Below are 51,747 nucleotides of genomic sequence, written 5' to 3' on the forward strand. Positions count from 1 at the left end.
CGGCTGCCAGCACGATCATCACCGCGCCGACACCGATCATCAAGGCGGCCTTGTCACTGGTCCCGAACCGGTCGATGGCGAACTCACGGGCCGCGGCCGGCGCGTGGTCCACCAGAAACGCCGCGACGGCGTGATAGGGCGACGCGAACGGCGAGACGGCGAGTGCCGCAAGTTCACCCGCCACCACGCCGGCGGTCACCGCCACCATTCCGGCCAGCGCACCCCGAACGTCGTCCTCGAAACGTGTGTACATGGCGATCTCCTCCCACACCGACGCGCCAGAGCACCGCGCACCGGTCGTTGTCCGGAGCACTCTCGTGGGGCATTCGCGGGAGATCGCCTAGCGGATGGCGGATCCGAGGACAAAAACTCCGACCCATCCGGAAATCCGTTGTCTGCGAATGCCTCTTGAGACCTGCCAGGTGGTGGGTTCATCACCGACAGATTGGATGATCATGGCTCTCAACCGAATGCAGCGCGCCCTGATGGCGGCGTCCGGAGCGATTCTCGCCGTGGGAGTGGTCGCGGGATGTTCGTCTGACGACACCTCGTCGTCGGGCGGCACCACGAGCATGGCGCCGATGTCCGGCATGACGTCGGGGTCGATGGCCACGAGCATGATGCCCAGCACCAGCATGGCCACGCCGGCGAGCGGACTGGTCGGACCGGGTTGCGCCGCATACGCCCAGGCCAACCCGACGGGCCCGGCGTCGGTCGATGGCATGGCCACCGCACCGGTCGCGACCGCGGCTGCCGCCAACCCGATGCTCAAGACGCTGACCGCGGCTGTCTCCGGGCAGCTCAACCCTCAGGTGAATCTCGTGGACACGCTCAACAACGGGCAGTACACGGTGTTCGCGCCGACCGACGACGCGTTCGCCAAGCTCCCACCGGCGACGATCGACCAACTCAAGACCGACAAGGATCTGTTGACGAAAATCCTGACCTACCATGTTGTTTCGGGCCAGATTCCGCCTGCGGACATTGCCGGTGAGCACAAGACCCTGGAGGGTCAGAACGTGACCGTCACCGGGTCGGGCCAGGACTGGAAGGTCAACGACGCCGGCGTTGTCTGCGGTGGCATCAAGACCGCCAACGCAACCGTCTACCTCATCGACACGGTGCTGATGCCGCCCGCGATGTAGCCGCTCCCACCGCGGGCGCCCCACTCGCCGGGTGGGGCGCCCGCGCCGACCGTCCCCCGGCCCCGCCCCGTCGACTGGGCGCCCGTCCCCGTCGACTGGGCACCCGTCCCCGTCGACTGGGCGCCCGTGTCCGTCGACTGGGCGCCCTTCCGCGTCGACAGTGCACACCTCAGCCAACCTCCCACCATGCACGGCGTCGAGTGGCCACAGTCCTCCGACCCACTCGACGACGATCGACGCCCACTCGACGCAAGGTGGGCTCAGCCGACGCCGTCGAGAACTCTTGACGCATCACAGCGCATGCCCTACTGTGGCTCCAATCACGAATTGAAACGTTTCAAACACGACGATTCATGTGAAACATTCCGCCACAGAAGGAGCACCCGACATGACCGACACCCAGCGAGTGTGCTTCCTGCTGCAGATCAAGCCCGAGCGTGTCGACGACTACCTCGAGGCCCACACCGAGGTCTGGCCCGAGATGCTCGACGCCTTGCGCGAGACCGGCTGGCGTAACTACTCGCTGTTCCTGCGTCCCGACGACGGTCTCGTCGTCGGCTACCTGGAGACCGACGATTTCGAGCGCGCCACCACCGCGATGTCCGCGACCGCGATCAACGAGAAGTGGCAGGCGCAGATGGCCGAATACTTCCAGTCCGCGGTGGACACCGACTCGAACCCGGACAACATCCGAAACCAGCTCGTCGAGTACTTCCATCTCGAGTGAGGAAGGTGGCCCCATCACCCACGCACCCCTTGACCCCGCACCGCCCGACCCTCTCTACTGAAACCCGACCCGAGGAACGACCATGAAAATCGGAGCACGCTCCACCACCGGATGGCGAGCGACCATCTCGGTCGCGATGTCCAACTACATCGAAGCCGGCTCGATCATCGCGATCGCGACAAGCCTCACGTTCTGGCAGGAGGCCTTCGGCATCAGCAATTTCGCCGTCGGCCTGCTCGCCGCGCTGTCCGCCAACGCGTTCGGCGCAGCCATCGGCGCCGCGCTCGGCGGCCCGCTATGCGACCGCTTCGGCCGCAAGGCGATCTACACCTACGATCTTCTGGTCTACATGGCCGGCGTCCTGATGGCTGCCTTCGCCCTGAACTTCGGCATGCTGCTCGCGGCCTTCGTGATCACCGGTATCGCCGTCGGCGCGGGCGTCCCCGCCTCGTGGACCTACATCGCCGAACAGGCGCCCACCACCGAACGCGCCAAACACGTCGGTACCGCACAGCTTGCCTGGTCGATCGGACCACTGATCGGCTTCGCCCTCGCCGCTGCACTCGCACCACTCGGACTCATGGGTTCGCGCATCATCTTCCTGCACCTGTTCGTCGTCGCCGCCGTCGTCTGGTGGATTCGGCAAGGCCTGCACGAGTCCAAGATCTGGAAGGAAGAGGGTCGAGGTGAGACGCGCGAGCTCCGTTCCGCGGTCGGCGCCCGCGGTCTGCGCGGGCTGTTCTCGCGCAAGGTGAACATCACCGCTCTGCTCTTCCTCGGCGGCATCTACCTGTTCTGGAACACCGTCGCCGGCCAGGCCGGCATCTTCATGCCTCGGGTCTACGACACCGCCGGCCTGCACAGCGCGGTCCAGCAGAACCTGCTGCAGGTGCTCGTCTGGGGCTGCACCGTGGCCGCCACGTACTTCGGTTTCATGCGCTACGCCGACCGGATGTCGCAGCGCCTGCTCTACGTCATCGGCGCGGCACTCGGCATCCTCGGCTGGATCATCCTGGTGGCGTTCACCGGCAGCGGCGTCCCGACCATGCTGGCCTTCGCCGTCCTCTGGGGCATCTCCTCGGGCATCGGCGCCCAGGCGTTCTACAGCCTGTGGGCCAGCGAACTGTTCGCCACGCCGTACCGCGCCAGCGCACAGGGTGTCATGTTCTTCGTCGTCCGCACCTTCACCGGCCTGCTCAGCTACTTCTTCCCGACACTGCTCGCCGCCGTCGGCCTTCCCGTCGTCGGCTCACTCCTCGTCGGACTGCTCACCGTCGCACTGATCATCGGCGCGGTGTTTGCACCCAAGACCCAAGGAAAGACGTTGCAGCAGATCGAGATCGAACGCTACGGCGCCCCGGTCGACCCCGCGGTTCCCGCCCCGATCTCCACCGCCGACCTCCCCACCCAGACGCCGGCCGACATCCGCACCGTCGCTTGATCCACCCACTCGATTGAAACGTTTCATGCGGAGTCGGTCGGCTCTGCCCCGGCTCCGCATGAAACCCCACTCTCCCAAGGACTTCCGATGACCGCCCCCGACCTCAACCTCCTCGACAACCTCGCCATCGAACTGCCCTCGTGGGCCTTCGGCAACTCCGGCACCCGCTTCAAGGTGTTCGGCACGGCCGGGACACCGCGCACCGTGCAGGAGAAGATCGCCGACGCCGCCACCGTCCATCGCCTCACCGGCCTCGCACCGACTGTCGCACTGCACATTCCGTGGGACACCGTCGACGACTACGCCGCCCTGGGCCGCTACGCCGCCGACCAGGGAGTCACGTTGGGCACCGTCAACTCCAACACCTTCCAGGACGACGACTTCAAGTTCGGCAGCCTCACCCACACCGACAAGACGGTGCGGCAGAAGGCGATCGACCACCACCTGGCCTGCATCGAGATCATGGAGCAGACCGGATCGGAGGATCTCAAGATCTGGCTCGCCGACGGCACCAACTATCCCGGACAGGGCGACATCCGTGGCCGCCAGGACCGCCTGGCCGAGTCGCTCGCGACGATCTACCAGCACATCGGCGAGAACCAGCGACTCGTGCTGGAGTACAAGTTCTTCGAGCCCGCGACGTACATGACCGACGTCCCCGACTGGGGCACCTCGTACGCCCAGGTGACCGCGCTCGGCGAGCGTGCCGCGATCTGCCTCGACACCGGGCACCATGCTCCCGGCACCAACATCGAGTTCATCGTCGCGCAGTTGCTGCGCCTCGGAAAGCTCGGATCGTTCGACTTCAACTCGCGGTTCTACGCCGACGACGACCTCATCGTCGGAGCCGCCGATCCATTCCAACTGTTCCGCATCCTCTTCGAGGTGATCCGCGGTGGCGGCCTGGACGACGATTCGACCGTCGCCCTCATGCTCGATCAGTGCCACAACGTCGAGGAGAAGATCCCCGGCCAGATCCGGTCGGTTCTCAACGTGCAGGAGATGACCGCGCGTGCGCTGCTCGTCGACACCGACGCCCTGACCGCCGCACAGGAGGCCGGAGATGTGTTGGGCGCCAACGCCGTCTTCATGGACGCCTTCTACACCGACGTCCGACCGATGCTCGCCGAACGTCGTGCGGCTCAGGGACTTCCGGTCGATCCGATGCGCGCCTTCGCCGAATCCGGCTATGCCGAAAGGATCGCCGCCGAACGCATCGGCGGTACCCAATCATCCTGGGGCGCTTGAGCCTCCCCGTCCACTGCCATCACAGGAGATACTTCGATGACCATCAACCCGACCGTCGCCGCGCTGATCGCCCGATCCAACCGACTCGGCGCCGACCCGAAGAACACCAACTACGCCGGCGGCAACACCTCCGCCAAGGGCACCGAGACCGACCCCGTCACCGGAGAAGACGTCGACCTCTTGTGGGTCAAGGGTTCCGGCGGCGACCTCGGCACCCTGACCGCCGACGGCCTGGCCGTCCTGCGCCTGGACCGGATGCGCGCACTCGCCGATGTCTACCCGGGCCTCGACCGCGAAGACGAGATGGTCGCCGCCTTCGACTACTGCCTGCACGGCAAAGGCGGTGCGGCACCGTCGATCGATACCGCCATGCACGGTCTCGTCGACGCCGCCCACGTCGATCACCTGCACCCTGACTCCGGTATCGCGATCGCCACCTCCGCCGACGGAGAAGATCTGACCCGCAACATCTTCGGTGACCGTGTCGTCTGGGTCCCGTGGCGGCGGCCCGGATTCCAACTCGGCCTGGACATCTCGCAGATCAAGCGCGAGAATCCGCAAGCCATCGGCTGCATCCTCGGCGGCCACGGCATCACCGCCTGGGGCGACTCCTCCGAAGAGGCCGAATCCCACTCGCGCGAGATCATCGAGACCGCCGAGAAGTTCATCTCCGCCAACGGAAAGCCGCAACCCTTCGGCGCACCGATCGACGGCTTCGACTCGCTACCCGACGACGAGCGGCTCGCCAAGGCCGCCGCGCTCGCCCCGTTCATCCGCGGCCTGGCGTCGGCCGACAAGCCGCAGGTCGGCCACTTCACAGACGCCGCACCCGTGCTCGAATTCCTCACCGGCAGTGAACATCCCCGACTTGCCGAACTCGGCACCAGCTGCCCGGATCACTTCCTGCGAACCAAGGTCAAGCCGCTGGTGCTCGACCTGCCGGCGTCGGCGACGATCGACGAGTGCAAGGAGCGTCTGACGGCGTTGCACGAGGCCTACCGCGTGGACTACCGCGCCTACTACGAGCGGCACGCGATCACAGGCAGCCCCGCCATGCGCGGCGCGGACCCGGCCATCGTGCTCGTCCCCGGGGTCGGAATGTTCAGCTACGGCAAGGACAAACAGACCGCGCGGGTGGCCGGCGAGTTCTACCTCAATGCCATCAATGTGATGCGCGGCGCCGAGGCCGTCTCGTCGTACTCCCCGATCGACGAGTCGGAGAAGTTCCGTATCGAGTACTGGGCGCTGGAGGAGGCCAAGCTCGCCCGCATGCCCGAGCCCAAGCCATTGGCCACGAGGATCGCCCTGGTGACCGGTGCCGCGTCCGGGATCGGCAAGGCGATCGCCGCGCGGCTCGCGGCGGAGGGTGCGTGCGTCGTCATCGCCGACCTCGATGCAGCGAAAGCGCAAGCGGCCGCTCAGGATATCGGTAACGCCGACGTCGCGGTCGGTGTCGCCGCCGACGTCACCGACGAGGCCGCCGTGCAGTCGGCGATCGACGCGACCGTGCTGGCCTTCGGCGGTATCGACATCGTGGTCAACAACGCCGGGCTGTCGTTGTCGAAGTCGTTGCTGGACACCACCGCTGCCGACTGGGATCTGCAGCACAACGTCATGGCACGCGGGTCGTTCCTGGTGTCCAAGGCGGCCGCACGGGCGCTGATCGACCAGAGACTCGGCGGCGACATCCTCTACATATCGTCGAAGAACTCGGTGTTCGCCGGTCCGAACAACATCGCCTACTCGGCGACGAAAGCCGACCAGGCGCACCAGGTTCGGCTGCTGGCCGCCGAACTCGGCGAGCACGGCGTCAAGGTCAACGGCATCAATCCCGACGGCGTCGTCCGCGGCTCCGGGATCTTCGCCGGCGGCTGGGGAGCGCAGCGCGCCGCCGTCTACGGAGTCGAGGAGAAGGACCTCGGCAAGTTCTATGCCCAGCGCACCCTGCTCAAGCGTGAGGTGCTGCCGGAGAACATCGCCAATGCCGCTTTCGCGCTGTGCAGTTCGGACTTCTCGCACACCACCGGGCTGCACGTGCCGGTCGACGCCGGCGTCGCCGCCGCCTTCCTGCGATGAGTACCACCGTCCGGTCCGGACAGGTCGCAGCCATCGACCTCGGCGCCACCAGCGGCCGGGTCATGGTCGCCGATATCGGTCCCGGCCGCCTGGAACTCGAGCAGGTCGCCCGGTTCGGTAACGACCCGGTGCACCTGTGGAACGGGCACCGCACCGCCATGCACTGGGATCTGCCCGGTCTGTACGGCAGGGCGTGTGCGGGACTGGCGGAGGCCGGGCGGCACTGCGACAACCTCGTCGGCATCGGAGTCGACTCCTGGGCGGTGGATTACGGGCTGCTGCGTGACGGCCGGATGGTGGGGTTGCCGCATCACTATCGGGATGACCGCACGCTTCTCGGTGTCGAGTTGGTGCACGAGCGGATCGGGGCGGAGGAACTGTATTCGCGCAACGGATTACAGTTCCTGCCGTTCACCACGGTCTACCAACTCGCGGCCGAGCAGGCCGACGGCATGCTGGAGGCCGCCGACTCCGCACTCCTGATTCCGGATCTGATCAACTACTGGCTCAGCGGGATTCGGGCCACCGAGCGCACCAACGCGTCGACCACCGGGTTGCTGAGCAGCACCGGCCAGTGGGACCGCGCGCTTCTCGAGCGCCTCGACCTGCCGCTCGATCTGTTCCCCGAGATCATCGAACCCGGCACCCCGCTCGGCCCGCTCGTCCCGCAGGTCGCCGACGGGCTGGGTCTCGACCGCGCCACCACCGTCACCTCGGTGGCCTCCCACGACACCGCATCCGCCGTCGCCGCCATCCCGATGGACCCCGAGTCCTCCGCCTACATCTCCTGCGGGACATGGGGATTGGTCGGTGTCGAGCTTCCGTCACCAGTCGTCACCCCGGCGGCCCAGGTGGCGAACTTCACCAACGAGGTCGGCGCCGACGGGCGGATTCGTTTCCTGCACAACGTGATGGGCCTGTGGTTGTTGAGCGAGACACTGCGCCACTACGAGCGCGAAGGGTATCGTGCGGACCTCGCCGAGCTCCTCGCCCAGGCCGCCGACGTGCCGGCGGCGTTCGATGTCTTCGACACCGACGACCCGGTGTTCCTCCCGCCCGGCGACATGCCCGGCCGCATCCGCGGCTGGTACGCCGATCGCGGACTGCGGGCCCCGATCACGCACGCCGAGATCGTCCGGGTCATCGTCGACAGCCTGGCTGCCGCCTTCGCCGACGGCGTTCGGCAGGCCGCGCAACTCTCCGGCACCGACGTCCGGCGCGTCCACATGGTCGGTGGTGGATCACAGAATCGGCTGCTGTGTCAGCTCACCGCCGATCGTCTCGGCCTGCCGGTGCTCGCCGGACCCGTCGAGGCCACCGCGCTGGGCAACGTGCTGATCGCCGCCCGCGCCCACGGTCTCGTCGACGGAGACCTGCAGGCGTTGCGCAGCCTGGTCGCCGACCGTTTCCCGCCGCAGCAGTATCACCCGCGGGTGCGCGCCCTCGCGTCGTAGTCCGTCGACCGGGCGCCGCTTCCCGTCGACCGGGCGCCGTCCCCCGTCGACCGGGCGCCATTCGGTAGGTGTCAACCGGGCACGCCCCCGGCCCGCGGCTACCCACTCGACGCCGATCGACGCCCACTCGACGGGAAGTGGCGCCCACTCGACGCCCTGCGCGAGGTCCGTCGTGATGAGATGGAGGCCGTGGGTGTGAGCATGCGGGACGTCGCCGCGACGGCAGGAGTGTCGGTCGGCACGGTGTCCAACGTGCTCAACTCGCCCGACAAGGTGGCGCCCGCGACGGTCGAACGGGTGCACGCGGCGATCACGCAACTGGGCTTCGTGCGCAACGACGCCGCACGCCAGCTGCGTGCCGGACGGTCGCGGTGCATCGGGCTTGTCGTGCTCGACGTCGGCAACCCGTTCTTCACCGACATCGCGCGGTCCGCGGAACGCGCCGCCGGCGATCACGACCTGACCGTGCTGCTCGGTACCTCCGACGACGACCCGGGCCGCGAACGCACCTACATCGACACCTTCGACGAACAGCGGGTCTTCGGCGTACTCGTGTCGCCGGTCGGCGACGACCTCGATCGTCTCGACGGTCTCCGCGAGCGCGGCACTCCGGTCGTGCTGGTCGATCGCGACGGAACAGGCACGCCGTTCGATTCGGTGGCCGTCGACGACATCGCGGGCGGTCGGCTCGCCGTCGCGCATCTGTTGGACAACGGCCGGCGACGGATCGCCTACGTCGGAGGTCCGTCGACGTTGCGGCAGGTCGCCGACCGTCGACGCGGGGCCGAGCTCGCCATCGCCGACACCCCGGGGGCCACCCTCGAGGTCATCGACACCCCCTCGTTGAGCGTGCTGGCCGGGCGCGAGGTAGGGGAACAGCTGCAACGCAGGTCTCCGGCCGACCGCCCGGATGCCGTCTTCTGTGCCAACGACCTCCTCGCGATCGGGGTCCTGCAAGCCCTGACGATGCTCGGTGACGTGCGGGTGCCGCGGGACGTCGCGCTCATCGGCTACGACGACATCGACTTCGCCCGGTCGGCTGTCGTGCCGCTGTCGTCGGTGCGCCAGCCCACGGCGCGGATCGGGGCGACCGCCGTGGAACTGCTGGTGGCCGCGGCAGGATCGTCGTCGCGGCGCAGTCCCGAACACACCATGTTCCAGCCCGAGTTGGTGGTGCGCGCCAGCACGGTCGACGCGCCCGCGCCGGCGGCGGACGAAGTCGGCGCGGGGTAGCCGACTCCGCCCTGGCCGGGCGTCGATCAGAACGCCGAGCACATGTGCGCGTGAACTTCGGGTGGGTTCTTCTGCACACCCAGAAGTCTGCGGCGTCGGCTCGGCAAAAGAACGAGCACCGCACCACCCGAGTTTGTTTCGGGCCACTACCTGCACCCCGAACCGAGTACTTGCCCCCCTGAACTGCGCAGACGATCAATTGTCGGACCCCCGTCGTAGCCTGCAGGGCTATCGGGTCGAGCGGCGACGCTCCCCATCCTGCGAACGAGAGGGGTCGGCATGACTCAGACGGATTTCGACAACGAGATCGAAGCGGCGTGGCGCCGTTTCCGCATCGACCTCGGCGACCGCCTCGCGATGCTCGAGCGTGGCGACGAGATCCACTTCGGTCCGTTCGACGACGACCCGGAGTCGACGATGGCACTCGGCGTCACGTCCGCTCGCCGATACCGCTGCCGGCTGCGGTGCAGCGCTCACCACGACGCCACTCGCCTGGCGGCGAATCGGGCGGCTCTGGGTTCCGACGGATGGCGTGAGCTGCGAGGCGGCGACATGATCGTCGAGACCGGCCGACGGCGGGTGGATCATCTCGCCGACGTCAGCGTGCGCGCGCTGCGTGAGGTATGCGCCGTGCTGCACCCCAGCCTGATGACCGAAAAAGATGACGTCCAACCGGCTTCGGTTCCCGTCGAACCGGCGCTGGAGTTCTCGGTGATGCCGCAGGACGCCACCGAACTGCATCAGCTGGCCGTCGAGGCACTGGCCGCGATGACCGGTGTCGTCGTCCACGTCGACGACGACGGCGAGATTCCGCTGCCCACCCACCCGACGAGATCACGGCTGCGTACCATTCCGGATTTCGCGGCGATGGAATGCCACACGGTGATGTGTGATCGCATCGGCGACCCGGCAGAAGCCGCGCTGTTTCTCGCCGCGAACGCGGACCGATGGCCGGGTGTGACGGTGAGCATCGAAGGCGGACAGCTGCTCGCGAGCATGCGGATCGAATGCTCGGTGTTTCACCCCGCCAATCTGGCGTCGGCACTGGCCATCTGGTTCGCCTTCATTCGCGATCACGCCCGCGACATCGAAATCAATTGCAGCCCTTCGGCGCAGATGGCCGATCGGCCCACGATCGAAGCCGATGCGCCGGCCGGGGTGGGTGGAGTACTCGACCTGCTGCATGACAGGTCCGACGTCGACGCCGTCGTCGTCGCCGCGATGTGTGGTTACAACACTCGGACCATGCTGCGATACCTGAAGCATTGCGCCCGCAATGCCCGGCGATGCCAAGCGGCAGAAGCCGAGGCACTCGGCCGTGGGGACACGCGCGAGGCCGCGCGGTTGCAGGACGAACGTCAACAGTGGTGGCACACGATTCGTGGGCTCGGCTCCGCCCTCAAGGTAGTCGAGGATCGGCGTCGGCAGATCGCCGCGGAGCGCGCGCGGCGGCGACCGAGGGCATGATACGAGATCACCCCCGGATCCGCAGTACACAGTGTTTCATCTGTGCCGCAACCGCTTTGCGTGGCCGCCTCGTTTTGCCGAACCCGCCACGACCGGAGAGAATCGCCTCATGACAGCGTCACCGGCCGCCCTGCCACGTCGAACCCGATTGCTCGCCGCGGCGATCGGAGTGGCGGCGGCATCGCTGATGGCACTCGGAGCCGGCAACGCAATGGCCGACGACGGCGCCACCACCGGATCGGCCGGCGGTGCGAGCTCCGTTTCCGACGGTTCCGGCGCGCCGGCCGACGGCTCGGGCAGCTCCGGCGGCGCCGAGAAATCCTCCGGGACCGATTCGACGACCGGGGCGGGTGCGGAGTCGGGCGGATCGACCGATTCGACTGGCGCACCTGAGGTCGACAGCTCGCAAACCGGGACCGACACCAGCGGAGCATCCGCCGACTCACCATCTGACGGCACCCTGTCTGCACCTGCCTCGCCTCCACCTGACGAGCCCGCCGCCGGCTCACCCGCTCCAGACTCTTCGACGTCCCGGGCCGGCGCGCCGATCGATGACACCGACGCCCCGACAGCGTTGCCGGCCGATCCCGCAACCGGCACCGGCTCGACCGATCCCGCGGCCTCCCCCGGATCAGCCGGTCCCACCACGTCCGCGTCGACACCCGACAGCTCCGCGACCCCGTCGACACCCGACGACACCACGAGGACGCCAACCACCGAGATGACTGCCGTCGAGCAGGTCACGACCTCACCCGCCGACAGCACCGAATCCGACCCGTCCGCCGCGCCGGTCGACACCCCCGTCCTCCGCGCGGCAACCGACCTGGTCGATCCGTCGACGGGCGCCAGCCTGGCCGGCACCGACTCGTCCGTCCCCGCGTCGCTCATCGCAGTGCTGCAGAACCTGACGCTCGGTGCGTCGACCTCCACCACCCGGGTCGCCGCGTCCGCCACCACGTCGTCGGACGACTGGTGGTCGTCGTTGATCCCGACCATCGCGTTGCCGCCGACCACCTGGGACCCCGACTCGCAGGCATGGGAAGACCAATGGGAGGCGTTCGCGTCGTCGATCGTGGTGTGGGTCCCGGGCCTGGGCACCGCCGTCAACTACGTCAGCCTCGGCATCGACTCCTACCAACTGGTGACGGCGGTGCAGGCCCGCGATACCGCCGGCGTGAGTGACGAGGTCGGCGATCTGTCCGGCGACCTCGCCCGACTCACGTTCGGACCGGTCGTCGGAGGCGTGATCCAGATTCTGGTTGTCGACTATGCCGCCAACACCGTCGCCGCGTGGATCATCGACGTCACCGACACCGATTCTGTCGCGGTCACCGCCGCCTGAGATCGCGCGGACGGAATCAATCACGATCGTTTCGGTACGATTGCCTCATTCGTCGCCGGACCCGAGTGCGACCCGATCTGGTGCAAGGCTGAGGACACCATGACCGAGACCTCCCCCGTCGACGCATCGGAACCGCCGGAAGCTCCCGATATCCCCGCCCTGACACGCGAGATCTGGCGTAGCCCAATGAAATTGCCGGGCACGGTGACGGTGGGACTGTCCCGCGCGGAACTGGCCGCGAACAAGATCGCCCGCCTGGCCGGCGATCACCAGTCCGGCGAACGGATCGGCAGCAAGGACGACCTGCGCCAGGTGTGCAAGGTGTCGGTCGGCACCATCAACGAGGCCATCAAACTCGCCCTCGAACGCGGGGTGATCACGTCGCGACCAGGCCCGGGCGGCGGCATCTTCGCCGCCGAACCCCCGCCGCTGTCCCGGATGAACGGCTGGTTCCGGGAAGCCGCAGGCGACGCGACGGCCCTGCCCGAGTCGATTCAGATCCGAGATGCGCTGGCGCCCTTGCTCGTTTCCGAGGTGATGCCCAATCTGACCGACGACGACATCGCGGCCTTCAACGATCTGCTCTCCGACGTCCACCGGGCGCATGACGCACACGATGTCGCCGGATTCATCTGGGCCGCATGGAATGTGCACGAGCACTTCGCCGGTCTGGGTCGCAGCCAGCTCCTCGACAGCCTGTACCTGTCCATCATGGACGTCGGTACCTCCCACGTTCGTGCACACCTGCAGCAGACCGAAGACGACGGCCACGACAGCAAGGTCGCGGTCTACCTCGACGAGTTCGCGGCAGTCATCGACGACTTCGTCGTCGCCCTGAGCAGTCGTGACGAGGCGGGCGCGATCGACGCTCTCCGCCGCACCGACCCCTCGATGATGCTTCGCGCCCCGCTGGCGGATACCAGCGACTCCCCGTCGATCAACAGCTGAGCCGACCGCCTAGGCACCGTCTGCGCAGCTAGACCGGCATGTCTCGCCTGCCGAAGAAAATCATGATTAATTCCCACGACCCTCTTGACAAGTGTGGCGCATCACAGGCACAGTGTGACTCACGCAATTAATCATTATTAATTAGGAGGTGCCAGACGATGCTGGACCAACATTTCCGCGACCTGATGGCCGGCGTGTGCGCACCCGTCACGGTGATCACTACCGCTGACGGCGACGGACCCCATGGCGCGACGGTGAGCTCGCTGGCGTCGCTGTCGCTTCGGCCCGCTTTGCTGTCGATCGCATTGGACAGGAAGTCGGGCCTGCTGACCCGCATCCTCACCTCCGGACGCTTCGGCGTGAACGTCCTCAACTCCGGCCAGGACGGCGTCGCGGTCTCCTTCGCCACCCGCGGCGCCGATCGCTTCGCGGACACACCGTGGTCGATGAGCGACGACCTGCCCCGCCTTGACGACACCGCCGGCTGGGCCGCCTGCGACCTCTGGCGCACCGTCGAAGCCGGCGACCACCTGCTCCTCATCGGCGCCGTCCGCCACGCCTCATCTACCCACCGTCCCCCACTCGTCTACGGCCACCGCACCTTCGGCACCCACTCGCGGTTCGCCACCCGCGTACGCCCACCCATCATCGACCAGATCACCGCCTGCGCAGGCTGATTCGGCACTCTGCCGCTCGGTGATCTCGATGCGCGGGCTCGCAAGCTCGCTCGCTTACTCGATCAGCGGGGAGGGAATCTTCGAGTAGGTAGCCTGGGCCGCACAGGCGGCCGGCGTGGGCTGGGAAGAGTCGCAGCCCTTTTCGCTGATCGATCTCGATGCGGTCGTCGCAAGCTCCTCCCTTACTCGATCCAAGGAGTAAGCCCGCGGGCTTGCGAGCGAGCGCATCGAGACCACCGGCCCCACCCCCAAACCCCAAACCCCAAACCCCAAACCCCAAACCCCAACCAGGAGAACAACAATGACCGCCACCGCCACATCCCCCGCCACCACGAACACCAACCCCACCCCCACCGACGCCGAGCTCGTCGCCCGAGCCCGCGAGCTCAAACCGCTCCTCGCGGCCAACGCCGCCCCGGGCGAGAAGGATCGCCGAGTCGTCGAGGAGAGCATCGCGGCACTCACCGATGCCGGACTGTTCAAGATCTCGGTGCCCAAACGGTATGGCGGCTACGAAACCTCGATGCGTACCATGCTCGACGTCTCGGCGGCAGTCGCCGAGGCCGATGGCGGCACGTCGTGGGTCGTCACCCTCACCAACGTCTGCAACTGGCTCGTCGGCCTCATGGGCGAGCAGGCGCAGGACGACGTGTTCGGTGCCGATCTCGACGCCAAGGTGTCGGGAGTTCTCGCGCCGACCGCGGAAACCCGGAAGGTCGACGGCGGTTACCAGGTGAGTGGCAAGTGGTACTACAACTCCGGCTCCTACCACTGCACCTGGGCGGTCATGGGTATCCCGATCACCGATGCGGACGGCAACGTCGTCGACCAGGGGTGCGCGCTGATTCCCCGCTCGGACATGGACTTCGAGGACACCTGGTTCGTCGCCGGCATGCGTTCGTCGGGCAGCAACTGCCTGATCGCCGACGACATCTTCGTTCCGGATCACCGCGTGCGAGTGTTCCGCCCGCCCTCGGCGGCAACTATCCCACCCCGTTCACCGACGAACACCTGTACCGGTCCGCGCTGATCCCGGTGCTGGCACTCGTCCTCGTCGGCCCACAGCTCGGTATGGGCCGGGCCGCAATGGATTTCGTCATCGACAAGGCAGCCAAGAAGCCGATCTCCTACACGTTCTTCACGTCACAGAAGGAGTCGACGGCTTTCCAGCTGCAGATCGCCGAGGCCGCTCGCCTCATCGACACCGCCCACCTGCATGCTTACCGAGCCGCTGCGGACATCGACGAAGCCGCCGCCCGGGGCGATTACCCCGATTATCTGATCCGCTCCCGAGTTCGCTCGGATACCGGCTACGTCGCCGACTGCGTCACCCGCGCGATCGACATCCTGCTGTCCGCACACGGCGCCGGCTCCTTCGCCGAAGTCAGCCCGCTGCAGCGGATCTGGCGCGACTCCGCAGTGGCCGCACGTCACGCCATCGTCTCCCCGACCGTCAGCTACGAGGTGTACGGCAAGGCGCTCCTCGGCGTCGACCAGCCGATCACACCCATGGTCTGACCCCACCCACCCGAAAGGACTTCACCACCATGCGCATCGCCAACTGCGACGGCTGGGCCACACTGATCATCGGTGAGCCCGGCGCCGAACGGGGCATCGACATCGCCACCGCCTCGGCCGGCCGCTTCGGCCCCGACCTCACGTCCGTCTACCAAAGTTGGGCCGACGTCGTCTCGTGGGCAGCATCTTTCGACGGATCGTCGGCAGCCTCCTCCGCGATCGACCGCACCAGACTGGGCGCTCCGTCGCCCGCCCCACGGCAGGTCTTCGCCATCGGTCTGAACTACGACGAGCATGCCGCCGAATCGGGTTTCGACTCCCCGGAGAACCTTCCGCCGGTCTTCACCAAGTACCTCTCGAGCTTCTCCGGGCCCGACAGCACCGTTGTCATCCCCGACGGCGGGGCCGTCGACTGGGAGGTCGAACTCGTCGCGATCATCGGCCGCGAGGCCACCGATGTGCCGGTGGACCAGGCGTGGGATCACGTCGCCGGACTCACCGTCGGACAGGACATCTCCGAGAGGATCACCCAGACCCGGGGCCCGGCACCGCAATTCGGACTCGGCAAGTCCTTCCCCGGGTTCTCGCCGCAGGGACCGTGGCTCGTCACCGCCGACGAGGTCGACAATCGTGACGACCTCGAACTCGGCTGCCGCATCGACGGCGAGGAGATGCAGAAGGGACGCACCCGCGACCTCATCTTCCCGATCGCCGCGCTCATTGCCGAATTGTCCCGCAACGTCACCCTTTACCCCGGGGACGTCATCTTCACCGGCACCCCGGCCGGCATCGGCGCCGGGCGTGACCCCAAGCGATTCCTCCGGGCCGGTGAGCACCTCGACAGTTGGATCACCGGCATCGGTGAACTCCACCAGACCTTCGTCGCCGCAACCAAGTAAGGGTCCTCGATCATGCCACTGCACCGCCTCGCCTCGATCACCATGGGCGTACCCAATGTCACCGAAACCGCCTCCTACTACACCGATTTCGGACTCGCACCGGAGTCCGACGGCTGGTTCTCCACCGCGGACGGCGGCCGCCAGCTCCGTATCGTCGAGACCCCCACGCGCCGGCTGGTCGCCCTGACGGTGGGCGCCGACGACCCCGACGACATCGATCGCATCGCCCACAACCTCGAGGGCCTGGGCATCCCGTTCCAGCGCAACGCAGCATCGCTGTCGGCGACCGAGGAGGCGACCGGGCTCCACGCCACCGTGGAGGTACAGTCACGGATCACACAGCCTCGCGTCGAGCCCACCCCCTACAACGGGCCGGGGACGCATCGACCGGGTCACCTGCCGCGCACCCGGCGTGCTCCGGGACAATCCGGTCAAGCCCCGCAAACTCGGGCATGCCGTCATCGGCAGCACCGATCATGCTGTGACCCAACGATTCTTCACCCACGGCCTGGGATTCAAGATCAGCGACGAGGTACCCGGTCTCGCCGCCTTTCTGCGCTGCTCCACCGACCATCACAACATCCTCGTCCAGCAGGCCCCGGTGAGCTTCCTGCACCACACCTCATGGCAGGTCGAAGATGTCGACGAGGTCGGCCGCGGCGCGATGCGGATGCTCGAGGACGATCCCGAACGCCACGTCTGGGGCCTCGGGCGCCACTACGCCGGCTCGAACTTCTTCTGGTACCTCAAGGACCCCGCCGGCAACTTCAGCGAGTACTACTCCGACATGGACTCGATCATCGACGACCAACTCTGGACGCCCGAGGTCGTCGAGGGCGCGAAAGGTCTGTTCAGCTGGGGTCCCCCGCCACCGCCGTCGTTCCTGATGCCGGAGGACCTCGCCGGGCTGATGACCGGCGCCCACAGCGCGAGCTAGGCGAAACTACACTCGATGGACACACCGTCCACAAGGAGCACCATGACCGTCGATGCGACATCGGCCGACACGTCGCCGATCTGGACACCCGATCCCGATGCCGTGGCCACCACCGCGCTGGCCGAGTTCACCGCTCTGGTATCGAGCCGGACCGGCGACGATTACCCGGCGTATCGGGATCTGTGGAACTACTCGGTGGAGCACCTCGGCGACTTCTGGTCCTCGGTCACAACGTATTTCGACGTGATGGTCGACGATGTGCCCGTCAACGTACTGCCGGACCGCACGATGCCGGGTGCACGATGGTTCCCCGGTGCCCGCATCAATTACGCCGAGCATGCGCTGCGCCGCACCGGCCCCGAGACCGCGATCATCGCGATCGACGAAGCGGGCACCACTGCTGCGGTGTCGTGGGATACGTTGCGCGGCATGGTCGGGGCAGTGCAAGGGTGGCTGCAGGAGCAGGGTGTGCAACGCGGAGATCGCGTCGTCGGCTATCTGCCCAACACAGTGCATGCGGTGGTCGGGATGCTCGCCACGACCGGCCTCGGCGCGGTGTGGTCGGGTTGCGGCCAGGACTACGGCGCTGCGGGTGCCGCAGCCCGACTCGGGCAACTGGAACCAACGGTCGTCATCGCCGCCGACGGCTACCGCTGGGCCGGCAAGGATCATGACCGTCGCATCGAGGTGGCAGACCTTCTATCGGTCCTGCCGTCGGTCCGCGCGGTGCTCCGGGTCTCTCTTCTCGGCACCTGGCCCGCGGTGAATCCCACTCAAGCACAGTTCGATTGGTCCGACGTCGTCGCCGATCCGGCCGAACCCCGTTTCGTCAGGGTGGAATTCAGCGATCCGTTGTGGGTGCTGTTCTCGTCGGGAACCACCGGTGTGCCCAAGGGGATCGTGCACGGCCACGGCGGGGTGGTCATCGACCATCTGCGGCTGCTCGGACTGCACAACAACCTCGGGCCGGGCGACCGCTTCTTCTGGTACACCACCACCAACTGGATGATGTGGAACATGGTGGCCTCGGGTCTGCTCGTCGGAGCCGCCATAGTCCTGTACGACGGCAATCCGATGTACCCGGGGCCACAACGATTATGGGAGATCACGGCGGATCACCGGGTGACCGTCCTCGGCCTTAGTCCCGGCTACCTCATCGGCAGCGCCAAGGCCGGACTCCACCCCGGTACAGAGTTCGACCTGTCACACCTGAGGACGATCGGCTGCACCGGAGCGCCGCTGCCGGCGCAGAGCTATCACTGGGTGCGCGACGAGGTCGGCGCACACATCCAGGTCGCATCCACCAGCGGCGGCACGGACGTGGTCAGTGGATTCGCCGGCGCCGCCCCGACCACACCGATCTATCCCGGCGAGATCGCCGCACCGCTCCTCGGCGTGAACCTGCAGTCGTGGAACGAGAAGGGCGAGCCCATCATTGGTGAGGTCGGCGAACTCGTCATCGCGTCGCCGATGCCGTCGATGCCGATCTACTTCTGGAACGACCCCGACGGACATCGGTACCACGACGCCTATTTCGACACCTTCCCCGGCGTGTGGCGGCACGGCGACTGGGTCACCATCACCGAGCGTGGTGGCGTCATCATCTCCGGTCGTTCCGACGCCACACTCAATCGGCAGGGGGTGCGGCTCGGTAGCGCCGACATCTACGACATCGTCGAGGAGATGCCGCAGATCCGCGAATCCCTCGTCATCGGAGCCGAACTCGACGACGGCACCTACTGGATGCCGCTGTTCGTCGTCCTCGCCGACGGACAGGATCTCGACGACGATCTGCGCCGTGGCATCACCGACGCGATCCGCACCCATGCGTCGCCGCGCCATGTGCCCGACGACATCATCGCGGTGCCCGCGATTCCCCACACCCGCACCGGCAAGAAACTCGAGGTTCCGGTCAAGCGCCTGATCCAGGGTCGGCCACTCGGCCAGGTCACCGGCGTCGACATTGTCGATGACCCCGACGCCCTCCAGTACTACGCCCGCTTCGCCAACGGCACAGCCACCGCTCCGCGATCACATCCCACGACACGGTGAGGGCCAGTCACCACCCGTGCACGGCCGCGACCGTCACGAACACCGCCGGATAGCAGCCGACGAAGGCCCACACAAACCGATTGAGCCCCATCAGAACAGCGCAGCCGATATGGAACACCGCGCCCGTCGCCAGAATCGCGAGGACGATCGTCGTCGGAGCGAACAGGATTGCCACGAAGCCGATCTCCCACGCGATGACCGACCATCCGATCGCGCGATCCAGTCCGGGATGCGCCGCCAGATAGCGGCCGATCCGTGGTAGTCCGTATCCCTCGGTGGAGAGGATGCCGGCCATGGCTCCGCCCTGCCGCCAGCGGGCGGAGCACGCCTTGGCGACACCGGCCGCTCCGTAGGCGAGCAGTACCTGCGCCCCGATGAAGACGTCGCCCACGAGACGGGCGGTGTCGTCGCCGCCGGCGATCACCACGAGCAGAAACGTCACCAATGCGATGAACGTCAGTTGCTCGGCACCGCTGCCCCCGATCTGGCGGCGCATCCGCAGATATCCCGCCGTGACCAGACATCCCAGCGCGGCCACCACACCGGCCGTGGTGCCCATCCCCTCGATGATCACCACGACCGCGGCGACCGCCTGAATCGCAGCGGCCACCGCGACCTCCCGCGACGAGCCGACGGTGGCACCGATGCGCTGATGCCAACGGGTGGTGGCGGTGAGCACGCCGAGATTGGCCGCGGAGAAGACGCCCACCGGCGCAAAGGCAAACCTGATCCGAATGGTCTCGGCGGCCTCGATCAACAGCCCGACAAAGATCAGCCGGGACACCCACAGTTCAGGATGCGTGAACACGAGTAGCCCCCGCGGCAGGGAAAGTGCCTGTCACACCATGGGTTTCGGAGAGGAACGACACGTCCAGAGTTCGGTCGGCTCGTTCTCCGGAGGTCCGGGCGATGGCGAACTGCACGTGCGTCGCCGTCGGATCGGTGACCTGATGGCCAACCGTGTTCAGCAACACCAGGTAGCTGGCGCCGAGCATGACGCTGCGATCGGCGCAATCGCCGTCGTCGGTGACGGACATGTTGTTGCACAGGTCAATAACGGCCTTGTGGAGTATGAGTTCCGGGTTCCACAGCCATCTCCGGATCGGACTGGGATATCCGACCACCAGTTCATGCCAGTCCCCCATCTCGCCGGATGTGCCTGCCCGCCACAGCAAGCGGACATCATTGCTCCCTGGATTGGGCGCGAAGAAGGTCCATCCAGGCAAGAGCCCCAACGGTATTCGACGACGTACGTGTCGCGTCCACCGACCCGAGTCGATTTGATGCAACGCACTGAGCACCCACCAGAGCGCGAAGATCGCCGCGCACGTGGCGGCGGCGACCTGTGTCGACGTCACGTCACTGTCCGGAGATGATCCGCCCGCGAGCCTCCACGAGATCCGCGAGTGTCGTCTCCGAACTGAGCTGCCCGGCCAGCTCTTTGATCTGTGCGATGATCTCCCGATCGCGTTCGCTGATGTCGACGAGCGGATGGTGCAGGTCGGCCCAGGCTTCGGCCATCATCTCGTGCGGGTTGTTCGACGACGCCACCTGGTCGTCGAGCGTGTGCCCGGCCTGTTGCATCACCGTGATGGACAAGTCGAGGGCGGCGAGTTCCCGCGTTGTGAGAGCGGACCGTTTCTTGTCGGACATGATGGAGCCTTTCGTGCGAGTTTCGTATCCGGATGCCCAGCGTGTCCTGCACGAACGTGATTGACGCGAGTAGTCCACTACCCGATTCACCGCCTGGGACCTGCGCGAACACTGCATTAGGGTGAGGGGCATGGGTGAGCCGGTATCGCTCGGCGAGGTCGAGGAGACACTGTTGATACCGCTGTACGCCCGGGCGCAGGACGCTCGATCGGCCAGGCCGATGCTCGGCGACCGCGCGGCGATCGACCTCGTCGACGCCATCGACTACGACTTCGTCAAGTTCCGCGGAGCGTCGCTCGTCGGGTCGGTGCTGCGGGCGTCGATCTTCGATCAGTACGTGCGTGATTTCCTCACCGAGAACCCCGAAGGCACCGTCGTCGATCTCGGATGTGGTCTGTCGACGCGCTTCGACCGCCTCGACAACGGGCGCGTCCGCTGGTTCGACCTCGACGTCGACGACTCGATGGCGTTGCGCCGCAACTTCTTCCACGACTCCGATCGCTACACGATGATCGCCGACTCACTGTTCTCCGACCGCTGGCATGAGCGTGTGCGCGAACGGGAAGGGCCACTGTTCCTCCTCTCCGAAGCGGTGCTGCTGTACTTCCCGGAGAGCGAGGTCCTCGAGGTGCTGCGCGAGTGGGCCACCGTCTTTCCCGCCGCGGCGCTGTCCTTCGACACCGCAGGTCACCTCATGATGAACAGCCAGCACCGCGATCGTGTATTCAAAGCCGTTCCAGCCCAGATGAAGTGGGCCTGCGACGATCCATCGGCCGTGGAATCCTGTGGCCTGCGGCTCGTCGAGTCACGCACGTTCGCGCAGCCGCAGAAGCAGGTGGCACGACGATGGTCGCGCAGGTACCGCTACGGGATGCGCCTCGCGGGCTGGTTGCCGCCCGTCCGGACGTACAAGATCAACCTGTTCCACACCAACCCTGCGTGACGCCCGCGCAACCGCGCTCACCGCGCGGTTACGAAGCAATAATCTCCTCATGACCGCGCCCTGAGCGCGGTTGCGCGGGGGCACCCCCGATATCACAGATAGCGCACACGACAACCTCTGACAAGGATCTGTGGACAACGGATATTCGTTGTCCACAGCCGGCGTTCAACCCGTCTCAGAGTGGTTCTCGGCCTGCACAGTTCACCCATGAAGATCGTCACCGACCACGGAGTCGTCTCGCGGGAATAGCTACGTGAGCAGGGCTTGACTCGCAAGGACGTCGAACGTTTGCTGGACCTCGGTTACCTGCTCAAGATCCGGCGCGGGTGGTATGCCACGCCTGCCGCCGATCCCAAGGTGGTGACGGCGGTTCGGGAAGGAGGCTGCCTCAGCTGCATCTCGGTGCTCCGGCTGTACAACGTCTGGGTCCCCTGTCCCGGAGGCAAGGTCCATGTCAGGGGCTCCAAGTCCGCCCATCGGTCCGACCCGGCGCGATTCTGTTCGCAGTACGGACCTCTGCAACCGGTACTGTCGGCCGTGGATGATCTGCCGACCGCTGTCCGGCACGCCGTCCGATGTCTTGACGAGGAGAGCATCATCGTGGCGCTCGATGCAATCCTCAACTGCCAACTGCTCGAGCACGCCGATGTGGTCGATGCGATGGCCGGCGCATCACACAAGATCCGACGCCTGCTCGACCGCTGTAGCCCCACCTCTGAATCCGGTGGCGAGACCCTGGTGCGATTGCGGCTCGAAGCACTCAGGATCAATTTTGTCGCGCAAAAGCAGATCGCCGGCGTCGGACGCGTGGACTTCCTGATCGGCAAGCGATTCATCATCGAGGTCGACGGCTACGAATTCCATGGCACGAAAGCACAATTCGAGAAGGACCGCGCCCGTGACCTGACTGCGGTCGACCTCGGGTATCTGCCCATCCGACTCAGCTATCACCAGGTGGTCGATGATTGGCCGAACACCGAGCGGGTGATCCGGAATCTCATCCGCCGTCGCGAGCACCTCAGGGATCTCGCCTAATACTACAGCCGTAGATCGGGTTCATTGGTGTTGTGACCTGCGGTTTTGATGGCATTGCTGGGCTCGTCGTTGATGTCGTCGTCGCCAGAGTGACCAGTCGAGGAGGCGGGTGGCGGTGTGTAGCGGCGTCAGTACGAGCGCGACGAACAGTCGTCGAAACTCGTTGACGCTGAGTCGGATCAGGTTCGTGTTCGGCTGTTCTCGGGCGCGTTGGGTGGCGGTGATGACGGCGAGGAACGCGTGGGCGAGCATGACCAGGATGGTCCAGCGGTGCCAGGACGTCCAGGTCCGCACCTGGTGCTGGTCGAGGCCGGTGAGCCCTTTGCTGGTCTGGAATGATTCCTCGACGGTCCAGCGTCGGCCCGCGACGCGCACCAGCGTGGCCAGGGTGACCGGGTGCGGGCTGTAGCAGCGGTAGTAGGCCAACTCGGCGGTGGCGTCGTTGCGGCGGATCAGTAGCGAGCACTCGCCGGTGCTCGGTGCTTCGGTGGAGGTGATCCACGCCCACGAGTACAGCCGTTCGCCCTTGGCTCCGTGTCCGGCCGAGAGCCGCTGCCAGGCCCGCTCGGTCAGCGTGTCGGCCAGCTCCGCAGCCCGCAGCTCGCCGGCGTGGGTGGGGATGCGACGATCACACGAGATGGCCAGCACGTAGCCGATCTGCCGCTGCTGCAGCATCGTTCGCAGTGTCGGATCGGCGCCGTACACCTCGTCAGCGGCGACCCAGCCCGCCGGTGTCTGCGCATCGAGAGCGCGTTCGATGAGGGTGGCGGCCAGCGCTGGTTTGGTCGCGAACCCGATATCGGTGGGCACGCCGGCGGCGGTGCAACGGTCGCGGTCGGCGGTCCAGCTTTGTGGCAGGTAGAGGGCGCGGTCGATGAGCGCATGCCCTACCGAACTCGTGTAGGTCATGTAGACCGCGACCTGGCAGTTCTCGATCCGCCCGGCAGTGCCCGAGTATTGACGTTGCACACCAACAGTTTTGGTGCCCTTCTTCAGGTCGCCGGTTTCGTCGACGACGAGTACCGCGTCGGGTTCGCCGAACGCTTCGATCACCATCGCCCGTAAGTCGTCGCCGATGTCGTCGGCGTCCCATTTCGCGCGGGACAGCAAGTGCTGCAACTTGTCCGGGCTGCTGTGCCCGGCCAACTCAGCCATCGTCCAGCAGTTCTTCGTTTCCATCGACGAGAGCACCCCGAGTACGAATGCGCCGGCGTTGCGGGCAGCCTCGCAGCGGGCGAAATGCGGAGCAATCATGTCCATCACCGTGTCCAACCGCGTCCGCCACTGCTCATGGTCTACTCTCAAAGCCGCGGCTGCCGCGGGCGTATTTGTTGTCTTCACAAACCACGAATCATGCCCCGGCAACCGCTCTGACCAGTGCAAACACGCCGTCAAAACTCAGAATCCGCTATCTAGTCGGGTGGCCCGGAGGGATCGCACCTCCGGGCTCCCACAGAACGGAGCGTGGCAGTCTCCCGCCACTCCGCTCTTCTCATCCCTGGCCAGGCAGGACATCCCGCATCCAAGCCCAATGCCGAAACAGGGTAGGTTCGCGCTCGACGAGCCCACGCCACCACGCTGCTGCGGCCTTGAAACTGCGTAATCGTCTGTATTTCTGTCGAGCCCAACGCATCAGGTAGGTGTTGATGCGCCGTAGAAGGCGATAGAGTCGCGACCGGTAGAACCTGCCGTAGTAGGTCATCCAGCCCGCCACGATCGGATTGATCCATGCGGCGAGCTCGGCCAATGTTTGTCCGGTGTGGCGATGAATCCGCCATCGGCGGACCCGCTGCCGCATCTGCGTGAGCGCAGTATCGGCTGCTGCCGGGAGAAACCCGGTGAACATCGCACCGCTGCGACCCAGCACCGCCCGCGGCCCAAAGGTGAACCCCAAGAACGTAAACGAGGTGTGCACGTAGTCACGCCTGCGTTTGTCGTCCTTGCAGTACACAATTCGGGTCTTGTCCGGATGCAACCGCAACCCGAGCGAGGCCAGCCGATCATCGAGCGCCGCCCACACCTGCCGGGCTTGACGCTCACTCACACAATGCACCACCGCATCATCTGCGTAACGCTCGAACGCCACACCCGGGAACTCCCGGGCGAGGAACAGGTCAAACGCGTAGTGCATGAACAAATTCGCCAAATTTGGAGACGCTGCTGATCCTTGCGGAGTGCCGCGCTCCCTCGGCGCCAAGGTGCCATCGGGTAACTGCATCGGCGCACACAGCCACCGTTTCACATACAACAGCACCCACGGCAGGTCGGTGTTGGCCGCGACCGCTTTGACCATCAGATCATGCGGTACCGAATCAAAGAACGCGGCCACATCCAAATCCAGAACCCAATCCGAACGGAAACACCGTTGACGACACCGCCCCACCGCATCCAAAGCCGAACGCCCCGGCCGATACCCGTAGGAGTCATCATGAAAGATCGACTCCGTCCGCGGTTCCAGCGTCAACACCACCACTGTCTGCGCGATGCGGTCGCCCACGGTAGGCACCCCTAACACCCGGGTGCCGCCGTGCCCCTTCGGAATGGTCACCGCCTTGACCGGCGGCGGAAAATAGGTCCCCGACGACATCCGATTCCAGATCCGATACAAATTGTTCTTCAGATCCGATTCGAACGCCTCCAGCGACTGCCCGTCCACCCCGGCCGCACCCTTGTTGGCCTTGACCTTCTCATATGCCTTCCACACCAACTGCTTCGAAATCACAAACGATTTGTCCTGCTGACCTGACACGCTCACCCGGGTCCTCCCGACCACTGGCCGGTTGCCCACATGCCCGCGCCACAGATGAGCCGGCCCCTTCGCTCCACTCCCATTACAGGAGCATCATCGCTACTACGAACCGGTCCGCCGGCACGCGCCGCAACGGTACTCAACACCTCACGGTTTCCGCCGCCCGATGCACTCCCTCTCGCCGCACCCGACCACACCCACGCAGTCCGGTCCGACAGTATCGACGCCTGCCTTCCCAAGTTCCGTGCACAAGCCGCAGACCGGGCTCGCGTCGCCTTCATGCCGGACACCGCCTGGCCAATACACGGGCACCCGCCAGACTCATCCCGGACCACAGCCGATCGACCCGGTTTTGATGTCATCTCTACTTCTCGACACGTCAACAGCGATTCGCTCACGCTCGCCTTCCCGATCCCCACCTGACGCATCACGTGCGCCTTATCCTCGACGCTCACCACGACGGTCTTCAGCCAACGCAGCTCGAGGTGGTTTGACGCCTCCCCCCGCAGGGCGACGCCGAAGGGCCACAACAACCTTCATCTCATGCACAGCACCGCTTCCAATAAGGCCCTACACCACCTCACCTTCCACGTTCATGGCACACCGGCTGTAGTACTAACCGAGCACTCTGAGCGATCACGCGTCAATAGTTGTCGCATGATCGCTCACCGTGCGCGGTTAGGCGGGTCAAGGTCGAGGAAGCCTGCGATGCAACGGGTTCGACGTCACCGGAGTGGCCCGGCCACCCCGCGGAACCCGCGAGACCACCTGCGGATTGTCCGCGGTGGCGCGGGTGGCGTCCTGCAATCGCACGGCCGTGCTGTCACCCACCCCGAGCGCAGGCGCACCGATGATCCGCCGCGCGGCGCCGCCACATTCTGGGCAGGCCACCGACTCCGGGACCGACGCCATAGGGTGCACATCGGTGAAGTCGGCACAGTCACCCGAGCAGCGAAACACGTAGGTCGGCATGGCGGACAGGTTAGTCCTTCTCCCGCACCGGAGCTCTTCGGTTCTCCCTGACATGCCGCGACACCTCTCCTATGGTGGGAGGGAACCGACCACACAGGGAGTGCGCCATGCCAGAACTGTTGTACCCGTTGGATTCGTCGAAGAGTTTCACCGATCAGCAGATCGTCGGCCACAACCGGTGGCATCCCGACATCCCCGCCGCGGTCACCGTCAAACCCGGCGACACCTTCCGCGCCCACTGCCGCGAATGGTTCGACGGCGCCATCCACAACGACGACTCGGCCGAGGACATCCTCAACGCCCCGCTGAACAACGTGCACACGCTGTCCGGGCCGTTCGCGATCGAGGGTGCGGAACCCGGAGACCTACTCATCGTCGACATCCTCAACGTCGGGCCGATCCCGCAAGAGGACTCGGGCCCGCTGGCCGGGCAGGGCTGGGGATACACCGGCATCTTCGCCACCCGCAACGGCGGTGGCTTCCTCACCGAACAGTTCCCCGACGCCTACAAGGCGATCTGGGATTTCGCCGGGCAGAGCGCGACCTCCCGTCATGTGCCGCACGTGAAGTACACCGGCATCGTCCACCCCGGCTTGATGGGCACCGCGCCGTCGCCCGAACTGCTGGGCAAGTGGAACGCACGCGAGGCGGCGCTGATCGCGACCGACCCGGATCGGGTGCCGCCGCTGGCACTGCCACCCGAGCCCGACGGCGCGATCCTCGGCTCGCTGTCCGGCGCGGAGTTCGACCGGGTGGCCGACGAGGCGGCACGCACCGCGCCTCCCCGCGAGAACGGCGGTAACCAGGACATCAAGAACCTCACCAAGGGCACCCGCGTCTTCTACCCGGTGTTCGTGCCGGGCGCGAACCTCTCCTTCGGCGATCTGCATTTCTCCCAGGGCGACGGCGAGATCACGTTCTGCGGGGCGATCGAGATGGGCGGATTCATGGATCTGCACGTCGACCTCATCAAGGGCGGCATGGAGACCTACGGCGTCACCGAGAACGCCATCTTCCTGCCCGGCAACACCGACCCGCAGTACTCCGAGTGGATCGCGTTCTCCGGGACGTCGGTGACGCTCGACGGTGAACAGAAGTATCTCGACTCGGATCTCTCGTACCAGCGGGCGTGTCTGCACGCGATCGACTACCTCACCAAATTCGGATACAGCCCCGAGCAGGCGTACCTCTTGCTGGGGTCGGCACCGATCGAGGGCAGACTCTCCGGCGTGGTGGACATCCCGAACTCGTGCGCCACCGTCTACATCCCGACCGCCATCTTCGACTTCCCCGTCGCCCCGTCGAAGGACGGACCGGTCCGGATCGACCCAGGTCAGGGCGCGCCCACCGCGAGTTTCTGACCGCACCTGGGGACACGCGACACGCACCCAGAGTTTTCCCAGCTTCACCGCCTACCATCGGGCGCGTGACCCGCTCCCTCACCCCTTCGCAGACGGCCGTCGCCGTGCGCGCCACGGCGATCGCCGCCGCCTCGGTTGCGCTCGCCGCGCTGGTGTACTTCGTGGCGGTGCGGACGTCGTTCGGTCAGCTGGTGGATCAGAAACTGTTCGACCTGAGCCGACGCTCGCCCGTCATCGACGTGATGCCCGCGGGGTTGAGCGTGAGCTTCGTGTCGAATCCGGCGTTGTGGATTCTCGGTGGGCTCGTCGTCATCGTCGCAGCTCAGATCCGGATCGGCGCGACGTCGCGCTCGGCGCTGGGCCGGATCGCCCCGACTCTGACGCTGCTGGCGTTTCCCCCGGTGATCATTCTCGTCGCCCAGTACCTCCGGGATCACGTACTCATCCGGCCGTCGTTTCACGACTGGATCGCCGAGACCACGAACTCCGCACCGAGCGGTCATGCCGCCGCCGTCACCGCGTTCGCGGTCGTGCTGGTGCGCGCCGTACCGCCGCAGATCCGGCCGATCGTCCTCGCCGCCGCCGCGGTGTGGGCTGCGGTCATCGAGTTCGGCCTGGTCGCGGTCGGCTGGCATCGCCCGTCGGACGTCATCATCTCCACCGTGCTGGTCGCCGGCCTCGGGGCACTGCTGCCCGATCCGCATCGCGGGTCCGGTCGCGCCCACCCCGCACTCACCCTCGTCGGCATCGTCGCGGTGGTCGTCGGCACGCCGATGGTCGTGGCCATGTACTACCCGGCGCCGGAACCCATCGCCGTGGCGGCGGTGATCGCGGTCGTGATGGCGGTGATGCTCGTCGTCGGGCAGCCACCGACGCGTCGGGTGATCGCCGCACCCGCCGCCGACGACTACCGCTACGACGTTCCGCCCGCTCCGGCCGCCAGCTATCGCTGAATAATCATGGCTCGTCCCACGACGCCGGGACTACCTCCGACTACCTCGCCCGATCGGAGACGCCGGTGCTCGCCAACAGCCTCATCGAAGCGATGGCCCGTGACATCACCGCGGTCGACGGCGTCGTCGGAGTCACGCTCGGCGGGAGTCGCGCCCGCGCTTCCTCATCCGGATCTCGCGAGAATCCGTGCGCCGGCTCGACGTCGCCTATGTCGGGCTGTGTCTGACGCGAGCGCTGTTGCTCGCTCCGGTGACCCGCAGTGCTCAGCTCAGCTGTCCGCCGCGAACGTCCCCACGACAACTTCCGCGCCGTCGGGCAGCGGTTGGCGTAGCGCCCACCGCTCGGTGAACACACACCGCGACATCCGCCACTCGCCGTCCTCGACGACGTACTCGTCGTCGTATTCGCCGGACATGAACGTCTCGGTGCGGTCGAGCAGATTGACCTGACGGAAGCTGAGCGTCCAGCGTCCGGTCGCGGTGGTTTCCGAGGTCACCGTGATGTCGGGGTGCATGCCGTGGTGCATGTCGAAGATGACGTACTGTCCGTCGACCTGATGCCGCGCCATCTGTTCGAAAATGCGGGCCATGGGTTCGGCGTCGTCGAAGGCACCGAGTCGGCCGTAATCGATGCGGGCGCCCGACCGGATGAAGCACTCCCGAAAGGTCTTGGGGTCCTTGGCATCGCAGGCACGCCAGTACCGGTACTTGAGGCGGCAGATGGCGTCGATCGCGTCGCTGGTGGCCATGCCGGTGAACTCTATGACACGGCAACCTCGTCGACGACACTTTCCGCACGCCCTCGCGCCGTACACGGTCCCGAGCGCCTGCACACGCGGCCCGAGGCGACGGCGTCACGGCACTAGACTTCCTTACCGAAAGCACCATGTTCGGCATCTACGCAGCCTGGAGGTGATCGTCGGATGACCGGCGAAGACATGCCCGGCCGGCCGCCGGCCTTCCGACATGTCGCGGCGCTCGGTAGCTCCATCGCGTCTGGGCCGGGCATCGAACCCGTCGCCGACAAGGCCGCCTCACGATCGGCACGCAACTACCCCCATCTCGTGGCCGAGCGACTCGGCGCCGAGCTGACCGACCTGACGATTGCGGGTGCAACCACCGACACGATCCTGCATCGCCCGCAACGCATTCTGTGGCACAGGTTTCCACCACAGCTGTCCGGGCTGCCGGACGATGCGGACCTGGTGACCGTGACCGCCGGCGGCAACGATCTCGACTACATCGGCACCATGATGATGCTCGCCCTCCGCAGGCGGCTGTCCCGCAACCGGATCAGCCGACCGCTGGGAAGGTTGATCGCGCGCGACGGGGTTCCCGCACCCGACGATGCCGCCCTGGCGACGGCCACCGCCAATCTCGTATCGATCGTCACCGCTGCCCGACGACGGGCACCCGATGCGCGAGTGGTCCTCGTCGACTACTTCACCGTCCTCGACGCCGACACACCCGAGTCCCCCGAGGCGCCGTTCACCCCCGACGAGCGAAACGCCTTCCGCGCGCTCGCGCGCAACCTCGATGGTGTCTTCGCGGACGCGGCGGGCCGCTGCGACGCCGATCTGATCCGGGTCAGTGAGCTCAGCCGGGGCCATGGCATCGGGTCCGCGCAACCGTGGATGCGCGGATACGATCCGCACCACTTCCGATGGTCATTCCATCCGAATGAGGACGGGATGAGTGCGGTTGCCGATGCCATCGTCGGCCACCTCCTCAGTTGATGGTGTGCTCGAGCACCATCACCTCGTTGTCGGTGAAAACGGCAGTCTCACAAGTGAAGGTATTGTTCGGCCCGTAGGTGGGTCCACTCCGGGCGAAACCGGGGATGGAGATGCTGCCGGTGATCCGGTATGCCCGGTCGATCGATTCGATGCTGTGCCCGGCGTCGCGGATGGCACGGCGCTGCTCGTCGGTGAGCGTGGCATTTCTGGTCCTGATGCCGGTGAACTGGGCCTCGTCGGCCAGCTTCTCGCTGTCGGCGACACTGTTGCCGCCCTTCATTTCGAAGGTGGTGCGGACATCGTCGCGGAGCACAGCGACGCAGCGCGTGGTCGTATCGGCCTTGCCCTGTTGTTGCTCGATCACCTTCCCGTGTCCATTCCAGATGAGAAATCCTGCCAGGAGCACGACAAGCGCGCCGATGACCGCCGTCAAGGGCGTGATGGCGGAGCGCAGACGGGTGATCATCAGGCCACACTGTAGTCCACGCTTCCGGCCCGAAACACCCGTAACCTGTACCCATGAGCGAGGACCGTCGGGTCGAGCCGTTCACCCTGCACACGGAACAGTCGGTGATCGACGATCTCGGCGCGCGATTGCGAGCGACCCGCTGGCCCGATGCCCCTGCCGACTGCGGTTGGTCGCTCGGCACCGATCTCGGATACCTCACCGATCTCGTCCACTACTGGGCGGACGAATTCGATTGGTACGCCAGCGAATCAGAGTTCATGCGATTCCCAAACCTCCGAATACCGGTCGACGGCCTGGGTGTTCATGTCATCCACGCGACGGCGGCCACCGAGCCGGCCATGCCGCTGCTGCTCACCCACGGATGGCCGGACTCCTGCTGGCGCTATCTCAAAGTCATTCCGCTGCTGACCGATCCCGCAGCACATGGCGCCGATCCCGTCGACGCGTTCGACGTGATCGTGCCGGACATGCCGGGGTTCGGTTACTCCGACACACCGGCGGGCGCTCCGCTGAACACCCAGCAGGTCGCCGGGATGTGGGCGCAGCTCATGACAAGCCTGGGTTACGACCGGTTCGTCGCCGCCGGTGGCGACATGGGCAGTCACGTCAGCCGCTATCTCGCGCTCGACCACCCTGACCGTGTCATCGCCGTCCACCGCATGGACGCGGGCCTGCCCGCACCCGGCGCCGACTCCGCCGATATGACCCCGGAAGAGCTCGAGTGGCTGGCCGGCGCGCGCACGTGGGCGTCCACCGAGGGCGCGTATCTGTGGATGCAGAGCACCAAACCGCAGACGGCGGCGTTCGGGCTCACCGATTCGCCGGCCGGGCTGGCGGCCTGGATCGTCGAGAAGCTGCGGGCATGGAGCGATTGCGACGGCGATGTCGAGCGGGCGTTCACCCGGGATGAGATCCTCACACTCGTCACACAGTACTGGGTCACGGGGACGATCGGGTCGTCGATGCGGACCTATCATGCGAATGCGGGCATCCCCCTCGACCAGCGTCTCCGCCGGGTTGAAACACCGTCGGGTTTCTCGATTTTCGGCGGCGACGTGGTGCGGCCACCACGGGCGTGGCTGGAACGGTCGGCCAACACCGTCTATATATCCGAGCCCCCTCATGGCGGCCATTTCGCACCGGTCGAGGTGCCCGAGGTCTATGCCGAGGAGCTGCGCACCTTTTTCCGACGGTTCCGGTAACGACGATGTCGACGACCCTTACCATGGGCCGAAGTTCGACGCGCCCTGACGATCTCAGCGATCTTTCAGCTGTCGGACATTACGGTTGAGCACGTGACCACGATCGGCGGCCTGCCCGCGCATCCTCTGCTCGTCCACCTTGCAGTTGTGGCAATTCCACTGGCGGCCTTGCTCGCAATCGTGGCGGTGGTGTGGCCGGAGGCTCGGCGCTGGCTGGGGCCGATCACGCCCGCGGTCGCCCTGGTCGCGCTGGTGATCACGCCGTTGACGACGTCGACGGGCGAATCACTCGCCGAGCAGTTCGCGCAGCCGAGTCCGGATCTGGCCAAGCATATGGACCTGGGCTCGGAGATGATCGCCTGGGTGGGCCCACTATTCGTGTCAGTGGCCCTGTTCTGGGCGCTGAACAGCACGTGGTTGTCACCGCGTATTTCGGAACGGTTGTCGCCGTTGATGATCCGCATCCTGTGGTGGGTGCTGGCCGTGATCGTGTTGGTGAGCGCCATCGGGTCACTGGTGATGGTGATCCGGGTCGGAGACCTCGGTGCGCGGTCCGTCTGGGGTCAGTAGCCCGGGGCTGAGGTCGAAGCGAATACAAATGCGGTGCGAGAGCGACTCGGCGGCAATAGTTGTCGTGGACTACCGCATACACCGCAGGTATATTCGGACCGCCCGCCGCACCAGCTTGGTCAGTGAACCTGAACCCCGTCGATCGCTTCGATCCGGTCGCCGGCGACACGAATGGCATCGCACCGACGAATCTCCGCTCCCAGCTTCGCGGCTTCCCGACGAAATACTGTGTCGCCCAGAACGTCGTCGATGACCTGACGAAGCCGTTCGGGGCCAGTGCCCTTCCGGCATGTCCGCCCGGCTCCCGCATCCTGGATCGAGCGTCCTACCACTGGTTGGTCACCGAGGCGGAAACACGGCAGGATCACCAACGGCAGGTCATGCGCAAGCGCCAGCATCGCGGTCGAGTGTCCGCCGTGGCCGATCACCATCGACACGTGCGGCATGACCTCGGAATGCGGGAGGAACGGGTGGACGTCGATCCCGTCCGGTGCCCGGAGCGCCGTGGGGTCCACTTGTGGTCCGGTGGTGACGATCCCGCGCACGCCGACCCCCGCGACAGCATCGATGGCATGCTGCAGGACCGCATGCATTCCCGTGCAGCCGAAGGTGCTGAGGCTCACCAGGACTGTGGGTTCGGCGGGTATGGCGGGTGTGCCGCGCACGAGCGGGCCGATCTGTTGCGTATTCGGTGCGGCCTTGGGCAGTGGGTCGAGTGCGGGTAGCGTGCACACCAATGTTGTTGCCGCCGAGTCCAACAGGCGGGTCGGTGCGAATCGCTTGAGCCGCAATCCGATGCCGATCGGACCCTTCAGCAACGTCCCGCGCAGGAACCGGTCGTACAGATGCTCGAGCACCACATAGCGAACACCGTTGTCGGACAGGGCTTCCATGACCCCGAACAGCAGGCAGTCGACCACGACGACGTCGGCCGGCCATGATCGCACCTCGTCGAGAACATCGGCACCCATGCGCCGATCCCCGAACACGCCGAGCAGAGCATGTATGGAGTTTCCTCTGCTCGCCTCGAAAGGGCGCGCCGACCGGTAGCGCGTCGCCGAGTACCCGGCCGCACTGAGCGAATCAGCCTGCGCCGCATGGCCCATGATCCGCACGTCATGCCCGCGCCGGGTCAGTTCGTCGGCCAAGACCCGGGCGGGTGTGACGTTGCCACCGCCATCCCAGGTGGCGAAAAGGATACGGGCCATCATGATCTCCTTGGGGTCGGTCAGGTTTCTGCAGAGGTCAGGACCGCCCGCACCAGCCGGTTCATGCGCTGCTCGGTGGCGGCACGCGACAGTTGCCGGTCCCGACGCAGCAGCTTCCAGGTGTAGACGTCGGTCGCCGTGAGCAGGAGGTCGAACAGTTCGTCAGGGTCGTCGGCGGCAGCCAGCATCGGCGCGAACACATTTCGGACCCACGTCTCGTGCAGGAGTCTGGTGTGCGTGAGCACGGCGGCCGCGTCGGGATCCGACTCCTGTGCCAGCAACAACAACGACCCATCACCGCGAGCCTCGTAGTGATCGACGATCACCCGCACCGCCTCGCCGATATCGCCAACGGGCGCACTCCGTTCATCGGTGACCATCTCGGTGGCGAATGACACGGTCGCCTCGATGAGGCCCGCCCGCGAACCGAATTGGCGCAGAACCGTTTGTACCGACACCCCGGCACGCTCGGCGACCGCATCGAGGCTGATCGTCGCGATGAGCTGGGTCTGCGCCAGTTCAACCGTTGCCGCCATGATGCGGCGACGCGTCTGCGCGACCGCTTCGGCCCGAGCGCCCATGGTGTAGGTGCGTTTCGTTTTCATGTCAGTACCAGTTCACACCAAACTCATATTTGGTGTCAATAGGCACTCACATGAAATTGGCGCCGGTCGCGCGCCAGCCGCCCCGCCGCAGGCGACCAGCGTGGGCTGGGAAGAGTCGGATCAAGGCTCCGGGTTTGCGCCCGTCAACTGGGGCGACCAGCGTGCGCAAGCCCTCACCCCAGCAGCCCGTCGATGATCGTTCGCGCCGTCGGCAGGGCCGTCTCGTCACCGATACGCGCACCCGTATTGGCCGCGGCCACAACGGCATCGAGTTCGAACGCCAACGCATGCGGATCGCGGCCGGCCAAGTCGCCCCCCTCCTGCGCGCGAGCGATCTCCTTCTCCAACAACGCCAGCCATTCTCGGCGATCCGCCTCGATTGCATCCCGGACCGGGCCTGTGCGGGAATCGAATTCGACGATCGTCGCCACCCGGAAACAACCACCGGGAAACACGGGCTCACCAATGTAGTCGATCCACCGGTCCACCAGGGCGCGCAGCCGAGGCATCCCCTGCGGCTCCGCGAATGCCGGTCGCACGACGACGTCGATGAAGACCTCGCGCGCAGCCTGGACCGCGGCGAGCTGCAGATTCTCCTTCGTGCCGAACAGCGTGGAGACACCACTCTTGCTCAGGCCCAGGTCACCCGCGAGCTTCCCCAGACTGAGACCGTTCAACCCCTCGACCGAGGCCACGTCAGCGGCATGCCGTGCGATTGCCGCGCGGGCCCGCGCCCCCTTGAGCAACCGCTTGTCCGATGTCTCGTCGAGTTCCGCCACTCCCCCATGGTGTCACCCAGCTCTTGAAAAGGCGAACGATCGGTCGTACAGTTTCACAAACAAACCGAACGACCGTCCGTACACTTTTATCAGGACCTGAGGAGAGTCACGTGACCACCGAACGACAGATCCCGCTATCCTCCGCATCGCCCGCATCATCCCCGCCCTCCCGTCTCCCCCTGCTCATCGCCTGCGGCGCAGCATTTCTCGCATTTCTCGACCTGTCGGTCGTGAACATCGCATTCCCGACCATCGCCCGCGCGTTCCCCACCACGCCGACCACGACACTGACCTGGGTGGTCAGCGGATACGCGGTGGCGTTCGCGGCACTGCTCACGCCGGCGGGACGTTTCGCCGACACGCTCGGCCGACGACGAGTCCTGATGCTCGCCCTGGCCGGCTTCGCGATCACCTCACTGGTGTGCGCGTTGGCTCCAGATGTCGCATGGTTGATCGCCGGCCGCGTTCTGCAGGGAGCATTCGCCGCGCTGATGATCCCCGCGGGCCTGGGACTCGTCCTCGGCAACACCGTGCCGGAACGCACCGGCGCGGCGGTCGCCGCGTGGACGGCGGCGGGCGGGTTCGCCGCCACCGTCGGCCCCGCCCTCGGCGGCGCGCTCATCGACGCCTTCGGGTGGCGAGCGGTGTTCTTCGTCAACGCGCCCGTCGCCGCTCTGCTCATCGCGACGGCCATGACCATCCGCGACGACGCGCGACCGGTTTCCCGCGGACTGCCGGACCCGGTCGGGACGACGGCCGCCGTGGTCGGCATCGGCGCATTGGTTGCGACGGTAACCGAAGGGCAACAGTGGAATTGGGATTGGCGCGCGATCCTCTGTGCCGCGGTGGGCGCCACGGCGCTCGGGGTGGCTCTGTACCGGTCACAGCACCATCCTCGCCCCGCCGTCTCGGTCGGGTTGTGGCGCAACAGCGACTACGCGCGCAGCAACGCCACGGGGTTCCTGTTCGGCACCGCTATGTACGCCTGGCTGTTGGCGGGCCCGATGTGGCTGGATGCGGTGTGGCACTACTCGGTGCTGGAGTCGGCCGGCGCGATGACCGTCGGCGCAATCGCATCGATGGCCGCGGCAGTCGTCGCCGGCCGGGCATCGGAGGATCGTCAGCGTGCCGCCGGTGTCATCGGCGCGTTGCTGTTCGCGGCCGCCACCCTGTACATGAGCACCGATGTCTGGGGAGTCACACCATCCTTCTGGGTCGCATGGATCCCGGCCGGCCTTCTCGGCGGCCCGGTATCGGGGCACTCATCACCGTGTTCGGCACTGCGGCAGCGAAGAACTCACCCCCACAACAGTTCGCGGCCGGCATCGGGATGAACCTGACCGCCCGGCAGTCCGGCGGAGCGGTCGGCATCGGCGTCCTGGCCGCCATCTTCGCCGCCAGCCCCGGTGGCACACTGCTCGCCTTCCACCACCTGTTCGTCGTCTGCTTCGTCATCGCCCTGATGTCGGCGGCGCTGTCGGTGATCCCTTCTCAGACCAAGGAGACACAGTCATGACGCACAACACCTTTCCCGATATCGACCGTCGGTCCGAGGTCGACGATCCACTGGTACTGGCGCCTGAGGACGCTCGTCTGCGACTGGCCGGCGCCCCGTGGCAGCGGTTCGCTGTCATCGGCGACTCCATCGCCGAAGGTATCGGCGATCGGTCACCGGGCTACGCCGACCTCCCCTGGGCCGACCGGGTGGCCACCATGCTGCGATCGGTTCGGCCGAACCTCGCCTACCTCAACACCGGGCGGACCGGCGCCACAACCAGTCAGGTGCACACCGAACAACTGAGCACCCTCGCCGATTTCGAGCCCGATCTGGTGCACATCAGTTGCGGTGGCAACGACGTCTTCCTCGGCGCCGACATGGACACCGTGGAGCACGACCTCGACGCGTTGTGCACCGCGGTCGTCGCCACCGGCGCCACGGTGTCGATGTTCACCCTCGCCGATGCCTTCACGGGCAAGTTCGCGTCGTTCCGCCCCCGGTTCGACGAGTTCGCCGGCATCGTCCGGCGCGTCGCCCACCACCATGATGCGGTACTCACCGAGTTCTGGGATCACCCCGCACGCCTGCGCCGCAACTGGTTGAGCGACGACCGAATTCACCTGTCCAGGGCCGGCCATGCGGTGGTGGCGTCGGAGGTTGCTCGGTCACTGGCCGCTCGCGGCGCCGGCAGAGGTCACTGACCGTGGTCGCACCGCCGAGGCGACTCAACACTTACCCTGCGTCACCTCATACGGCAGCGACCCGTTCATCACGACCTGCGATCCGTTCCACACGAACATGACATCGACCCGCCCCGTCGGATTCGCATTGGCATCACCGGGGTTCGGCCACCGATAGGTGACATTCACACTCGTCGGCGACGATCCCGTCACCGTCTGGAAGGCGGCATTGCAGGCGATCGCGGGGCCGACGTACTTACCGAGGTGGAACATCAGGAGTTGCATCGGCGACGACGCCGTCGCTCCCGTGATGCTCAACTCGGCGTAACTGAGGTCGTAGCACGTGTTGTAGTTGGTCTCTCCGTCGAAAACCCAGCCGGCATCGGGCCCCGACCCCGAGAACGGTGGGGGGATCTGCGCGATGGCGGCCGCGATGGCCGCACTGCCGTCGGTGGAACATGTCGGGGCCGCGCCGGTGGTTGTCGCAGGGGCTGTGGTGACCGTCGGGGCGGGCATGGCCGTCGGGGCAGGTGTCGCCGTCGGGGCAGGCGTGGCCGCGGGCGCACTGCCACCCGGCGCCGACACGGTGACCGTGCTGGTCACCGGCACCGGCTCGGCGACCGGATCGCCGTCGGTCTGGCAGGCGGTGAGACCGACGGCCACCGTCAAGCCCACCGCGGCGCCGATCAGCGGGCGGACGCGGCGCATACGGCCCCCTTTCCGCGCCGCCACGCGAGTGCGCACAGTTCACCTGCCCGTCGGGCGGGCGTCGGGCTCCTGGACCGGACCGTCCCCGCGGAGTACGACGACGCGCAGAGCCTCCCGCAACTGCCTGGTCGTCGCGCGCCACACCTGCTCCTCGTGCCGGCACGCGTCGGCTTCATCTGCGTCGCCGGCGGCTTCGGCCTCGTAGGCGGATTTCATCCACTCGAGGTACTGCTCCTGAGTGGTGCGGATGTATTGCAGAATGGCCGACTGGTCGTAGCGGCAGATCTTCGCGACGTCGTGGGCACCCAGCGTGGTGCCGTCCTCGTCGAGGACGATGAGCGTCTGCAGCGGATCGGGTAGCCGATCATCCTCTGCCGCAGTCGGATTCGCTTCCACACGGGTGACCGCCGAGATGACCTCGGCGGCCGAGGTGTGCATGAAGTCGAACCACCGGCCGAGCGCGGCAATCAGGTTCTCCGGATGAAAGGCCGGCACGTCGATGCTGTGGAACACCATCAGTGCCGATTGATGCAGGATCAGCGTGATGCCCGGCCATCGCACGGACTCGCGGGCCACGAATTCCGCGGCCACCGCCTCGTCTGACACCTCGTCGACCAGAGTGCCGAAGAACTCGATCGTCGCTGCACCGTCGAGGACCCGCAACCACGTCGGGATGTGCTTGGTCGGCAACGAGATGTCGCCGTCGTCGTCGACGTCGACCCGGCGCCCGGCGATGCCCTCGAGGACCTCGGTGACCAGGCCGAGCAGGTGTTCGCGTGACTGCGGGATGGTGCCGACGGCGACCGTCGCCTCCCGTCGTGGGGGACGGGACTCCTCGAGAAACGCCGGATGCACGACCTCCCAGATGTCGCGGAGCATGCCCACGGCGACGTGGGCGAGTTCGTCGACACGCCGCCGGCCGACCTCGTGAATCAGCCGGCCGTCGGACAGTTGTCGCCACCCGGCGCTGACCATCGCGGCGACCTGCTCGTCGAAGTACTCGGCGGTGGGGTGCAGGTCGGACTCGAGCACCGTGCACCGAATCCGACGGGCCTTCGTCACGGTGAAGGTGAGGACGCCGTGCGGTCCCTCGGGGATGTCACGGCCCTGCTCGACGACCAAGCGTTCGCCGACCTGCACGACGGCGAGACGGTCGGCGAGCGAGGTGCGGAACGCCCGCCATGCGTCATCGATGGACGTCGCGACGTCGTAGTCGACCATGTGATTCCCCGATCGTGTAAGTGCATGCGTGACTGTCCGAACCATCACGCCCACTCGCAGCGTAGAGGTGGGGTCCGACAGTCACCGGGGCATGTCCGAAGGTCCGCTTCCGGGTTCCACCCGGGGATTGTCGCAGGTCCACCCTGTCTTTCGTGCCGATCGGGGTCGGCGTTACGAGATGTTCCTCTCATCCCTGCCGCGTAACGAATTCGGTGGGACCCTGGAACTAGTTCCCATTGCTTACGAAATGCTTTGGCCGACCCTCTGCTCGCCCACCCGAGCAGCGCACGGAAGGAATCCGATGCCCGTTCGTGTCGTCGACGCCCACATGCGCTTCTGGGAGTTGGCCAACGGCTGGTACCCCGCCATCGTCGACTACGTGGACAGCGTCCATACGCCGGAACTCCTCAACGACTTCGGCTGGGACGACTACCTTCTGGCCGCCGGAGATTTTCCGGTCGAGAGGTTTGTGCACGTCTCGAGCACCGGCGGCCGGGCCTACCTGGACGAACTGCGGTGGATCACCGGGATCGCCGAGCAGAACCGCCTCGACGTGCGCTACATCGGAAGCGTGGACCCGCGCATGTCGGCGGCCGAGATCGTCGCCGACCTCGACGCCCAGTGCGCGATGAACCCCCATGTCGCCGGTATGCGCGTGGTCTACGATTTCACGCCCGACTCGGCGGCCGCCAGAACCGTTCTGACCTGGCTGAACGAGCATCACCTCACCTTCGACCTGATGACACAGCCCGAGGAGATGGACGGTTGGCTCCGCGCCCTTGAGCCGTTCCCCGACCTCACCGTCGCTCTCCAACACAACGGATTCCCCACCGCCACCGACGACGACGGATACGCGGTGTGGCTCGCGGCGATCCAGGCGTGCGCCCGGCACACCGACGCGTACTGCACGATCTCCGGTCTCGGCATGACGACCAACACCTTCGAAACGACCGTGTTGCGCCGGTGGATCGAACCGACGATCGACGCCTTCGGATGGGATCGCGTGATGTTCGGCAGCAACTTTCCCGTCCACCGCATCGGCGGCACCTATCGCCAGCTGCAACAGGCTCTCGACGCGATCATCGGCGAGGCGCGGGCCGACGACCTGGACCGGTTCTATGCCGCCAACGCGATCGAGGTCTACGGCTTCGAGAACTGACCCGGTTCGCCGAGGTCGTGGAGTTCATTTCTCATCTGCGGTGGGCAGGCGGTAGCCGAACGTCGCGGTCGGCGGTCCGCCGGGGGTGAACAACCGGGCGGGCCGGCCCCCACCGACCCGGGTCTCGGGTTTGCCCTCGTCATTCACCTGCGGCGCGAGCAGCGGCTCGACTCGGCGATTGAACGTGTCCCGCATCAACCGCCGGCCGAGCACCGCCTCGTGCAGTTCACGCAGGTCGGTCAGCGTGTAGGGCGGCCGCAGCAGATGGTCGGGATCGGGTTGGTCCTCATAGCGCCGACGAAAACTGTCGGTGGCTGCTGCCACTATGTGGTCATGGTCGTAGAGCAGGTGCTCCCCGGACGCCAGAACGCCGTCGGGAGTCAGCGGCTCCAACTCGCCGACCACGTGCGCCAGCTCATCGGACGGCAGCGCCACGGAATGCGCGATCGAGATCGTCCACCCACGCGGATCTCGATCAGGTTCACTGAACACCTGCAGGAGGTGGGGGTGAACGTGCTCGGGGGATAACCCGAGCTTGAGTTCGAGCACCTCACCGACGGTGTCCTCGACGGTTCGTCCCTCGCGGATGAACCGCCCGGGCAAAGACCGACCCTTGTCGGACCGCTCTGTTACAACATGAACGCGTCGATCGACAACGGTCAACACCGCGATGTCGACGGCCACATTGGGCCGCGGATAGTCACTCAAACGGACTGACGTGGCAGACACGAACAAACCCTATGCGAGAATCTGCGCAAAGTGCTAATCTCACTTTCGCGAAAAGTCGCTTCGGTCGGATGCCGGAGCGGAGAAAGGATGTACCGAGATGAAGTTCTCCGCCGCTCTGGATGTGAACGTCGTCGCCCACGAGGCGGCCGACGAAGTGACCGTCCTGCTCGAGCTCGAGGCGCCGGCCGGTCCGGTGGACACCGAGCGCACACCGAGTGCCCTGCAGATCGTGCTCGATCGCAGCGGGTCGATGCAGGGTGCACCGATCGAGGGCGCCAAGCAGGCGTTGGTCGCCCTGGTGCAGCGCCTCGAACCGACCGACGTCTTCGGTCTCGTCGTGTTCGACAGCGAAGCCGACGTCATCGTGCCGGCCGCACCGTTGACCGACAAGACCGCGGTCATCGCGGCGATCAGCGCCCTGCGCACGCGCGGCAGCACCGACCTCTCGTCGGGCTATCTGCGCGGGTTGCGGGAGATCCGGCGTGGTGCGTCGGCCGCCGGGATCGCCGGTGGAACCGTGCTGGTGATCAGCGACGGCCACGTCAATGCCGGCATCACCGACCCCGAGCAGATGGCCGAGGTGACCGCGACCGCGGCCGCGGGCCGCATCGTCACATCCACCCTCGGGTACGGACGCGATTACGACGAGACCATGCTCTCGGCAATCGCCCGCTCGGGCAACGGAAATCACGTGTTCGCCGAGAACCCCGACGCGGCCGGTGCCGCCATCGCCGGCGAGGTCGACGGCCTGCTGTCCAAGGTGGCGCAGGCGGTGAGCGTGACCGTGCGCTTTGAACCACAGGTGACTGCACTCGCGGTGTACAACGACCTGCCGGCGCATCAGATCGGTGACGGTCAGGTGATGATCGAGGTCGGCGATCTCTTCGCGCAGGAACAGCGAAAGTTGCTGTTGCGCATGGAGGTCGACGGCCTGGCCGCGCTTGGATTGACCCAGATCGCCCAGATCGAGCTGCAGTACGTGGATATGCCGGATCTGGTGGAACAGACGGTCACCCTGCCGATCTCGGTGAACGTGGTGCCCGGCGACGAGCTCACCGGTCGCGTCCCCGACCCGACGGTGCAGTCGGAGAAGCTGTTCCAGCAGGCACAGGCGTCGAAGCTGGAGGCGTCGCGCGCCTACGAGTCCGGCGACCAGCGGGCCGGGGACGCCTTCCTCGCGCAGACGGTCGCCGGCCTGGCCGACGCCGATGCCATCGCGCCGGATGCCGCGTCCGGTGCGATCCACGCCGAGATGGCCGACGTCGAGCGCATGCGACGCATGGCCCCGCGGGCCGGTGCCGGTTACATGTCGAAGATGACACGCGACTCGTACCACCAGCAGAACCGCAAACGCGGGCGGCAGTGACGGTCCGGCGTCAGCTCAGGTTCGCCGAGTAGGCCCGGCGACGAAGTGAGCCCGGCGTATCGGAACCATCTGTGCGGCAGAGGATCTCGATGCGGCGCCTCGCTAAGCTCGGAGCCTTACTCGATCAGCGGAAGGGCCGCGCCTCGCTGCGCTGCGTGCCTTACCAGTCGATCAGCGGAGGGGGTGGCGCCCCGCTGCACTCGGAGCCTGATCCGAACAGCCCTCCCCGCTGATCGAGTAAGTAAGCGAGCGAGCTTGCGAGCCCGCGCATCGAGATCTCCCGCCCGGTGGCCTCGATGCGGCGCCCTGCCCCACTCGGAGCCTGATCCGATCAGCCCTCCCGCTGATCGAGTAAGCGAGCGAGCTTGCGAGCCCGCGCATCGAGATCGAAACCCGTCCTCCCCCAACAACTCCAAGGAGACCATTGACCACACTCACCACCACCCAGCTCGACCGCGCCGTCGGTGTCCTACTCGCCGGCGCCGCCGGCGACGCACTCGGCGTCCCGTACGAATTCGGGACCACGCACCTGCCGGCGAATGAGCGTCCCCAGATGCTCGGCGGCGGCCTCGGTGGTTTCGCGCCCGGAGAATGGAGCGACGACACGTCGATGGCCATGGCCATTGCCGAGGTTGCCGCCACCGGCGCCGACCTCACCACCGAGGAGGCCCTCGACGCCATCGCCCGAAACTTCTTGCGCTGGTTCGACGGTGGACCGCCCGACGTCGGCAATCAGACGCGAGCCGTGCTGGGTGCCACCCGCCGTCGACTCGATGCGGGCGAACAGGGTGTCGGTCGCGTCATGCGTGAGGAATCCCGTGCGTTCGCCGATGCCCACCCGCGCTCGGCCGGCAACGGCGCGCTGATGCGCACCGCGCCCGTGACGCTGGCGCACCTTCACGACCGCGGTCGGCTCGCCGAGGCGGCACGGCTCGTCGCATCGTTGACGCATGCCGACGGGTTGGCGGGTGACTCCTGCGTGCTGTGGTGCGAGGCGATTCGTGTTGCCGTGCTCGACGGTGTCGTCGACATCCACGCGGGGGTCGACCTGCTCCCCGCCGACCGCGCGGGGCAGTGGGTCGTCTGGCTGACCGCGTCGTCCACCGCTGATCCGAAGTCGTTCACGCCCAACGGTTTCACCGTGACCGCTTTGCAGGCGGCGGCTGCCGCGATCACCCAGACGTCGGTCCCCGACGAGATCGCCTGCCGCCATCTGCAGACCTCGTTGGAGGCAGCGGTGCATATCGGCGATGACACCGATACGGTCGCGGCGATCGCCGGCGGACTCCTGGGTGCGCGCTGGGGCGCCGGCGCCGTGCCCCGGGAGTGGCGCAGGGCGGTACACGGCTGGCCCGTCGACGGACGACCCAGCGACACAACCGATCTCGTGCGTCTGGCGACCCTCGCAGTCCGGGACGGTGGCACCGACCCGGGTGAATCGCCGGATGTCGACGGGTAAGCCTCCCCAAGAAGGCGGGCCCAGGGGCGGCAGAACGCTGCCGGTCGATGTCGAATCAGGCGGCCAAGGTGGGTCGCCCTGGTGCACCGGCACCCGGCGGACCGTGCGAGTCGCCTCCTGACTGAGCATGCCCGCGAGTGAATCGACAGGCGGCTGGGGCCGCGCAGATCAGGGAACAATCGGCCCGGCGAGCGTCCGTCAACTCCAGCGAGCAGGACTGCGGATTGCACCCCACAACCACCCCGAATGCTGTTCGATGGGAGCATGAGTTAGTTGTCATTGCATACCACCCGGTGCCCGGTCGTCGAGCATCCGCACGGAGAGGAGTCCGATGCCTGACCGTGTCGTCGACACGCATATGCGCTTCTGGGACCTGTCCAACGGCTGGTACCCGACCATCCCCGACTACGCCGAGAGCGTCAACACACCGGAGCTGACCAATACCTTCGACATCGATGAGTATCGGCATGCCGCTGGCGATTTCCCGGTGCAGAAGTTCGTGCACGTCGCGGCAGCCACCAGTGTCCGGCACTACCTGGACGAACTGCGATGGATCTCCGGCTGCGCCGACGACGACCGCCTGGACATGCGCTTCATCGGGAACCTCGATCCGACAATGTCGCAGACCGAGATCCTCGCCGACCTCGACGCGCAGCGCGCCATCACACCCAACCTGGCCGGGGTCCACGTCCTGTACAACTTCGAGCCCGACTCGGCGGTTGTGCCCACCGTACTGACCTGGCTCAACGAGAACCGACTCGTCTTCGACCTCGTCGCCCATCCCGACGAGATGGACGACTGGATCCGAGCGCTGGAACCGTTCCCCGACCTCACCGTCGCCCTCGCACACACCGGATTCCCCACCGGAAACGATGCCGACGCACATGCGGAGTGGCTCGCTGCGATCCAGGCCTGCGCGCGCAAGACCTCCATCTACTGCAAGGTCTCCGGCCTCAGCTTGGTCACCAACACCTTTGAGGTGCCCGAGCTGCGCCGATGGATCGAACCGGCGATCGAAACCTTCGGGTGGGATCGGGTGATGTTCGGCAGCAATTTTCCGGTCCACCGCATCGCCGGCAAATACTCGGAGCTGCAGGCGAGCGTCACGGCGATCGTCGGCGAGGCCCCCGCCGACGACCAAGACCGCTTCTACGCCGCCAACGCCATCGACGTCTACGGGTTCGGCGACGACTGACGCACCTACCCTGTACCCCATGCACTTCGTCATCTACGGCGCCGGAGCGGTCGGGGGCATCGTCGGTGCGCAGCTGTATCGCGCCGGCATCCCCACGACGCTCGTCGCCCGCGGCGCGCATCTGCGGGCGATCCGGGAGAACGGCCTCGTCCTCGACGACGCCGACGGCCGCCACACGCTCCCGATCCCGGTGGCGGCCGATGCCGCCGAGGTGGCGTGGCACGACGATTCCGTCGTACTGCTCTGTGTGAAGTCCCAACAGACCGCGGCCGCGCTCGACGACCTCCGTGCGCACGCACCGTCGGCGACACCCGTCGTGGCCTCGCAGAACGGGGTGACCAACGAGCGAGATATCTTGCGGCGCTTCCCGAATGCGTATGGCATGTGCGTGATGCTGATGGGCTTGCACCTCGAGCCCGGGGTGGTGATCCAGGGGTCATCGGCGGCGCCGGGGATACTCGAGGTCGGTCGCTACCCCGCCGGTGCGGACGATGTCGCCGTGGAGATCGCCGCACGCCTGCGATCGGCCGGGTTCCCGTCCGAGGCGCGCGACAACATCATGGCGTGGAAATACCGCAAGCTCCTGATGAACGTGATCAACGGTGTCGATGCCTGCTTCCACTACGACGGCGACTCATTCCGCACGCTGTTCCACCGCGCACGCGCCGAAGCGGATGCGGTGTACGCCGCCGCCGGCATCGAGATCATCGACGACAACACCGATCGGAGACGCCGCGCCGATCACCTCCGACGCCGCGACACCGGCGAGGACAGCCAGGGCAGCTCCACCTGGCAGAGCGTCGAACGTGGCACCGGTGACGTCGAAATCGACTATCTGGCAGGTGAAATCGTGCTGTTGGGGCGTCTGCACGATGTACCGACGCCGGTCAACGAGCTGATCCAGCGGGAGACCGTCCGGCTGACACGCGAGCATCTGCCCGCCGCCGGTCTCGACCCCGCCGAGGCGTTGCGGACGCTGGACACTCGGGCCTGATGCGCTTCGCCCGGATGTCCTCGCGGTGACCGCGGTGGCCACGATTTCCGTCGGTCCATCCGACACACCATCGTCGTCGGCGATTTCGGGACGAGGTCGAGTTCGCGTGCGGCAAGGGCTGGGCTGTTGGGCTCATGGTCGGGAGACTACGACCGCCCTCCGACAGTTCTTCGAGCGCGAGCGGCGACGGGCATGATCTACCGCGCAAAGTTGTTGAGTGATTCAATCGATACGACGTTCGACAGCTCAACACAGGGGGATCCCATGACCAGCGCCTACGACTTCACCGCCAACGACATCGACGGCAATCCCGTCGACCTGAGTCTGTACCGCGGCAAGCCGCTGCTGATCGTGAACACCGCGTCGAAGTGCGGATTCACGCCGCAGTACAAGGGGCTCGAGGAGCTGCAGCGCACCTACGCCGAGCAGGGACTGGAGGTACTCGGATTCCCGTGTGACCAGTTCGCCCACCAGGAGCCCGGCGACGAGGAGGAGATCAAGAATTTCTGCTCGCTGAACTACGACGTGACGTTCCCGATGTTCGAGAAGATCGAGGTCAACGGCGACGACGCCCACCCGCTGTACAAGTGGCTGCGCGATCAGAAGTCCGGGGTGCTGGGCAGCCGGATCAAGTGGAACTTCACCAAGTTCCTCGTCGATCGCTCGGGCAACGTGGTCGGCCGGTTCGCGCCGACGGTGAAGCCGGAGAAGCTGACGGGCGACATCGAGAAGGTGCTGTAGGCGAGCGAGGCCGTCACCCCGCTCCCTGAGGCGCCGGCGAGATCAGTCGAGGCCGGCAGACACCCGCCGTCCCCCGATCGGTGGACCCGCGATTCCCCCACCCAATCCACCGGTCGGCGGAGTTCGCCGACGCCGTGACCAGGGCAAAGTCAGTGGTGTCGCCGGAACAACAAGCGCCCCGGCCCAAACCACAGGGAGATCCGCTCATGAACACCACCACCCGCCGCATCACCGCCGCCATCCTCGCCGCCGGAGCCGCCACCACCATCGGAATCGCCGCCACCGGCGCCGCCCACGCCGGCACCATGCCCATCACCCGCCCCGGCGAACCCACCACCGCCATGACCATCACCAATCACACCAACCACACCGAATACCTCCTCGGCGCCACCGCCGGCCAGGGCGGACACTTCATCAACGCCCCCCAACACGAACTGCGCCCGGGCACCACCGAAACCATCACCGCGGTCTCCCCCTTCGGCAACTACCTCACCGTCAACGCCGCCTACCGCATCGGCGCCTTCGGACCCACCGCCAACTACGAGATCGAGAACATGGCCCACAACACCAACACCGCCATGTCCGGCATCTCCGGACCCCGCACCGAGCACTACTTCCTCAGCGACAACATCAGCTCCTCCTACCCCACGGTGAACGTCGGATTCCAGCAGTGGTGAGCGGACCACACACCTGAGAATCCGTGACGCCGGAATCCCCGCCCTGCTCCCCGGCAGGCGGGGATTCCTGGTCTCACGGCACCGGCCCGGAACGAGAATCAGCCGTCGTCGCCGAGCCGCCACTCGGTCGGCGTGACGCCGAAGGAGTCGACGAATCGGCGGGAGAAGTGGCGCACGTTGCGGAACCCCCACGTGTGCGCGATCTGGGCAATCGACCGATGACGGGCGTGGGAGGAACGCAGCTCGGCTCTCGCGGCGTCCAGACGTTGCCCGATGATCCACTGGCTGATGCTGAATCCCTCGGTGGCACAGCACTTGTGGAGATATCTCTCGGAGACGTGCACGGCCCGCGCGACGCGTTCCGGTGTCAGGTCGGGGTCGCGCAGGTTGGCGCGTGCGTACGTCCTCGCCCGGCTGACGACGGTGGCGGCCAACGCATCTCGGGATGCGGGTGCGTCGGCGTTGATCGCGGTGTGCAGGAACAGTCGCACGAGTTCGACGGTGATCTCGCCGAGTGCGCTCGCCTCGGGCGCGGGCACGGTCGCCGCGACGTCGGGCAGTGCGAGGATGTGGGCGGCCATCAGCGAATACATCGGTGCGGTGCGAGGGACACAGGGCAGCGCCCGGATGGCGTCGCGGCTCACCCCGAGTTGCTCGAGCGGGACCTGGATGCGTTGCGAGACGCATCCCGGTGAGAACTCGTAGTGGAACGGCTCGTCGACGTCGGTGACCAGCATGTCGCCCGGCCGGACCGTGTATCGGTCGTCGTGGTGGGTCTGCGCGAACTTCGCTGTCGCATGCTGCTGCACGGCCATCGTGAACCACGCGTTCTCCGATGCGCCGACATGTGCCTGGGTCCGATCCACGGCGAACCCACTCATGCCGGCCCTGATCACGCTCACCGCGCCGAGTTCCCACTGCTCGATGAGCACCTGCCCGGACGCCTCGGCACTCGGCGTGAGTCGCGACGGAGAAGTGTTGGCGTTGAACGCTTCTTGCATCGCGTCGATCCGATCGGGCGGCGCGAAGTCATCGGTGTGGAACAAGACGACCATGGCGTCTCCACTCGTTCCGAGATGGCTGTGCAGAAGTCCGGTAGACCTCCATTGTCCGATGCCGTCGGATCGAGCACAAGTGACGAGCCTCGTGCGCTGACAGTGACCGATTGTGCGCTGTGAGTCCCGGCGCCAGTCGCATCGAGGTCTAGATTCGAGTGGTCCGAGACAGCTGTGCATCACTCGCGGGAGGCCCCGATGGCAGCACCAGTGACCGCCACGCCCGTCGTCTTCGTGCACGGATTGTGGTTGCACGCCACGTCCTGGCAACCCTGGATCGACTTCTTCGCCGGGGCGGGGTACGCCCCGATCGCACCGGGGTGGCCCGGCGACGCCGCGACGCCCGAGGAGACCCGCGCGAATCCGTCGGCGCTGAACGATGTGGGCGTCGACGCGGTCACCTCGCATTTCGAGGACGTCATCGCCGATCTGCCCGCGACCCCGGTGGTCATCGGCCATTCGTTCGGCGGGCTGATCGCCCAGAGGCTGCATGCCGGCGGGTTCGCGCGCGCCTGCGTCGCCATCGCACCCGCCCAGTTCAAAGGCGTGCTCAAACCTCCCCCACCGGTCCAGCTGAAGTCGGCATGGCCGATTCTGGGACACCCCGGTCTGCGGCACAAGACGTGGTCGCACACACCGGAGACCTTCCACACCGCCTTCGCCAGCGCGATCGACCGTGCCGAATCCGACGAACTGTATGCCACCTACGCCATCCCCGCGCCGGGCCGACCCCTCTTCGAGGCCGCATTCGCCAACTTCCATCGCCACAGCCCGGCATCGGTGGACCTCGACGCACGAGTGGGGCCGCTGCTCCTGATGGCCGGCGGGCAGGATCGCACCGTGCCCCAGTCGACGGTCGAGGCCGCCTACAAGGCGCAGAAACGCAATCCCGCACCCACCGAGTTGAAGATCTATCCCGATCGGGGGCACAGCGCGCCGGCCGATTCCGGGTGGCACGAACTGGCGACCGACGCCCTGGCCTTCCTCACCGGCCAACAGATCTCCCCGACGAGTTGACACCAGCCATATCGATACAAGGAGAGTTCCCATGCACCGGCTGATCAATCGAATTCTGTTGGTGGCCACGGTCTTGATGTGCGCGATCGGATTCGCCGTCGCGTCGGCGACACCGTCCGCGCAGGCCGCACCACGTCCGACCATCGTACTGGTACACGGCGCATTCGCCGACAAGACAAGCTGGGACGGTGTTGCCGCGATCCTCCGCAACAACGGGTATCACGTGGTGGCCGTGGACAATCCGCTGCGTAGTCCGTTGTACGACGCATCGGTGGTCGAGCAGACCATCCACGCACTGCCGGGACCGATCGTGTTGGTCGGCCACTCCTATGGCGGCGCGGTGATCAGCAATGTCCACGACCGCAAGGTCACCCGGCTCGTCTACGTCGCGGCATTCGGACCCGCTCAGGGCGAGCCGATCTCGTTGGCCATCAACCCGCTGCAGTTCCCGGGAAGTCAGCTGGTGCCGCCCGTCTTGCAGGTCAAGGTCGTGGCCGATCCGCGTGGCGTCGGCGGCTACACCCTCGACGGCTACATCGAGCCGTCGTCCTTCAAACGGGTTTTCGCGCAGGATGTTTCCGATGCGACGGCCGCCAACATGATCGCCCACCAGCGTTCGATCGCGGTGTGGACGAACCTCGAGCCCAACGGCCCGCCGTCGTGGGCGAGCACCCCCAGCTGGTATGTCGTCTCCGCCAACGATCGGGTGATTCCCCCGGACGCCGAACGCTACATGGCCAAGCGCATGCGCGCGCACACGACGGAAATCCAGTCGTCCCACGCGTCCCTCGTCGCACACCCGGACGCGGTGTCCAAGGTGATCCTGCAGGCCGCCGCCTGACCCAGCCAGCACCCTATCGACCGACAACACATTTCAAAGGAGAAACCGTGCCGTACGTCACCACACCCGACGGAGTCGACATCTTCTACAAGGACTGGGGCAGCGGCCAGCCCATCGTGTTCAGCCATGGCTGGCCGCTGTCGTCGGACGACTGGGATACGCAGATGATGTTCTTCCTGCGCAACGGCTATCGCGTCGTCGCCCACGACCGGCGCGGCCACGGTCGGTCCACGCAGGTCGACTCCGGTCACGACATGGACCACTACGCCGACGATCTCGCCGCGGTGGTCACCCACTTGGATCTGAACGACGCTGTACACGTGGGACATTCGACCGGTGGTGGCGAGGTTGTCCACTATCTCGCCCGGCACGGGCAGGACCGGGCGGCCAAGGCGGTCCTCATCAGCGCCGTACCACCCATCATGGTCAAGACCGACGCCAACCCCGGCGGGCTGCCGAAGGAGGTGTTCGACGACATCCAGGCCCAGGTCGCGACCCGACGCGCAGACTACTTCTGGACGTTCGCCAAGGGACCGTTCTACGGCTACAACCGGCCCGGCGCCGAACCGTCGGACGGGGTGATCGCGAACTGGTGGCGCCAGGGCATGATGGGCGGAGCCAAGGCCCACTACGACGGCGTGGTCGCGTTCTCCCAGACCGATTTCACCGAGGATCTGCGGGGGGTGACGGTGCCGGCGCTGGTGATGCACGGCGAGGACGACCAGGTCGTGCCATACGAGGACTCCGGTCCGCTGTCGGCGGAGTTGCTGCCCAACGGAATCCTCAAGTCCTACCCGGGATTTCCGCATGGCATGCCGACGACGGAGGCCGACACCATCAACGCCGACCTGCTGGAGTTCATCCGCTCCTGAGATGGCGCCGGCCTCCCAAGATCCGCCCCGTACGAGCCCTCCGAGGGGCATATCGGGCTGTTGGGATTTGATTTCGGCGTTGTGAGGGTGTCGGTCAGGCGAGGTTGGTCCGGTTGGCACAGACAGCCCCAGCCTG

The 51,747-nt window shown here is 66.5% G+C and carries 51 protein-coding genes and 1 pseudogene (1 of these 52 cut by a window edge); 36 read left to right on the forward strand and 16 right to left on the reverse strand.

The window, feature by feature from the left end; all coding sequences use genetic code 11:
• On the reverse strand, positions 1–253 hold the start of the coding sequence (locus tag ACWDTI_RS13125; protein ID WP_449738528.1) for a molybdopterin-dependent oxidoreductase. 1,289 nt of this gene lie to the left of the window's left edge; only the first 253 of its 1,542 coding nucleotides appear in the window; the start codon lies at positions 251–253; the stop codon falls past the left edge of the window.
• A 202-nt stretch (positions 254–455) separates the two neighbouring features.
• Here ACWDTI_RS13125 and ACWDTI_RS13130 point away from each other — a divergent pair, with 202 nt between their 5' ends.
• The 16 genes and pseudogenes from ACWDTI_RS13130 to ACWDTI_RS13205 all read left to right on the forward strand — a co-directional run bounded on the left by ACWDTI_RS13130 (position 456) and on the right by ACWDTI_RS13205 (position 19,164).
• Positions 456–1,145 (forward strand): fasciclin domain-containing protein, encoded by a 690-nt coding sequence (locus ACWDTI_RS13130; protein ID WP_449738529.1) that lies wholly within the window; start codon positions 456–458, stop codon positions 1,143–1,145.
• A 388-nt stretch (positions 1,146–1,533) separates the two neighbouring features.
• The gene (locus ACWDTI_RS13135) at positions 1,534–1,872 is read left to right on the forward strand and encodes an L-rhamnose mutarotase (RefSeq protein WP_449738530.1); all 339 of its coding nucleotides are present in this window, start codon (positions 1,534–1,536) and stop codon (positions 1,870–1,872) included.
• An 82-nt stretch (positions 1,873–1,954) separates the two neighbouring features.
• Positions 1,955–3,313 (forward strand): MFS transporter, encoded by a 1,359-nt coding sequence (locus ACWDTI_RS13140; RefSeq protein ID WP_449738531.1) that lies wholly within the window; start codon positions 1,955–1,957, stop codon positions 3,311–3,313.
• An 87-nt stretch (positions 3,314–3,400) separates the two neighbouring features.
• Positions 3,401–4,561 (forward strand): L-rhamnose isomerase, encoded by a 1,161-nt coding sequence (rhaI, locus tag ACWDTI_RS13145; protein WP_449738532.1) that lies wholly within the window; start codon positions 3,401–3,403, stop codon positions 4,559–4,561.
• A gap of 36 nt (positions 4,562–4,597) precedes the next feature.
• Positions 4,598–6,637 (forward strand): bifunctional aldolase/short-chain dehydrogenase, encoded by a 2,040-nt coding sequence (locus ACWDTI_RS13150; RefSeq protein ID WP_449738533.1) that lies wholly within the window; start codon positions 4,598–4,600, stop codon positions 6,635–6,637.
• Positions 6,634–8,091: a rhamnulokinase gene (locus ACWDTI_RS13155; protein WP_449738534.1), complete on the forward strand. Its 1,458-nt coding sequence runs from the start codon at positions 6,634–6,636 to the stop codon at positions 8,089–8,091. Before ACWDTI_RS13150 ends, ACWDTI_RS13155 begins: the two co-directional genes overlap by 4 nt.
• A 201-nt stretch (positions 8,092–8,292) precedes the next feature.
• Complete coding sequence (locus ACWDTI_RS13160; RefSeq protein WP_449738583.1) at positions 8,293–9,324, forward strand: LacI family DNA-binding transcriptional regulator; 1,032 nt, start codon at positions 8,293–8,295, stop codon at positions 9,322–9,324.
• Between the two features lie 279 nt (positions 9,325–9,603).
• Complete coding sequence (locus ACWDTI_RS13165) at positions 9,604–10,791, forward strand: TY-Chap domain-containing protein (protein WP_449738535.1); 1,188 nt, start codon at positions 9,604–9,606, stop codon at positions 10,789–10,791.
• A gap of 109 nt (positions 10,792–10,900) precedes the next feature.
• On the forward strand, positions 10,901–12,133 hold the full coding sequence (locus ACWDTI_RS13170) for a hypothetical protein (protein WP_449738536.1): 1,233 nt from the start codon (positions 10,901–10,903) through the stop codon (positions 12,131–12,133).
• Between the two features lie 99 nt (positions 12,134–12,232).
• Positions 12,233–13,081 (forward strand): FCD domain-containing protein, encoded by an 849-nt coding sequence (locus ACWDTI_RS13175; RefSeq protein WP_449738537.1) that lies wholly within the window; start codon positions 12,233–12,235, stop codon positions 13,079–13,081.
• A gap of 158 nt (positions 13,082–13,239) precedes the next feature.
• The gene (locus tag ACWDTI_RS13180) at positions 13,240–13,758 is read left to right on the forward strand and encodes a flavin reductase family protein (protein ID WP_449738538.1); all 519 of its coding nucleotides are present in this window, start codon (positions 13,240–13,242) and stop codon (positions 13,756–13,758) included.
• 301 nt (positions 13,759–14,059) lie between these two features.
• Positions 14,060–14,788: an acyl-CoA dehydrogenase family protein gene (locus ACWDTI_RS13185; RefSeq protein ID WP_449738539.1), complete on the forward strand. Its 729-nt coding sequence runs from the start codon at positions 14,060–14,062 to the stop codon at positions 14,786–14,788.
• Positions 14,789–14,793: 5 nt separating this feature from the next.
• Positions 14,794–15,276, forward strand: coding sequence for an acyl-CoA dehydrogenase family protein (locus ACWDTI_RS13190; RefSeq protein ID WP_449738540.1), 483 nt, complete (start codon positions 14,794–14,796; stop codon positions 15,274–15,276).
• Between the two features lie 29 nt (positions 15,277–15,305).
• Positions 15,306–16,175 carry a fumarylacetoacetate hydrolase family protein gene (locus tag ACWDTI_RS13195; RefSeq protein ID WP_449738541.1) on the forward strand — a complete coding sequence of 290 codons (870 nt, stop codon included), beginning with the start codon at positions 15,306–15,308 and terminating at the stop codon, positions 16,173–16,175.
• Between the two features lie 12 nt (positions 16,176–16,187).
• A pseudogene (locus ACWDTI_RS13200) lies at positions 16,188–17,112 on the forward strand (VOC family protein).
• A gap of 42 nt (positions 17,113–17,154) precedes the next feature.
• Positions 17,155–19,164 (forward strand): acetoacetate--CoA ligase, encoded by a 2,010-nt coding sequence (locus tag ACWDTI_RS13205; RefSeq protein WP_449738542.1) that lies wholly within the window; start codon positions 17,155–17,157, stop codon positions 19,162–19,164.
• A 7-nt stretch (positions 19,165–19,171) separates the two neighbouring features.
• Here ACWDTI_RS13205 and ACWDTI_RS13210 read toward each other — a convergent pair whose 3' ends face one another.
• From ACWDTI_RS13210 to ACWDTI_RS13220, 3 genes are all read right to left on the reverse strand, one after another.
• Positions 19,172–19,972 carry a hypothetical protein gene (locus tag ACWDTI_RS13210; RefSeq protein ID WP_449738543.1) on the reverse strand — a complete coding sequence of 267 codons (801 nt, stop codon included), beginning with the start codon at positions 19,970–19,972 and terminating at the stop codon, positions 19,172–19,174.
• Positions 19,956–20,390, reverse strand: coding sequence for a hypothetical protein (locus ACWDTI_RS13215; protein WP_449738544.1), 435 nt, complete (start codon positions 20,388–20,390; stop codon positions 19,956–19,958). Before ACWDTI_RS13215 ends, ACWDTI_RS13210 begins: the two co-directional genes overlap by 17 nt.
• A 133-nt stretch (positions 20,391–20,523) precedes the next feature.
• Positions 20,524–20,817: a hypothetical protein gene (locus ACWDTI_RS13220; RefSeq protein ID WP_449738545.1), complete on the reverse strand. Its 294-nt coding sequence runs from the start codon at positions 20,815–20,817 to the stop codon at positions 20,524–20,526.
• A gap of 130 nt (positions 20,818–20,947) precedes the next feature.
• On the opposite strand from ACWDTI_RS13220, the gene ACWDTI_RS13225 reads away from it, so the two are divergent.
• On the forward strand, positions 20,948–21,760 hold the full coding sequence (locus ACWDTI_RS13225; RefSeq protein WP_449738546.1) for a class I SAM-dependent methyltransferase: 813 nt from the start codon (positions 20,948–20,950) through the stop codon (positions 21,758–21,760).
• Positions 21,761–22,024: 264 nt separating this feature from the next.
• Positions 22,025–22,795: an endonuclease domain-containing protein gene (locus tag ACWDTI_RS13230; RefSeq protein ID WP_449738547.1), complete on the forward strand. Its 771-nt coding sequence runs from the start codon at positions 22,025–22,027 to the stop codon at positions 22,793–22,795.
• Positions 22,796–22,816: 21 nt separating this feature from the next.
• On the opposite strand, the gene ACWDTI_RS13235 is transcribed toward ACWDTI_RS13230, so the two are convergent.
• The 3 genes from ACWDTI_RS13235 to ACWDTI_RS13245 all read right to left on the reverse strand — a co-directional run bounded on the left by ACWDTI_RS13235 (position 22,817) and on the right by ACWDTI_RS13245 (position 26,516).
• The gene (locus ACWDTI_RS13235; protein WP_449738548.1) at positions 22,817–24,055 is read right to left on the reverse strand and encodes an IS701 family transposase; all 1,239 of its coding nucleotides are present in this window, start codon (positions 24,053–24,055) and stop codon (positions 22,817–22,819) included.
• A gap of 232 nt (positions 24,056–24,287) precedes the next feature.
• Positions 24,288–25,544, reverse strand: a complete 1,257-nt coding sequence (gene ltrA, locus ACWDTI_RS13240; protein WP_449738549.1) for a group II intron reverse transcriptase/maturase — start codon at positions 25,542–25,544, stop codon at positions 24,288–24,290.
• Between the two features lie 687 nt (positions 25,545–26,231).
• A complete protein-coding gene (locus ACWDTI_RS13245; protein WP_449738550.1) occupies positions 26,232–26,516 on the reverse strand; it encodes an FmdB family zinc ribbon protein in 285 nt (94 codons plus the stop codon).
• Positions 26,517–26,623: 107 nt separating this feature from the next.
• Between ACWDTI_RS13245 and fmdA the strand changes: the two genes are divergently transcribed.
• On the forward strand, positions 26,624–27,877 hold the full coding sequence (fmdA, locus tag ACWDTI_RS13250) for a formamidase (RefSeq protein ID WP_449738551.1): 1,254 nt from the start codon (positions 26,624–26,626) through the stop codon (positions 27,875–27,877).
• Positions 27,878–27,942: 65 nt separating this feature from the next.
• Complete coding sequence (locus ACWDTI_RS13255; protein WP_449738552.1) at positions 27,943–28,830, forward strand: phosphatase PAP2 family protein; 888 nt, start codon at positions 27,943–27,945, stop codon at positions 28,828–28,830.
• A gap of 269 nt (positions 28,831–29,099) precedes the next feature.
• On the opposite strand, the gene ACWDTI_RS13260 is transcribed toward ACWDTI_RS13255, so the two are convergent.
• Positions 29,100–29,579: a nuclear transport factor 2 family protein gene (locus tag ACWDTI_RS13260; protein ID WP_449738553.1), complete on the reverse strand. Its 480-nt coding sequence runs from the start codon at positions 29,577–29,579 to the stop codon at positions 29,100–29,102.
• A gap of 174 nt (positions 29,580–29,753) precedes the next feature.
• On the opposite strand from ACWDTI_RS13260, the gene ACWDTI_RS13265 reads away from it, so the two are divergent.
• Complete coding sequence (locus ACWDTI_RS13265) at positions 29,754–30,566, forward strand: SGNH/GDSL hydrolase family protein (RefSeq protein WP_449738554.1); 813 nt, start codon at positions 29,754–29,756, stop codon at positions 30,564–30,566.
• Here the strand turns inward: ACWDTI_RS13265 and ACWDTI_RS13270 are convergent.
• A complete protein-coding gene (locus tag ACWDTI_RS13270; protein WP_449738555.1) occupies positions 30,559–31,032 on the reverse strand; it encodes a hypothetical protein in 474 nt (157 codons plus the stop codon). The genes ACWDTI_RS13265 and ACWDTI_RS13270 overlap by 8 nt on opposite strands.
• Positions 31,033–31,085: 53 nt before the next feature.
• Here ACWDTI_RS13270 and ACWDTI_RS13275 point away from each other — a divergent pair, with 53 nt between their 5' ends.
• Both ACWDTI_RS13275 and ACWDTI_RS13280 read left to right on the forward strand, forming a co-directional pair.
• On the forward strand, positions 31,086–32,237 hold the full coding sequence (locus tag ACWDTI_RS13275) for an epoxide hydrolase family protein (protein WP_449738556.1): 1,152 nt from the start codon (positions 31,086–31,088) through the stop codon (positions 32,235–32,237).
• Positions 32,238–32,330: 93 nt separating this feature from the next.
• On the forward strand, positions 32,331–32,807 hold the full coding sequence (locus ACWDTI_RS13280) for a hypothetical protein (RefSeq protein WP_449738557.1): 477 nt from the start codon (positions 32,331–32,333) through the stop codon (positions 32,805–32,807).
• 119 nt (positions 32,808–32,926) lie between these two features.
• Here the strand turns inward: ACWDTI_RS13280 and ACWDTI_RS13285 are convergent, their stop codons facing one another.
• From ACWDTI_RS13285 to ACWDTI_RS13295, 3 genes are all read right to left on the reverse strand, one after another.
• Positions 32,927–34,018 (reverse strand): glycosyltransferase, encoded by a 1,092-nt coding sequence (locus ACWDTI_RS13285; protein ID WP_449738558.1) that lies wholly within the window; start codon positions 34,016–34,018, stop codon positions 32,927–32,929.
• 17 nt (positions 34,019–34,035) lie between these two features.
• The gene (locus tag ACWDTI_RS13290; protein WP_449738559.1) at positions 34,036–34,620 is read right to left on the reverse strand and encodes a TetR/AcrR family transcriptional regulator; all 585 of its coding nucleotides are present in this window, start codon (positions 34,618–34,620) and stop codon (positions 34,036–34,038) included.
• A gap of 173 nt (positions 34,621–34,793) precedes the next feature.
• Positions 34,794–35,399 (reverse strand): TetR/AcrR family transcriptional regulator, encoded by a 606-nt coding sequence (locus ACWDTI_RS13295; RefSeq protein ID WP_449738560.1) that lies wholly within the window; start codon positions 35,397–35,399, stop codon positions 34,794–34,796.
• Between the two features lie 110 nt (positions 35,400–35,509).
• On the opposite strand from ACWDTI_RS13295, the gene ACWDTI_RS13300 reads away from it, so the two are divergent.
• From ACWDTI_RS13300 to ACWDTI_RS13310, 3 genes are read left to right on the forward strand one after another with little or no spacing between them, the layout of a single operon-like run.
• Positions 35,510–36,733 carry an MFS transporter gene (locus ACWDTI_RS13300; RefSeq protein ID WP_449738561.1) on the forward strand — a complete coding sequence of 408 codons (1,224 nt, stop codon included), beginning with the start codon at positions 35,510–35,512 and terminating at the stop codon, positions 36,731–36,733.
• Complete coding sequence (locus ACWDTI_RS13305) at positions 36,730–36,915, forward strand: hypothetical protein (protein ID WP_449738562.1); 186 nt, start codon at positions 36,730–36,732, stop codon at positions 36,913–36,915. Before ACWDTI_RS13300 ends, ACWDTI_RS13305 begins: the two co-directional genes overlap by 4 nt.
• Positions 36,912–37,598 (forward strand): SGNH/GDSL hydrolase family protein, encoded by a 687-nt coding sequence (locus ACWDTI_RS13310; protein ID WP_449738563.1) that lies wholly within the window; start codon positions 36,912–36,914, stop codon positions 37,596–37,598. Before ACWDTI_RS13305 ends, ACWDTI_RS13310 begins: the two co-directional genes overlap by 4 nt.
• Before the next feature lie 24 nt (positions 37,599–37,622).
• Here the strand turns inward: ACWDTI_RS13310 and ACWDTI_RS13315 are convergent, their stop codons facing one another.
• Positions 37,623–38,285: an LppP/LprE family lipoprotein gene (locus ACWDTI_RS13315; RefSeq protein WP_449738564.1), complete on the reverse strand. Its 663-nt coding sequence runs from the start codon at positions 38,283–38,285 to the stop codon at positions 37,623–37,625.
• Positions 38,286–38,324: 39 nt separating this feature from the next.
• Positions 38,325–39,506, reverse strand: coding sequence for a TY-Chap domain-containing protein (locus tag ACWDTI_RS13320; protein ID WP_449738565.1), 1,182 nt, complete (start codon positions 39,504–39,506; stop codon positions 38,325–38,327).
• A 301-nt stretch (positions 39,507–39,807) separates the two neighbouring features.
• Here ACWDTI_RS13320 and ACWDTI_RS13325 point away from each other — a divergent pair, with 301 nt between their 5' ends.
• Complete coding sequence (locus ACWDTI_RS13325) at positions 39,808–40,665, forward strand: amidohydrolase family protein (RefSeq protein WP_449738566.1); 858 nt, start codon at positions 39,808–39,810, stop codon at positions 40,663–40,665.
• 24 nt (positions 40,666–40,689) lie between these two features.
• Here ACWDTI_RS13325 and ACWDTI_RS13330 read toward each other — a convergent pair whose 3' ends face one another.
• Positions 40,690–41,394: an NrtR DNA-binding winged helix domain-containing protein gene (locus ACWDTI_RS13330; protein WP_449738567.1), complete on the reverse strand. Its 705-nt coding sequence runs from the start codon at positions 41,392–41,394 to the stop codon at positions 40,690–40,692.
• Positions 41,395–41,491: 97 nt separating this feature from the next.
• Between ACWDTI_RS13330 and ACWDTI_RS13335 the strand changes: the two genes are divergently transcribed.
• The 6 genes from ACWDTI_RS13335 to ACWDTI_RS13360 all read left to right on the forward strand — a co-directional run bounded on the left by ACWDTI_RS13335 (position 41,492) and on the right by ACWDTI_RS13360 (position 47,826).
• Entirely contained in the window at positions 41,492–42,760 is a 1,269-nt protein-coding gene (locus ACWDTI_RS13335; RefSeq protein ID WP_449738568.1) for a vWA domain-containing protein, read from the forward strand.
• A 424-nt stretch (positions 42,761–43,184) separates the two neighbouring features.
• The gene (locus tag ACWDTI_RS13340) at positions 43,185–44,219 is read left to right on the forward strand and encodes an ADP-ribosylglycohydrolase family protein (RefSeq protein WP_449738569.1); all 1,035 of its coding nucleotides are present in this window, start codon (positions 43,185–43,187) and stop codon (positions 44,217–44,219) included.
• Between the two features lie 331 nt (positions 44,220–44,550).
• Positions 44,551–45,414, forward strand: a complete 864-nt coding sequence (locus tag ACWDTI_RS13345) for an amidohydrolase family protein (protein ID WP_449738570.1) — start codon at positions 44,551–44,553, stop codon at positions 45,412–45,414.
• 19 nt (positions 45,415–45,433) lie between these two features.
• Complete coding sequence (locus ACWDTI_RS13350; protein WP_449738571.1) at positions 45,434–46,408, forward strand: ketopantoate reductase family protein; 975 nt, start codon at positions 45,434–45,436, stop codon at positions 46,406–46,408.
• A gap of 264 nt (positions 46,409–46,672) precedes the next feature.
• On the forward strand, positions 46,673–47,149 hold the full coding sequence (locus ACWDTI_RS13355; protein ID WP_449738572.1) for a glutathione peroxidase: 477 nt from the start codon (positions 46,673–46,675) through the stop codon (positions 47,147–47,149).
• 206 nt (positions 47,150–47,355) lie between these two features.
• On the forward strand, positions 47,356–47,826 hold the full coding sequence (locus ACWDTI_RS13360) for a hypothetical protein (RefSeq protein WP_449738573.1): 471 nt from the start codon (positions 47,356–47,358) through the stop codon (positions 47,824–47,826).
• A 98-nt stretch (positions 47,827–47,924) separates the two neighbouring features.
• Here ACWDTI_RS13360 and ACWDTI_RS13365 read toward each other — a convergent pair whose 3' ends face one another.
• Positions 47,925–48,881: a helix-turn-helix domain-containing protein gene (locus tag ACWDTI_RS13365; RefSeq protein ID WP_449738574.1), complete on the reverse strand. Its 957-nt coding sequence runs from the start codon at positions 48,879–48,881 to the stop codon at positions 47,925–47,927.
• A 198-nt stretch (positions 48,882–49,079) separates the two neighbouring features.
• On the opposite strand from ACWDTI_RS13365, the gene ACWDTI_RS13370 reads away from it, so the two are divergent.
• The 3 genes from ACWDTI_RS13370 to ACWDTI_RS13380 are packed head-to-tail and all read left to right on the forward strand — an operon-like array spanning position 49,080 to position 51,611.
• Complete coding sequence (locus ACWDTI_RS13370) at positions 49,080–49,898, forward strand: alpha/beta hydrolase (RefSeq protein ID WP_449738575.1); 819 nt, start codon at positions 49,080–49,082, stop codon at positions 49,896–49,898.
• A gap of 31 nt (positions 49,899–49,929) precedes the next feature.
• On the forward strand, positions 49,930–50,739 hold the full coding sequence (locus tag ACWDTI_RS13375; protein WP_449738576.1) for an alpha/beta fold hydrolase: 810 nt from the start codon (positions 49,930–49,932) through the stop codon (positions 50,737–50,739).
• A gap of 47 nt (positions 50,740–50,786) precedes the next feature.
• Positions 50,787–51,611, forward strand: coding sequence for an alpha/beta fold hydrolase (locus ACWDTI_RS13380; RefSeq protein ID WP_449738577.1), 825 nt, complete (start codon positions 50,787–50,789; stop codon positions 51,609–51,611).
• Positions 51,612–51,747 lie beyond the last annotated feature (136 nt).

This window comes from Gordonia sp. NPDC003424 (assembly GCF_053588655.1).

Bases quoted from the DNA above. Each gene is read 5' to 3' on its own strand.
- ACWDTI_RS13305 (WP_449738562.1), top strand. From the start codon at position 36,730: ATGAACCTGACCGCCCGGCAGTCCGGCGGAGCGGTCGGCATCGGCGTC.
- ACWDTI_RS13360 (WP_449738573.1), top strand. From the start codon at position 47,356: ATGAACACCACCACCCGCCGCATCACCGCCGCCATCCTCGCCGCCGGA.
- ACWDTI_RS13180 (WP_449738538.1), top strand. From the start codon at position 13,240: ATGCTGGACCAACATTTCCGCGACCTGATGGCCGGCGTGTGCGCACCC.
- ACWDTI_RS13170 (WP_449738536.1), top strand. From the start codon at position 10,901: ATGACAGCGTCACCGGCCGCCCTGCCACGTCGAACCCGATTGCTCGCC.
- ACWDTI_RS13235 (WP_449738548.1), bottom strand. From the start codon at position 24,055: ATGGACATGATTGCTCCGCATTTCGCCCGCTGCGAGGCTGCCCGCAAC.
- ACWDTI_RS13135 (WP_449738530.1), top strand. From the start codon at position 1,534: ATGACCGACACCCAGCGAGTGTGCTTCCTGCTGCAGATCAAGCCCGAG.
- ACWDTI_RS13315 (WP_449738564.1), bottom strand. From the start codon at position 38,285: ATGCGCCGCGTCCGCCCGCTGATCGGCGCCGCGGTGGGCTTGACGGTG.
- ACWDTI_RS13220 (WP_449738545.1), bottom strand. From the start codon at position 20,817: ATGTCCGACAAGAAACGGTCCGCTCTCACAACGCGGGAACTCGCCGCC.
- ACWDTI_RS13160 (WP_449738583.1), top strand. From the start codon at position 8,293: ATGCGGGACGTCGCCGCGACGGCAGGAGTGTCGGTCGGCACGGTGTCC.
- ACWDTI_RS13345 (WP_449738570.1), top strand. From the start codon at position 44,551: ATGCCTGACCGTGTCGTCGACACGCATATGCGCTTCTGGGACCTGTCC.
- ACWDTI_RS13265 (WP_449738554.1), top strand. From the start codon at position 29,754: ATGACCGGCGAAGACATGCCCGGCCGGCCGCCGGCCTTCCGACATGTC.
- ACWDTI_RS13365 (WP_449738574.1), bottom strand. From the start codon at position 48,881: ATGGTCGTCTTGTTCCACACCGATGACTTCGCGCCGCCCGATCGGATC.
- ACWDTI_RS13370 (WP_449738575.1), top strand. From the start codon at position 49,080: ATGGCAGCACCAGTGACCGCCACGCCCGTCGTCTTCGTGCACGGATTG.
- fmdA (WP_449738551.1), top strand. From the start codon at position 26,624: ATGCCAGAACTGTTGTACCCGTTGGATTCGTCGAAGAGTTTCACCGAT.
- ACWDTI_RS13245 (WP_449738550.1), bottom strand. From the start codon at position 26,516: ATGCCGACCTACGTGTTTCGCTGCTCGGGTGACTGTGCCGACTTCACC.
- ACWDTI_RS13260 (WP_449738553.1), bottom strand. From the start codon at position 29,579: ATGGCCACCAGCGACGCGATCGACGCCATCTGCCGCCTCAAGTACCGG.
- ACWDTI_RS13225 (WP_449738546.1), top strand. From the start codon at position 20,948: ATGGGTGAGCCGGTATCGCTCGGCGAGGTCGAGGAGACACTGTTGATA.
- rhaI (WP_449738532.1), top strand. From the start codon at position 3,401: ATGACCGCCCCCGACCTCAACCTCCTCGACAACCTCGCCATCGAACTG.
- ACWDTI_RS13195 (WP_449738541.1), top strand. From the start codon at position 15,306: ATGCGCATCGCCAACTGCGACGGCTGGGCCACACTGATCATCGGTGAG.
- ACWDTI_RS13140 (WP_449738531.1), top strand. From the start codon at position 1,955: ATGAAAATCGGAGCACGCTCCACCACCGGATGGCGAGCGACCATCTCG.
- ACWDTI_RS13165 (WP_449738535.1), top strand. From the start codon at position 9,604: ATGACTCAGACGGATTTCGACAACGAGATCGAAGCGGCGTGGCGCCGT.
- ACWDTI_RS13270 (WP_449738555.1), bottom strand. From the start codon at position 31,032: ATGATCACCCGTCTGCGCTCCGCCATCACGCCCTTGACGGCGGTCATC.
- ACWDTI_RS13350 (WP_449738571.1), top strand. From the start codon at position 45,434: ATGCACTTCGTCATCTACGGCGCCGGAGCGGTCGGGGGCATCGTCGGT.
- ACWDTI_RS13285 (WP_449738558.1), bottom strand. From the start codon at position 34,018: ATGATGGCCCGTATCCTTTTCGCCACCTGGGATGGCGGTGGCAACGTC.
- ACWDTI_RS13290 (WP_449738559.1), bottom strand. From the start codon at position 34,620: ATGAAAACGAAACGCACCTACACCATGGGCGCTCGGGCCGAAGCGGTC.
- ACWDTI_RS13175 (WP_449738537.1), top strand. From the start codon at position 12,233: ATGACCGAGACCTCCCCCGTCGACGCATCGGAACCGCCGGAAGCTCCC.
- ACWDTI_RS13185 (WP_449738539.1), top strand. From the start codon at position 14,060: ATGACCGCCACCGCCACATCCCCCGCCACCACGAACACCAACCCCACC.
- ACWDTI_RS13325 (WP_449738566.1), top strand. From the start codon at position 39,808: ATGCCCGTTCGTGTCGTCGACGCCCACATGCGCTTCTGGGAGTTGGCC.
- ACWDTI_RS13375 (WP_449738576.1), top strand. From the start codon at position 49,930: ATGCACCGGCTGATCAATCGAATTCTGTTGGTGGCCACGGTCTTGATG.
- ACWDTI_RS13275 (WP_449738556.1), top strand. From the start codon at position 31,086: ATGAGCGAGGACCGTCGGGTCGAGCCGTTCACCCTGCACACGGAACAG.
- ACWDTI_RS13205 (WP_449738542.1), top strand. From the start codon at position 17,155: ATGACCGTCGATGCGACATCGGCCGACACGTCGCCGATCTGGACACCC.
- ACWDTI_RS13355 (WP_449738572.1), top strand. From the start codon at position 46,673: ATGACCAGCGCCTACGACTTCACCGCCAACGACATCGACGGCAATCCC.
- ACWDTI_RS13150 (WP_449738533.1), top strand. From the start codon at position 4,598: ATGACCATCAACCCGACCGTCGCCGCGCTGATCGCCCGATCCAACCGA.
- ACWDTI_RS13130 (WP_449738529.1), top strand. From the start codon at position 456: ATGGCTCTCAACCGAATGCAGCGCGCCCTGATGGCGGCGTCCGGAGCG.
- ACWDTI_RS13310 (WP_449738563.1), top strand. From the start codon at position 36,912: ATGACGCACAACACCTTTCCCGATATCGACCGTCGGTCCGAGGTCGAC.
- ACWDTI_RS13320 (WP_449738565.1), bottom strand. From the start codon at position 39,506: ATGGTCGACTACGACGTCGCGACGTCCATCGATGACGCATGGCGGGCG.
- ACWDTI_RS13155 (WP_449738534.1), top strand. From the start codon at position 6,634: ATGAGTACCACCGTCCGGTCCGGACAGGTCGCAGCCATCGACCTCGGC.
- ACWDTI_RS13335 (WP_449738568.1), top strand. From the start codon at position 41,492: ATGAAGTTCTCCGCCGCTCTGGATGTGAACGTCGTCGCCCACGAGGCG.